This window comes from Nocardia sp. MH4 (assembly GCF_019266065.1).
Taxonomy (GTDB): Bacteria; Actinomycetota; Actinomycetes; order Mycobacteriales; family Mycobacteriaceae; genus Nocardia; species Nocardia canadensis.
Genome location: NZ_LPNR01000107.1, coordinates 57,672 through 115,342, shown reverse-complemented (window position 1 = coordinate 115,342; position 57,671 = coordinate 57,672). Strand labels below are relative to the sequence as shown.

Sequence of the window (57,671 nt, the reverse complement as noted above, 5' to 3'; positions counted from 1 at the left end):
CTGGCACCGGCCCGGGCGGCGCGCGCCTTGAGCCAGTACTCGGCGTTGCTGCGCGCGTCGTCCTTCCAACCGCGCAGGCGCACATACGCTTCCGGCCGTTCGAGCACGTCGAAGACCGTGCGCAGCGCCGGATCGGCGGTGTGCTGTAGCCGCTGCCAGACCTGGTACTTCTCGGCCTCGTAGTCCTCGTGCAGACGCGTCGTGGACTGGAAGGTCAGTGGGCGTGGCAGATCGGTGCCGACGAAGCGCTGCCACAGCACCCGGAATTCGATGTCGGTGAGTTCCCAGCGCTGGCTCACGCGCCGACCTCCGGACGCGCACGGGTGATCGTTCCGGGATCAGTGTCGTCGAGTGGTGCAATCGGCGCGTGGAACTCCTGGTCGGGCATCGAGAACGCCTGGTCGGGCAGCTCGAGCACCGGGACCGAGGCTTCGGTGCCCTCGACCACCTGGGCGGGCGCCTCGGTCGACAGCGACTCCGCGACCAGGCCGGTGATGGGGGCGACGATCTCGTCCAGGCCGGACAGCAGGTTGGAGAAGTCGGGCAGCGACGCCCGCGAAGCCGTGGCGGTTTCCGTCGTCTCCCCGGGCACGCCGGCGCCGTCGGGATCGGAGGTCGCGGTTTCGACGCCGAGCAGTTCGGCCAGCGGCGACAGCGCGGGGTTGCCCGCGATCAGCCCGGTGAGCTCGGGCGACTGCGCGAGGATCTCCTTCAGGTCGGGGAACTGACCGAGGAGGTTGCCGAGCTGGCTGAAGTCGGGTAGGCCCGACGCGGTGGTCGAGCCGGTCGTGTCGGCCGAGATCTGTTGCAGCGCAGTGGCCAGCGAGGGCAGCGCCTGCGTCAGGGAGCTGACGGCGGAGGTGACCGCCGACATCACCGAGGACAGGATGCTCGACATATCGCCCGAGCCCGAACCACTGCTCGAACCGGTCGACCCGCCCGACCCCGCGACCGAGCCGGTCGAGCCGGTCTGACCGGTCGACCCGGTCTGCCCGGTGCCACTCTGGGTGCCCTTGGTCCCGTTCTGCTGCAACGCGGACTGCGCCTGCTGGGCGGCCTGCAACGCCGCCTGCTGGGCGGCCTGGCTGGCAGCCGTCTGCTGGGAACCGCCACCGGAGTTGTTGCTTCCGCCACCGGAGTTGTTGCCGCCGCCATTGTTGCCGCCGCCGTTGTTGTTTCCGGCGTTGTTGTTTCCGGCGTTGTTGTTGTTTCCGGCGTTGTTGTTGCCGTTGTTGTTGTTATTGTTGTTGTTGTTCGGCGTCGTCACCGGGCCCTTGGGCGCCGCGGGTTCGGCCGCCGCCGGGAACAACTTCTCGGTGTTCATCACCCCGTTGACGTAGTGACGCTCGTACCGATCGCGGTTCTCCTGCAGATCGTCGTCGCACTTGTCCTCGGTCTCGATCGGCATGCAGACCTTGGTCGCGTACAGCCAGTTCGCGGTGTACTCGAGGTTCGACTGCATCATCCTGAAGGAATCGCTGGCCACCATCGCGGATTTGCCGAAAGTGGCGATCGCCGCCCGCGCGGTGTCGCCGCCCTGGCTCTGCCACCGATCGGCGGTGATCGAGGCGAGCTTCTGGTCGAGGTCGTAGGCGGCGCCGTGCACCGCGTTGGCCATCGCCTCCCAGATCGGGGCGTCGTTGGCCACTTCCTGCCAGGAGATGCGCTGACCGAGGTCGTACATGTCGCGCCAGGACATGTTGTCCGCCGCCCGCACCGGAATTCGCACCCCCACCGACTCCGCGGTCGCGGTACCCACGTGCTTGGGCACGTTGGCGGTCTCGATGTCGTAGTTGTGCTTCTCCATCTTGATTTCCATGCCGGTGCCCTGTCGCACCTTGACATCGACTTCCCAGTGCGCCGGCTTGTAGCCACCGGCTTCGGTGACCTCGCCCTTCAGGTCCTTGGCTCCGGGCGCGGAATTCACGTCCTTCAGCTGCCCCTTGAGCGCGGCGATATTGTCGCCCGAGCCCTTGTCGGTCTCGGTGTAGGACTCGCCCGCGGCCTTGAACATGGTCACCAGGTCCTCGAGCGAATCGATGTAGCGCCCGATGAGGTCCTTGGCCTGGGTGGCTTCGGTGATGAACTTGGTCCGCAGTGGTGGACCCGCGTCGACCTGGCTGCCGCCGAGCTTCGACTCGTCGTAGTTGTTGAGATCGTGGTCGCGAATCAGGTTCTGACAGCCCTTGAATATCTCGATCGCCGAGCTACACGCCTTGGCGGCTTCGAGCGCGGCGCCCGTCTCCACCTTGATCTTGGCCTTGCCCGCCAACCCCTCGTAGGGAGAATCTCCCACGCCAACCGCTCCTCGCAGCGCCCCACCGACGACCCTCGCGCAGTCGGCTCGATCGCATGCATTCTAGTAAGCAATGCGAAATATGCACAGCCACAGGGAAACACCGGACTCCCTCGTGGATGAACATCCGGGTTCGCCGGACGGTCCGGCAGCCACCGCCGATCTGTGCCAAACTCGGACGACACACTGAACGGCCGCCCAGTGGCCGTGCTCGAACGATGGATGAGGCCAGGATTGACGTCGCGATGGAATTGCTCATGACCGATGTGAGCGGCCTCGAACGGCGCGTAGCGGCCGACCGTACCGCGACCAGAAGCCAGGCCCCCGCCGACTACCTGCGGCTGGCCGGCTCCCTCGCCGAGCTGGCCCAGGGCCTACTCGCCACCCGGGATGATCCGTCGGGTCGCGATCGCACCGCCGAGGCGCTGGAACCGGCCCAGGAGGCGGTCGCCATCCGGCTGCACTGGCTGGTCGGCGGCTACGTCAGCTACGAATACGCCGGTGCGCTGCAGGATTCGCTGCGGCTGTTCGAGCAGGCGACGCGGCTGGTCGGACATCGGCAGCTGGCCACCAACACCATTCGCAGCGCGTGCCAGGCGTATCGCCAGGTCGCGCAGGACTATCCGGATGTGCAGCCGATGTGCGCCGACGGGCTGTCCAAGTGCGGCGTGTGGTTGATGCGGCTCGATCACGACGCCGCGGTGGCGGCCACCGAGGACGCGGTGCGGATCCGCGCCGCCATGTACGCGCGCACCTGCGAACAGCCCGGCAAGTATCTGGCCAGCCTGAGCACACTGCTGCGCACGATGATGGTCGGCCGCTCACGCAAGCAGGCCATCGCGAGCTATCGCACGCTGTATTCCGAGGTCACCTCCGCGGCGAGCACCGCGCGATTGCGCGAGACCCGGGTCGAAGAACTCGATCTCACCGTCAAGACCACCCAGGCGCTGATCAAGCTGGGCGCGCCGACGCTGGAGCGGGCCGGGCGGCTCACCCAGCAGCAGATCCTCTACCAGTCGGGTGGCGACCTGGCCACCATCGACGAGATCAATTGGCGGCTGGCGCTGGTCGGGCTCAAGCCGCTCGCGGCGGGCGCGATGCCGGAACCGCCGTCGCGGCCGGTGGAGATCTCGGCGACCTACGGCGCGCTCGCGGTGCGCTGCTCGGCGCCGGACGCGCTCGAGCAGGTGCGGGCGGCGATCGTGGCGGCTTTCGCGCGCGACGGTGTCGAGCCGGTGGACGCGGGACGATTCGCCGGGGTGCACGAAAAGCACTGGGGGGTCAAGGAACCCGTAACCAACCCGGCCGTAGAGCTGTCCGCCGATGTGGTGCTGGTCGAGAAGTCCTCCGGCAGCTGGATTTCGGTGAAGAGCCTGAACTGGGAGATCGGCGCGCTCGGCAAGCATCCGCTCGCCGTGCGGCTCTCGGAGAAGTGGCCGGTCCTGACCGTCGCCACCATCGAGAACATCTCCTACGAGCTGTGCCTCTACGACAACGGCGTCGCCACCCAGTACGCCGCGCTCGGCAGGCCCGCCGGACAGGCCCCGCTCGACGCGCCACTGGCGCCCCTGGACTTCGCGACCCTGGCCGACTACGGCGCCGACTATGCCTCCGAAACGCAGGTCCGCGCGGCCTTCGGCAACGCGCCGATGTTCGCCAAGGTCACCGAGCTGCCCGGCAGCGGCATCCGGCAGGCCGCGGAGAGTCGCCCGCTCACCGAGTACGGCACCGACATTCTGTTCTTCGGCAAGCCCTGACCCGTCGTCGGCGCCTGGCATGATCGGTGCTTGTGCGAGTACTGCTGCAGCGGGTGACCAGTGCCCAGGTGAGCGTCGACGACGAGGTGGTCGGCCGGATCGACCCGGCCGGCGCGGGGGTGCCGCACGGGCTGCTCGCCCTGGTCGGGGCCACCCATACCGATACCGAGGCGACCGCGAAAGCCCTGGCGGACAAGGCGTGGCGGCTGCGGATTCTCGACGGTGAGCGCTCCGCCGCGGACCTGAACGCGCCCATCCTGGTGGTCAGCCAGTTCACCCTCTACGCCAATACCGCCAAGGGCAGGCGACCGTCCTGGAACGCGGCCGCCCCGGGGGAACATGCCGAACCTCTCGTCGACACCTTCGCCGATACCCTGCGCGAACTCGGCGCGACCGTGGCCACCGGGCACTTCGGCGCGCACATGCGCATCGAGCTGACGAACGACGGCCCGGTCACCATCCTGCTGGAAGGCTGACCGGGCCGTCGTTCGAAACCTGCTGCGCGCCGACTACTCCGGGCGCAGGGTGAGAATGCGCGGACCGTCCTCGGTGACGGCGACGCTGTGCTCCCAGTGCGCGGCACGGGTGCCGTCGGTGGTGACCACGGTCCACTCGTCGTCGAGGGTCTTGGTCTCGGTGGTGCCCAGGGTGAGCATCGGCTCGATCGCCAGGACCGAGCCGACGACCAGGCGCGGGCCCTTGCCGGGGGCGCCCTCGTTCGGCAGGAACGGGTCCATGTGCATCTCGCGGCCGATGGCGTGACCGCCGTAGCCGTCGACGATGCCGTAGGCCCGGCCGTGCTCGCGCTCGGCGGCGCGGGTGCCGAGCTCGATGGCATGCGAGACGTCAGTGAGGCGATTGTCCGGCAGCATCGCGGCGATGCCCGCTTCCATCGACAACTTGGTCGCCTCGCTCAGCAGCGCGTCGGCCTCGATGATGTTGCCGACGCCGAACGTCCACGCCGAGTCACCGTGCCAGCCGTCGAGGATGGCACCGCAGTCGATGGAAACGAGATCGCCCTCGGTGAGAATTTCCTTCGCCGAGGGGATCCCATGGACCACACGATCGTTGACCGAAGAACAGATCGAGCCGGGGAAGCCGTGGTAGCCCTTGAACGACGGCACGGCGCCCGCGTCCCGGATCACCTGCTCGGCGACCTCGTCCAGCTCCAGCGTCGAGACGCCGGGCTTGGCCGCGGCGCGGACGGCGACGAGCGCCCGCCCGACGATCGCGCCGGCTGCCGCCATGGCATCCAGCTCGCCCGCCGAACGGAACGGCACGACCTTCTTCTTACGGTTGAAGACCATCCGGCCTCAGTACTCCGATCGGTGGTTACTGACCGAGCGCCTTCAGCGCCCGTGCGTTGACTTCGTCGACCTCGCCGATACCGTCGACGGTCACGACCAGACCGTCGTAGTACTCGAGCAGCGGCTCGGTCTCCTCACGGTAGACCCGCAGCCGGTTGCGGATGACGTCCTCGGTGTCGTCGGCGCGCCCACGGGCGAGCATGCGCTCGACCACGGTGTCCTCGGCGACCACGAAGCACAGCACGGCGTCGAGCGCGGTGCCGTTGTGCTCGAGGATCTTCTTCAGCGCGTCGGCCTGGTCGGTCGTGCGCGGGTACCCGTCGAGGACGAAGCCGTTCGCCGCGTCCGGCTCACCGACGCGGGCCTCGACCATGCGGTTGGTGACGTCGCTCGGGACGAGGTCACCCGCGTCCATGTACTTCTGCGCTTCGCGACCGAGGGCGGTCTGCTGGCTGATGTTCGCGCGGAAGAGGTCTCCGGTGGAGATGTGCGGAACGCCCAGCTTTTCCGACAGCAGGACGGCCTGAGTACCCTTGCCGGCACCCGGCGGACCGAGCAGAACAACTCTCACTTGAGGAACCCTTCGTAATTTCGATTCATCAGCTGGCTCTCGATCTGTTTGACCGTGTCGAGACCCACGCTGACCATGATGAGGACCGCAGTACCGCCGAACGGCAGGTTCGCCGCTCCACCGGTCGAGCCCATGTCCAGGAACAGGTTCGGGAGGACGGCGACCAGACCGAGGTAGATCGAGCCAGGCAGGGTGATGCGGCTCAGAACGTAGTTGAGATAGTCGGCGGTCGGCTTGCCCGGACGGTAACCGGGAATGAAGCCGCCGAACTTCTTCATCTCATCCGCGCGCTCCTCCGGGTTGAAGGTGATCGCGACGTAGAAGTAGGTGAAGAACACGATCAGACCGAAGTAGATCGCGATGTAGACCGGGTTGCCCGGGTTCACCAGGTACTTCTGGATGATCTCCTGCCACCAGCTCGGCTCCGTCGCCGTGCTGGACCCGGTCAGCTGCGCGATCAGGTTCGGCAGGTAGAGCAGCGAGGACGCGAAGATCACCGGGATGACGCCGGCCTGGTTGACCTTCAAGGGCAGGTAGGTCGAGGAACCGCCGTACATCTTGCGACCGACGACGCGCTTGGCGTACTGCACCGGAATCCGGCGCTGGCCCTGCTCGACGAAGATCACGGCCACCAGGATCACCAGGACGGCGGCACACACGAGGCCGAAGATCAGGCCACCGTCGGAGTCGAGGATCCGCTTGCCGTCGATCGGCAGGCGGGCGGCGATACCGGCGAAGATGAGCAGCGACATGCCGTTACCGACACCGCGCTCGGTGATCTGCTCACCGAACCACATGACCAGCGCGGCACCGGCGGTCATCACCAGGACGATGATGATCATGCCGAAGATGCTGGTGTCGGCGAGGATGGGCTCGGTGCAGCCCTGCAGCAGCTGACCGCGCGCGGCGAGCGCGACGAGACCCGTGGCCTGCAGGATCGCCAGCGCGATCGACAGGTACCGGGTGTACTGCGTCATCTTGGTCTGGCCTGCTTGGCCTTCCTTGCGCAGTTCCTCGAACCGCGGGATGACGACGGTCAGCAGCTGGATGATGATGCTCGCGGTGATGTACGGCATGATGCCGATCGCGAACACCGACAGCTGCAGTAGCGCACCACCGGAGAAGAGATTGATGAGCTGGTAGATACCGGCGGAATCACCGCCGGAGACCAGCTTCACGCAGTCCTGGACCGCGCGGTAGTCGACGCCGGGGGACGGCAGCGCGGCACCCAACCGGTACAGCGCGATCAACCCCAGCGTGAAGAGAATCTTCCGCCGTAAGTCCGGAGTCCGGAAGGCCGATACGAAGGCGGAAAGCACAGATCCTCCTGGCGAACGACATGGTCATGCCATGCGACTTCGGTTCTACGGAAACGTCAGCCGATGACGAGCTTGGCAGACAACACTTGAACTCTAACAGTGACACCGGACGAGCTCGCGACTCGTCCGGTGTCCACTGCTGACTAACAGTACCGTCAGGCCAGTTCGGTGACAGTGCCACCGGCTGCGGCGATCTTCTCCTTGGCGGAGCCGGTCACCTTGTCGGCGGTCACCTGGACCGCCACGCCGATCTCACCGTCGCCGAGAACCTTGACCAGCTCGTTCTTGCGAACGGCGCCGGCCGCGACGAGCTCGGCCTTACCGACCGTGCCGCCCTCGGGGAACAGCTCCGCGATGCGGCCCACGTTCACAACCTGGTACTCCACGCGGAAGCGGTTGGTGAAGCCCTTCAGCTTCGGCAGGCGCATGTGCAGCGGCATCTGGCCACCCTCGAACGCCGGGGAGACGTTCTTGCGGGCCTTGGTGCCCTTGGTACCGCGACCGGCGGTCTTGCCCTTGGAACCCTCACCGCGACCCACACGGGTCTTCTCGGTCTTGGAACCCGGCGCAGGACGCAGGTGGTGCAATTTGATGGTCATGTCAGACCTCCTCAACAGTTACGAGGTGGCGCACGACGTTGATCAGACCGCGGTTCTGAGCGTTGTCCTCGCGGACAACACTCTGACGGATCTTGCGAAGGCCCAGCGTACGCAGGGAGTCCTTCTGATTCGCCTTGGCGCCGATGGTGCTCTTGATCTGGGTCACCTTGAGATCAGCCATGGTCAGGCTCCCTGTCCCGCACGCGCACGCAGCATGCCCGCCGGAGCGACATCCTCGATCGGCAGACCGCGACGCGCGGCAACCTCTTCGGGACGCTGGAGCATCTTGAGCGCGGCAACCGTCGCGTGAACGACGTTAATCGCATTGTCGCTACCGAGCGACTTGGCCAGAATGTCGTGAATGCCGGCGCATTCGAGCACGGCACGCGCCGCGCCACCGGCGATCACACCGGTACCGGGCGAAGCCGGACGCAGCATGACGACGCCGGCCGCCGCCTCACCCTGAACCGGGTGGGTGATGGTCGAGCCGATCATCGGGACGCGGAAGAAGCCCTTACGAGCCTCCTCGACACCCTTCTGGATGGCCGCGGGAACTTCCTTGGCCTTGCCGTAGCCGACGCCGACCAGACCGTTGCCGTCACCGACGATCACGAGGGCGGTGAAGCTGAAGCGACGACCACCCTTCACGACCTTGGAGACACGGTTGATCGCGACTACGCGCTCGAGCTGGTTCTTCTCGGCAGCGTTGTCGCGGCGGTCGCCGCCACCGCGACGATCGCCACCACCGCGGCGGTCGCCACGGTTGCCCTCGGGGGCATTGCTGTTCTGTCCGGCGGGTCCGTTGCCGCCGTCACGCCGCTGACGTCCCGGCATCAGACGTTCCTTCCGTTCGAAATAACAGTCATCAGAACTTCAACCCGCCTTCACGAGCGGCATCGGCCAGCGCCGCGATGCGGCCGTGGTAGTCGTGACCACCACGGTCGAACACGACCGACTCGATACCGGCAGCCTTGGCGCGCTCGGCGATCAGCTGACCGACCTTGGCGCCCTTGGCGGACTTGTCGCCCTCCAGCGCGCGCACATCGGCCTCGATCGAGGACGCGGCGGCAATGGTCTTGCCCACCGAGTCGTCGACGAGCTGAGCGTGCAGGTGCCGCGAGGAGCGGTTGACCACCAGGCGCGGACGCTCGGTGGTGCCGACGACCTTCTTGCGCAGACGGAAGTGACGGCGGGTCTTGGACAGCCGACGCTTGGTCGAGTTGTCCTTGCCCAGCGGAATCCGCTTGGCCTTCTGGTTAGCAGTTTGCGCCATGATCACTTACCCGTCTTTCCGACCTTGCGGCGAACGACCTCGCCGGCGTAGCGGATGCCCTTGCCCTTGTACGGGTCGGGCTTACGCAGTCCGTGGATGACAGCGGAGATCTGGCCGACCTTCTGCTTGTCGATGCCGGACACAGAGAACTTGGTGGGCGATTCCACCGCGAAGGTGATGCCCTCCGGGGCCTCGATCGGCACCGGGTGGCTGTAGCCCAGGGCGAACTCGAGGTTCGAGCCCTTGGCGGCCACACGGTAACCGACACCGAAGATTTCCATCTTCTTCTCGTAGCCCTTGGTGACACCCTCGATCATGTTGGCGATCAGGGTGCGGGACAGGCCGTGCAGCGAACGGTTGGCGCGCTCGTCGTTGGGACGGGCCACCTCCAGCTCGTTACCTTCACCCTTGGTGACGGTGATCGGCTCGGCCACGGTGTGCGACAGGGTGCCCTTGGGCCCCTTCACCGTGACGACCTGGCCGTCGATGGTGACGTCGACGCCGGCCGGAATCTCGATGGGCTTCTTACCAATACGCGACATTAGTCCTGACCTCCCTTACCAGACGTAGGCGAGGACTTCGCCGCCCACGCCCTGCTTGGCCGCCTGACGGTCGGTGAGCAGACCGGTCGACGTGGAAATGATCGCCACGCCGAGGCCGCCGAGGACCTTGGGCAGGTTGGTGGACTTCGCGTACACACGCAGACCCGGCTTCGAGACGCGACGCAGGCCCTGCAGGCTGCGCTCACGGCTGGGGCCGTACTTCAGATCGACGACGAGGGCCTTGCCCACCGGCGCGTCTTCGGTGCGGTAATCGGCGATGTAGCCCTCACGCTTCAAGATCTCGGCGATGTTCGCCTTGAGCTTGGAGTGGGGCGCCTTCACCTGATCGTGGTACGCCGAGTTGGCGTTGCGCAGACGCGTCAAGAAGTCTGCGATCGGATCAGTCATGGTCATGGTTAGACCTCGACACCTTTCTCGCTGCGGTTCCCATGCAGCATCGGCGCGCTCACACACGCCGACCGTGGGCCTACAACAATTCGGCTGGTCCGGACGGCACTTACCGACCGGATGAGTTCTCTTAACGAGCTCTCGGCGCCTGGACCGTCCGCCCGCTTACACACATCAGCGAGGCGCCAGCGGACACAGAGGTGCCCAGGCAACCGCTCTAGTGTAGGCAACGCCGTGGTCAGGACCAAATCGGGGTCGGTTCGCGCGGCCGGGTGCGTCAGGCCGCGACCGCGCGCGCCGCCTTGGCGGTGAGCATCGCCGCGGCGGCCGAGACGGCGGCGGCCACGATGAGCATCAGCTCGCCACCGACGACCAGGCTCATCACTCCGCCGAGGAAGGCGCCGACCGCGAAGGCCGCGTACTGCCCGCCGTAGCCGAGCCAGTCGCGAGCGCTACCGCCGCTGACATGGCTTTCGATCCCCTGGCTCAGCTTCACGACGGTCCCGGTGGCATAGCTCAGCGGGACGCTGGTCTCGCCGTTCTTCACGAACGCGGTGTTGAGCGCGCCGACCGCGAAGGCGACGAACGCGATGGGGATGAACCCCACCTCCTGACCGCCGGTGCGGTCGAGGGCGAAGTCGACGACCGCGGCCACCACCAGCGCCGCGGTGGTCACCACCGCGGCGCCGTGGCGGCTGTCGCGCCACCACCGCCTGCGCAGCAGCGAGGCGACGAACACGCCGAGCCCGAACGAGAAGAGCAGCGTGATGGCACCGACGGCCAGCAGCTGATCATTGTCGAACCAGCCGAGAACGGCCCGCTCGGTATTTCCGGTCATGAATGTCACGAAATATCCGGCGGAATGCGTATAGGCGGCCGCGCCGATGAATCCGGCCAATATCGAAAGAAAGGCGACCATCGGCATCGCGCCCGCGGGAATCCCGCGTAGCGGCGCCCGGTGGGCCAGGTCACGCCCGGTTTTCTCTGTGGTTGTCGTCACCATCCCACTCCTCCGGTTGTCCTGGAATTAGGGATCGTCTTTGACACCCGGTCGCGCCACATTTCCGCGCGACCATCCCGACCCTAGCGATGGATCAGAGGGTCGGCCACCGCGATTTCACGATTATCGGGAAAAACACAGAATTGACCTCGGGATATTTAACCTCACGTTCACCGAACAATTCGAAACAAATTCCCGCGCGGGCGGTCCGGACCAGACCGGACGGGGGTGCGCTCGGCGAATTCCGTTCGCCGCCAACTAGTTTCCTGAGGAAAGCATGTGATAGCTTCGCGAGGTTCGCCCGATCTGTGCAGGAGGCTCGGCAGTTGTATTCGCGCTCTGGGCGCCGTGGAACTCGCCGTAGCTGGACTCGCGTTCTCGCTGTTCTGCTCGGTCTCGGCGCCCTCACCATCCCCGCGCCCGCCCGCGCCGCCGATCCGTACGTCGACCCGCTCGCCGAGGCCGCCGGCACTCCCGACCTGCGGTGGTCGGATTGCGAGGACGGCTTCTCCTGCGCCTGGGCGCAGGTGCCGCTGGACTACCGCAGTCCGCAGGGCGAGCAGATCGACCTGGCGGTGATCAAGCTGCCCGCGACCGATCCCGACCGGCGCATCGGCACCCTGTTCGTGAACTTCGGCGGGCCCGGACCGTCCGGTGTCGATCGGCTGCGGGAGCGGGCGCGGTGGCCGTGGTTGTTCTCCGAGGAGCTGCGGGCCCGGTTCGATCTGGTGTCGTGGGACCCGCGCTCGGTCGCACGCAGCGCCCCGACCAGCTGTTTTCCCTCGTACGACGAGCAGCAGGCCTACTTCGCGACCTTCCCTGGCACACCGTCGAATCCCGCCGAGGAGCCGGAGTTCTTCGACCGCTCCGCCGATATCGCGGGCCGCTGCGCGGAGTCCGCGGGCCCGATCCTGGCGCACGCCTCGACCGCGAACACCGCCCGCGACCTGGAGTTGCTGCGCCGCGCGGTCGGCGATGCCGCGCTGAGCTATCACGGCATCTCCTACGGCACCCAGGTCGGCGCGGTCTACGCCAACATGTTCCCGGGCCGGGTGCGGGCGATGGCACTGGACGGGTCGCTGGACTTCGAGGGCAATGCGAACGGACACGGCACCGACGGCGCGACCCTGCCGCTGGACACCAGGCAGGGCGTGGCCGACGCCGTCGCCGAGACCTTCGACGCGTTCCTGCGCGCCTGCTCGGCCGCGGGCCCGGACTGCGCGTTCTCGGCGGGCGAGCCGAAACTCAAATGGATCGCGCTCGCCGAACGCGCGCGCTTGGCGCCCATCGTCGTCGACGGCACCCCGTGGACGTACGGGCAGCTCGTCGCGGCCGCGGGCAGCCTCGCGCGCCCGGAAACCTATCCCGACCTGGCGCTGCTGTTGCAGCAACTCTTCGACGCGGGCACCGCGCTGGTTCCGGCCGTGACGCACGACGCGGTCTTCGCGAAAGAGCAGCCGGGCAATCGCGTCGAGGCGTTCTATTCGATCCAGTGCGCCGACAGCGCCGTCCCGACCGACCCCGCCGTCTACAGCCGGGCCGGCGCCCTCGAAGACCTGCGCGTCCCGTATTTCGGCCGCACCGCCGTCTTCAACGCCCTGCCCTGCGCCTTCTGGTCTGCCCGCGACGTCGACCGCTACACCGGTCCCTGGAATCGCGACACCGCCGCCCCGATCCTGGTCCTCAACAGCCGGTACGACCCGGCGACGCCCCTGCGCGGCGCCGTCGCCGGCGCCGCGCAGCTGGCCCACGCCCGCGTGGTCGTGATCGAAGGCGCGGGCCACAGCAGCATGTACGTGCCCAGCACCTGCGCCGAGCACGTCAAGCGCGACTACCTGTTCACCGGCCAACTCCCCCCGGCCGACCTCCGCTGCGGAATCGACCGGTCCCCCTTCCGCTGACCTACCGGGACATGCCCGTCAGCGGGTCACACACACCATGCTGAGCAGCGGGCCGTACGGATTCTCCGCACTCCCCGCGAGAACGAGCAGCCCACCGACCGGACTGCAGAGCACATCCAGACTCGACGACCCACTGTCCGCGACCGGCGCCTCGGCCTGGGCGGCGGTCGCGGTGACGACCGGGGCGAGGAGGAACAGGGCAAGAGCGGAGGACACGGCAAACTTCTTCATGCGCCTACCGTGCCGTCCGCCCCCGCTGTGCGCACGCCCCGAGTTGCCGGGGCAACAGCTTCGAGGGCTATCCGACGATCATGCACATCAGGTCGTACAGCGGCGGCTTCTCTACGCTGCCGGTGGCAAACAGCACCTGCGCGATCGGCGAGCAGATCAGCGCGGTCTCCGAGGACCCCGAGCCACCCTGCGAGGAACCGGTGCCGCCCTGCGCCGAACCGGAGTCGGCGACCGGCGCGGGCGTGACGGGGGCGGCGGTGGCGACGGCGGGGGCCGACAGCAGGGCACAGGACAGAGCGGCGACAGTGGCGAACTTCTTCATGCGCCAAGGGAACACGACGCGAGCATTCCACAAGAGTGAAATCCGAATATTTCACCCATCTTCCGGAAGCGCGGGCGGCGACCGGCCGAATTGTCGGTGCGTACTGCGATCCTGAGGCTCCATCGACCACAGGGGGAAACCATGACCTACGACGACTGCGGCTGGCACTCGGACACGACCTCGGAGCTGGGCCTGGACAGCGAGGCGGGAGCGACCCACATCGGCATGTTCTACGCCTGGGCCGTCGCGCACGACCTGCATTCGCCGACCGCGCTCGTCTGGGGCGAACCGGAGCCCCGGCCACGGCCGGAGCTGGCGGCCCTGCGCGAGCGCGCGAAAACCCCCGGCCGCTATCTGCTCGACCACTGCTGCGGTGAGCTGAACGAGGGCCACCTCAACGCCCGCGGCCAGGCCTTCGCGGCGGCCGTCTACCGGCAATACCTGCGCGCCTACGACCGCGTCCCCGAGGTCGCGCGCTACGAGACCACCTATCACGTCCCGGACACGTGGGAGATCTACGACGCCGTCACGCCACTGCTCGACGAGGCGTGGGCGGAATGGCAGCACCTCGGCTGACCCGTGCCGCGAACACACGAAGGCACGGACTCCACTCGGAAGTCCGTGCCTTCGTTCGTTATTCGCCTAGGTGGCTGCGCTCACGAGGAGCGCGGGGTCACCAGGAGCTCTTGTGCACGCCCGGGAGCTCGCCACGGTGGGCCATCTCGCGCAGGCACACGCGGCACAGGCCGAACTTGCGGTACACCGCGTGGGGGCGGCCGCAACGCTGGCAGCGGGTGTAGGCGCGGACCGCGAACTTCGGCTTGGCGTTGGCCTTGTTGACCAGTGCTTTCTTGGCCATGTGCTCAGTTCTCCTTGAACGGGAAGCCGAGGTGCTTGAGCAGCGCACGGCCTTCTTCGTTGTTGGTCGCAGTGGTCACCACGGTGATGTCCATACCGCGCGGGCGGTCGATGGAATCCACGTCGATCTCGTGGAACATCGACTGCTCGCTGAGGCCGAACGTGTAGTTGCCGTTGCCGTCGAACTGCTTCGGCGACAGACCGCGGAAGTCGCGGATACGCGGCAGCGCGATGGAGACCAGACGATCCAGGAACTCCCACATGCGGTCGCCACGGAGGGTGACCTTGGCACCGATCGGCATGCCCTCACGGAGCTTGAACTGCGCGATCGACTTGGTGGCCTTGCGGACCTCCGGCTTCTGACCGGTGATCAGCTCGAGGTCCTTGATGGCACCGTTGATCAGCTTCGCGTCACGGGCGGCGTCGCCGACACCCATGTTCACGACGACCTTGACGACGCCCGGGATCTGCATCACGTTGGCGTACTCGAACTCGCTGTTCAGCGCGTCCTTGATCTCGGCGCGGTAGCGCGCCTTCAGCCGGGGCTGAGTCTGCTCAGAGGTGGTCATGTCAGATGTCCTTCCCGTTCTTACGGGAGATCCGAACCCGCTTGCCGGTCTCTTCGTCGGTGCGGTAGCCGACGCGAGTCGGGTTACCGTCGGAGTCGACGACCATCACGTTGGAAACCTGGATGGGGGCTTCCTGGGTCACGATGCCACCCGAGGAGGCGCCACGCTGGTTCGCGGAATCCGCGACGTGCTTCTTGATCCGGTTCACGCCTTCGACGAGAACCTTGCCGGTCGCCGGGTAGGCCTGGATGACCTTGCCCTTGGCGCCCTTGTCCTTGCCCGAGATGACGAGGACGGTGTCACCCTTGTGCACCTTCATGGTCAGAGCACCTCCGGGGCCAGCGAAACGATCTTCATGAAGCGCTTGTCACGCAGCTCACGGCCGACCGGGCCGAAGATGCGGGTGCCGCGAGGATCGTTGTCCGGCTTGATCAGCACGGCCGCGTTCTCGTCGAACTTGATGTAGGAACCGTCCGGACGGCGGCGCTCCTTGACGGTGCGCACGACGACAGCCTTGACGACGTCGCCCTTCTTGACGTTCGCGCCGGGGATGGCGTCCTTCACGGTGGCGACGATGATGTCACCGATACCGGCATAGCGACGCGACGAGCCACCGAGCACGCGGATGCAAAGGATTTCCTTCGCCCCGGTGTTGTCGGCGACGCGCAGTCGCGACTCCTGCTGAATCACTTCAGCACCTCCTGGACCTGGATGTATACGTACGCCGGATTGCCGACCCGACGCACATGGTCAGTCACCCTCCGGACGCGCGCCTGCCAGCGGAAATACCTACCACTGGGGGTTCACTGCCGGATTGCGGGCGCAGAGCTCCCGCAGGCAACCGGTCTAGTGTAGGTGAATCCCCAGGTCGACCCAAATCGGGGGTCGTTCCCACAAATCTGAAGCAGATATGTTTCAAATCTCTGTGGGCGCGGTCACGCCGTTGCTACGGTCGCCCTGCTCGTCGAGGTACGAGCTGATGAGGAGTCGCACATGCACATCACCCTGCCGACCATCCGCCGGATCGCGACCACCGCGAGCGCCTTCGCCGCCGTGCTCGCCCTGGCCGCCCCGCACGCCACCGCGGGGCCGATCATCGACATGCTCACCGACACCCTCACCGTCGGCTGCACCTCCAAGATCGATGTCGTCGGCCTCGACGACTACGTCGGCGCGCAGGTCGACTTCGTCGCCAACGGCAAGTTCTTCGCCAGCGACACCGTCGACCTGGAGGTGAACGTCGGCGGCGTCACCGTGGCCAAGGCTACCGCCTACTACCACGTCGAGACCGAGGTCGAGGTGCAGCTGTCGCTGCTGCTGCACGCCACCGGAGCACCACTGGTCACCAAGCGCGTGCCCACCGTCGCGAAGATCCTGAACGCGGGCAGCGGACTGGCCTGCGACATGGCGACCGGCAGCGCGGGCATCTCCTCGGACTAGCCGTCCCCGATCCGGCCCACAGAACGGGCCGGGCTCACCGCTACCTCCACCGATCGGCCCGCCCGCCGGTAGCCTGGGCGGGCTGGATCGCAACGAGCAGGGGTGCGGCTGCCGCATCGGGGAAGGAACCTAGTGACATCGTCCGGTCGTCCGTCGGTCGTGGATCGGCGCGCATTCCTGATCGCCATGGGCCTGGTGCCCGTCGCGGCCGCGCTGGCCTCCTGCACGTCCGATTCCCCCGAAGTGAAGCTCACCGGCGTGGACATGGGCGGCGGCGATCCGGCGATCCGCCCGCAGGACGACCTGTACCGCCACGTCAACGGCGCCTGGCTGCGCGACTACCAGCTGCCGCCGGACAAGTCCTCGGTCGGCGCCATCACCGACGCCAACGACCGCACGCTCGAGCAGCTGCGCGCGATCATCGAGGGCATCAAGGACCCGAAGCCGGGGTCGGAGGCCCAGCAGATCAAGGACCTCTACGACGCCCGCCTCGACCTCGACGAGATCGAGCGCCTCGGTATCACGCCGCTCAACGGCTTGTTCGGCGCGCTCGACAAGGCCGCGGGCAAGCCCGAGCTGGCCAAGGTCATGGCCGAGGCGCCGATCTCCGGGCTGATCGGGATGGGCATCGGCATCGACCGCAAGAACTCCAAGGCCTACATCCCCAGCGTCAGCCAGGCCGGGCTCACCCTGGGCGAGCAGTACTACCGCAAGCCCGAGTTCGCGACGCAGCTGGCCGGCTATCAGACCTACCTCGAGCAGCTGGCCAAGGGCCTCGGCATGGCCGACCCGGCCGGGGTGGCGCAGCGGACCGTCGACCTGGAGAAGCGGATCGCCGCGAATCACTGGGACAGCGTGCGCCTGCGCAACACCGACGCCACCTACAACCTGATGAGCTGGCAGGAGCTGACCGCGCTCGGCCCGCAGTTCGACTGGGATCCGTGGCTGGCGGGCATGACCGACCGGCCCAAGTCGCTGTTCGACAAGATGGTCGTCGGCCAGCCGTCGTTCATCACCGCGGCGGCGCAGCTGTGGAGCGAGGTCGACCTCGCCCAGTGGCGCGACTACCTCAAGCTGCACATCGCCAACACCTACGCGCGCTTCCTGCCCAAGGCGATCGCCGACGCGCGCTTCGACTTCGTCGGCCGGGTGCTCAGCGGCCTGGAGGAGAAGCCGGAGATGTGGCGCTCCGCGGTGGGCGTCGTCGACGATAATCTCGGCGAACCGTTGGGAAAGCTGTACGTGGACAAGCACTTCCCGCCCGCGGCCAAGGAACGCGCCATGGAGATGGTCGACGACCTGCGTGCCGCCTACCGCGACAACTTCACCAACTCGACGTGGATGTCGCAGCCCACCCGCGAGGCCTCGATCGCCAAGCTGGACAAGATCGTCGCCCAGATCGGCTACCCCGACAAGTGGGTCGATTACTCCTCGGTGCAGGTGACCCGCGGCAAGTTGATCGAATCTCTCATCGCCATCAACGCTTTCGAGTCCAAGCGCGCGTTCGCCCGGCTCGGCACCGAGGTGGACAAGTCGGAGTGGAGCATGTCGCCGCAGACGGTGAACGCCTACTACAGCCCGACCACCAACCAGATCGTCTTCCCCGCGGCCTACCTGCAGCCGCCGTTCTTCGACAAGGACGCCCAGGACGCGGTCAACTACGGCGCCGTCGGCTCGACGATCGGGCACGAGATCGGACACGGCTTCGACGACCAGGGCTCCAAGTACGACGGTGACGGCAACCGCCGCGACTGGTGGACGCCGGAGGATCGCGCCGCCTTCGACGCCAAGACCCAGCAGCTCATCGAGCAGTACGACGTGCTGGTCCCCGAGGGCGCGCCCGAGGGACAGCACGTCAACGGCGCGCTGACCGTCGGCGAGAACCTGGCCGACCTGCGCGGCCTGCAGATCGCGCTGGCGGCATATCAGAAGCTCGCCCAGCGCACCGGCGCGCAGCCCGACTTCCGCACCATGTTCTTCTCCTGGGCGCGGCAGTGGCGCGACAAGCAGACCGAGGAGGCGACCCTGCAGTCCCTGCAGGACACCCACTCGCCCAACGAGTTCCGCTGCAACCAGGTCGTCCGCAATATCGGCGAGTTCTACACCACCTTCGAGGTGAAGGACGGCGACAAGCTGTTCATGCCGCAGGACCAGCGGGTGACACTGTAGGGACGATTCCCCCTCCGAAACCGACGTAGGTTAGCCTAGGCTGACCTACGCTGGAACCGGCTCGACGAGCCGATCGAGGAACCTTCCTCGATGAAGGAGGATGCAACGATGACGTCTGTTCGGACTTCGCGCGGCTGGCGGCGCGCGGCCGTGGCCGCACTCGCCGGTGCGCTCGCCTTCGGCGTCGCCGCCTGCGGTTCCAGCGACGATGCCGCGGGCTCGGGCGAGCCGGTCTCCATCACGCACGCCAAGGGCGAGACCACCGTCACCGGGACGCCGACGAAGATCGTCGCCCTGGGCAACCAGTGGCTCGACACCTCGCTGGCGCTCGGCGTCGTCCCCGTCGGCTACATCGACAACGTCTCCGCGGTCTCCAAGAGCACCCCGCCGTGGGAGCCGGAGAGCCTGAAGTCGGCCAAGGCCCTCAACACCACCGGCAGCATCGCCGAGCAGGTCGCCGCGCTGGAGCCGGACCTGATCCTGGCCGATCCGTTCATCGCCGACCAGAAGACCTACGACGAGCTGTCCAAGATCGCGCCGACGCTGCCCGCGCTGACCAAGGACGCCGTCAGCCCGTGGCAGGACCAGGTCACCGCGCTGGGCAAGGTGCTGCACAAGGAATCCGACGCGACCGCGGTGATCAAGAAGGTCGACGACAAGCTCGCCGCGATCAGCACCGCCAACCCGGGCCTGAAGGGCAAGACCTTCGCCAGCACCTGGCTGGCCAGCCCCGCGCAGCTGATGGTGCTGACCGACCCCAACGACGGCTCGGCCAAGGTCTTCACCCAGCTGGGCATGGGGATCCCGGCCAACCTCACCGCGCAGCCGTCCAACCAGGGCCGCCTGGCGCTCTCGCCGGAGCGCGTCGACGAACTGTCCGCCGACCTGCTGCTGGCCGGCTACTCCCCCGGCCTGGACGAGAAGTACCGCCAGCTGCCCGGCTACAACGAGCTGCCGTCGGTGCAGAAGGGCTCGGTGGTCTTCCTGACCACGCAGGAGATCAGCGCCATCAACCAGCCGTCCGCGCTGTCGGTGCCCTACATCCTCGACAAGCTGGGCCCCGCCTTCGCCGCCGCGGCGAAGTAGCACCTCCCCCACCACGTTCGACCCAGCAAGGACTGCGCTGTGCTCGCCTCCACATATCCCGCCCAGACCCGATTCTCGCTGCGCGCCGGAGTCACCTGCCTCACCACCCCGGCCGGGGCGGTGCTGCTGAATCCGCCGCGCAACGTGAAGCTCACCGGGCTGGGCGCGGGTGCGCTGCAGGCATTGAAGACGCTGAACCAGGGCCCGGCGACGGCGGCCGAGATGTCGACCGCCGCCGCCGGTGACGACATCACCGGGCTCATGCGCAAGCTCACCGACGGCGGCTGGCTGGCCGTCACGGTGCGCGACGGCGGCCGCGACCTCTACAGCATCCGCCCGTTCGCCGAACCGGCGCCGCGCCCCGAGGTGCCCCTGCCGACCTGGTCGGCGACGCTGTCGAAGTTCGCCGTCCTGCACCGCGACGCCCAGGGTTTCGTGCTCGAGCACCCGCGGGCGTGGTGCGATCTGCGCGTCCACGATCCGCGGCTGCTCGCGCTGCTCGACGGCCCGATGGCGGCCGACTCGCCGGTGCCCGCTGCGGTGAAGTCGCAGTTCATGGCCGATCTCCAGTGGTGCGGTTTCCTCGTCGACGGCGACGAGGAGGAGCACGAGTTCAGCACCCGCTCCTGGAGCGCCCCCGACCTGTGGTTCCACCGCCGCAGCACCCTCGGCGCCCGCACGGTCACCTGGGACGACTTCGGCCCGACCCGCTGGGCCGACGGCCGCTTCCCCGAATTGCCCGCCCGCCGCGCGCCGTTCGCCGGCGAGCCGATCGCCCTGGCCCGCCCCGACCTCGACGGCCTGCGCGCCGCCGACCCCAGCCTGACCGCCACGCTCGAGGATCGCGTGTCCACCCGCGCCTTCGACGACGCGGCCCCCATCACCGCCGACCAGCTGGGCGAGCTGCTGTTCCGCAGCGCCCGCACCCGCGCCGACGGCTCCCGCCCCTACCCCTCCGGCGGCGGCGCCTACGAGCTCGAGATCTACCCGGTGATCCGCAATGTCGCAGGCCTGGACAACGGGATGTACCACTACGACTCGGCCGACCACGTCCTGCGCCCGGTCGCCCCCGCCGACTCCCCCGCCGTCCAGAAGCTGCTGAAGTCCACCTCGGCCACCCTCGCCGGCGGCGCCGAACCCCAGGTCCTGCTGCTGGTCTCGGCCCGCGCGGGCCGCGTCATGTGGAGCTACGAGCAGGTCGCCTACGCCAATATCCTCAAGCACGTCGGCGTCCTCATGCAGACCGTCTACCTGGCCGCCACCGCCATGAACCTCGGCGTCGTCGCCCAGGGCTTCAGCGACACCGCCGCCTTCGCCACCGCCACCGGCCTCGACGAACTCGAGGAATGCAACGTCGGCAGCATCATCGTGGGCTCGCGCACCGCCTGAAACTCCCACGAGATCCATCTCACCTCCGGGGAACCGTCGGCGGGTCCGGCGCGTCCAACCTTTCGACGTGCTTCCTATCGGATCGAGGGGTTCATGAACGAGGACTGGTCGGCGCCGGCCCGTGCGGCGAACGACGCGTTGCGCGCGCAGATCGACGCGATGCTCGACTCGTTCACGGCCGACAAGTCCGCACTGCTCGACGCCCAGGCGCGGGCGACCGAAGCGGTCAGCGCGTGGTCGGCCGATAACCTGGTCCGGGTCACCGGCACCATCGCCGGTGTCAGCGAAGTGCACATCGAGCCCGACGCCTTCAAGCGCTCGACACCGGATTCGCTGGGCCGCTCGATCACCGAGGCCATCACCGCCATGACCATCGAGGTGCGGCAGATCCAGGAACAGGCGATGGCACCCATCACGGATCTGGCCGGACAGTTCCCCGACCTCCCAGACTTGGTCCCCGGCGCCGTCAGCGTGAAAGACCTGATCGCCCAACTGACTTCGCCACCGGCCACCGAAGACCCCGAACCCCCACGCCGCCTCGTCGAGGACTCCGACGACGACGAGGGCGACTACTTCCGCAACCGGAGCTACCTGCGGTGACACTGGAAGTCGACCCGCAGGCCCTGCGCGCCACCCAACCGTCGTTCACCTCGGTCGCCGACACGATCACCACCGCGGCGGCCGCGCTGGCGCGCGTGATCGCCGACGAAGGCGAATGCTGGGGCAACGACGAGATCGGCCAGGCGTTCGCCAAGAACTACACCCCTGGCGTCGATTCCGGGCAGCAGGCCGTGACCGGATTGGCCACGGTGATGACCCAACTCGGCGCGAACCTGGTCACCATCGCCACCACGCTCGAAGCCCAGGACGCCGGCACCGCGGGCGCGCTCGGCCAAACCACCGGAACCGCCTGAATGGGCATCGAAATCCCCGATGAACTGCAATGGGTGGCGAAATGGATTCTCGGCGCCGGTGATTGGCCCGAGGGCGACGAGACCGCGATGCGCCGCGTCGCCGACGCCTGGACGAGCATGGCGCGGACGCTCGACACCGTCGACGACAACGCCGCGGTCGCGCTGAACGCGGCGCTGACGGCGCTGGCCGAAGGCGAAACCCACACCACCGTCGCCGCCTTCCGCGACAAACTGCTCAACGGTGACGCGGCGACATTCGCCGCAGTCCGGAAATGGTGCGAGAAGCAGGCCGAACTGCTCGACGACGGCGCCAACGACATCGAGCACACCAAGCTGGTGATCATCGGCACCATGATCATCACCGCGGCCGAACTGGTGGTGGCCGGATTCACCGCGTGGACCGGGGTCGGCGCGGTGGCGGGCGCCGCGGCCAGGGTCGCCGGTCAGATCGCGGTCCGGGTCGCGATCAGACAGTTGATCGCGCGCATGCTGACCCGCGGCGCCGCCAAAGCCGCCGCCCGGCTCGCCTTGCGTGGCGCCGCCTTCGAAGCCCTGGAGGAGGGCGGCACCGACCTGTCCGCCCGCCTCATCCAGCTCTCCAACGGCGACCGCTCGCTGTCGAAGTTCGGCCTGACCGATCTGGGCCTGGCCACCTTCGGCGGTGCCGTCGGCGGCGCGGTCGGCGGCCTCCTCGGCGGCGGCACCGGCGCTCTAGGCGACCTCACCTCCTCCGCCACCGGCAAGCTGGCGGGCAAGGTGGTCGGCGGTACCGTCACCGAACTCGGCGCCGACGTCTCGGCCCAGGTCGCCGCCGCCGGCGTCGGCGCCGCACTCCTCGGCCAGGAATTCAAACTCGACATCGGCCTAGAAACCTTCACCAGCGCCGGCGCGGGCGGCGTCCAGAGCACCATCGAATCCGGCGGCCACGGCGGCCCCGCCGCGGCCCCGACAGTCCCCGAACTCGACACCGAGGCCCCCGACGCCACCACGCCCGCAGGCGACGACTCCGCACCGAACGACCCCGGCACCACCACACCCGCAGGAGCCGATACCAACCCCGGCACCACGACCCCCGCGGGCACCGACACCGAGCCCGATGCCACCACACCTGCCGGAACCGATGACGGCGGCGCGAATTCACCCACCGGCGATACCGAGGGCGCGACGACTGGCGACCCCGATTCACTCACCGAGGGCGCACCCGCCCCGCCGAACAACGCCCCCGACACTCCGGCGACCGAGCTGTCCCCGTCGGATCCGAGCGACGGCGCCCCCATCCCTGACGACTCCGCACCGTCCGATCCGAACCACTCCGTCCCCGCCACGACAGACGATTCGGCGCCATCCACCCGAGACGAAAACGGCCCCGGCACAGCCCCGAACCCCGCAGAGACCGTTCCGTCGTCGATCCCGGACAACGCGCCTGCGAACACCGACGACGCCCCACCATCGAACCCGAACACCGTCCCCGCCGAAGCCGAGGCACCCACCACCGCCGACACCACGCCGTCCGATCCGAACGCCAACGGCCCCGTCCAGCCACCGACCTCCGTCGACACCACCACCGATGGCCAGGACAACCCGGAAGTACCAACCCTCCCCTCCCCTGGCGACACCGCCCCCTCGATAACACCCACCGACTCCACCCCAGACCTCCCCACCGATCCGGACCCAGCGAACAACCCACCCGCACAACAGGTCCCGATCACACTGACGCCGAACAACCCGACCCAACCGGACACGACAACAACGGCAAACCCACAAACCCAGCCGACCTCCACCGACACATCGACCGCCGCCACCACGACCGCCCCGGCCCCCCAAACCGGAACCCCCACGCCCACAACGACACCCACCACAACGCCGCCGTCGACGTCGACCACACCCACATTCGCCCAGGGCCCCATCTCGACTACGCCGGCATCGTCCCCCAGGTCGACCACGCCACCCCCGGCGACACCGACCACCGGAACCCAGCAGTCCACACCGGCCGCTGCCCGGCCCGTGCCTCCGGCGAGCACCAACCCACCGACCGCTTCCGATACGCCGAGGACAGCAAGCCCGGACACGAATACCTCTACGCCCCCAGCGTCGTCCGTCGTGACTGCACAGCCCACAGCCACGCAGAATGTGCCGCCGACACCCACCCCATCGCCGACCCCATCGGATCAGCAGATCGAACCCGGCCACAGCCCGGATGCTCGTGCACTGCGCGATTCGTTGCGAAACCTGCCATCGCAGGACGGCCGGACCACCACGGTCGACACCAATCGGGACCCGTCCCAATCACGACCGCCCGCCTATCGGATCCGACGATTCCAAGTGGGCGGTCGATGGGTCACGGTGGCTACCATCCGGGCCTACGTCCCCAACGCGCATCTGATGACCCCGGCCGAGCTGCACCAGGAAATGGAGTACGCACACGCTGCGATCGACGCCACTTTCAACCACAATCAGAAGCTCCCCGGCGGCGACAGATTCCTCGTCGACGTCGAATTCTCGACGAATCCCAACGCCACCGACCTTCGCCTGAACACCCAGCAGCACCGGTTCGACCTCGCCAACGACCTGCGCGACCACATGGGTCTGCCGCCTGGCAAACCCGAACAGCCACTCACCGACGACGATCTCCGCGCTATCAGCAACGACATCGCCAGAGCGAATACGCCTGCGCCGTTCTCGAACCCGTCCGACCTCCGCACGTTCGCGCCGAACGAGCTGGCGCCGGTCGAACAAGCGAAATTCCAGACCGACGTCGAGGACTACCTCCGCAACGGTAACGAATTCACGATCGGCGCCGACCCGCGCACCAATCCGTACGGTGGAGCCATCAACGACGGTGGCCCGACACAACCAGGGCGCCGCAACAATTGCCTGGACTGTTCACTGTCCGCCCTGTCATCCTTCTACGGCCTGCCACAAGTAGCAGCCCCCCGTAGCTCCGACAAGAAGCCGGATGGCACTCCCGACACCGAAAGTGGTGAAGCATCGGGTCTCGGGCGGGCTGCGCAATGGCTCGGTGGAGGTCTCCTCCACTTCGGCGGTGTGTCGATCAGCCAGCAATACCAGGCACTGCATGATCACATCGCGGCTCTCGGGCCCGGTTCATCCGCGTTGGTTGTCAACAGCTGGCATGCGCAGGACAAGTACGGCAACTTCAAATACAACGCCGACGGATCCCCGGAAATCGACGGATCCCACGCGACTGTGATCGTCTATCCACCCGGCGCCGCCGGCCCCGTATGGTGGGACCCACAATCGGGGTTGACCTCCGACGTCCCCCCGTCCTGGATGGTCGATGCGTCGGTGACCCTCGAATTCACTCCCATCAATCCCAACGGAGGAAACCCGCATGGCGGAACCAATTCTCACGGAGGATCAGGCCCGACAGTCGCTGGCTCGGTTGTTCGGCCCGAATCGGGAGTTCCTGATAATGGAGACCAGACACGGCTGGGTCGGACGAGCGATATTGACGGACAGGGAAGTCGAGCAGGGGCTGGGATTGGGCCTGGGGAACTACGTGCTGAACAAGCAGACCGGAGTGATCACAGCACATCGGAGCCTGCCACCGAAGATGATCGGCGAGGAGTTCGACCAGGCGATCGAGACGGGTCGCCCGATACAGGGCGGCCAGGTGTACCCCCCGCTTCACCGGATCAGCCTCCGGCGGATCTCGGAGGATCAGAGCACGGTCCAGTACGAGATGCAGGTGACCGCGCTCGAACAGACGGACGCCCCGACGACAACTCAGACCCTGACCATCACCAAGAACCCGTACAACTTTCGCCCGACCGACAGTCTGGCGGCCTCGGCGGCGTCATGGGCGGAAGCCCGCTCCCGAGCGACGGGAGCCTGGCCGACGGAGGGCAGCTTCGAGCAGTAGCTCCACCGTCGGACGAAACTCCCTACACCACAGCTACTTCCACAGGCGCGCCGACAGCGCCACCCCAACCCGTACCGTCCACCGGGTCGCCGATCATCCCCGGAGCCACGCCGCATTCGGCCGAGAGCAACGCGACCCAGCCCCCGCTTGCTTCCGCCGTGCCCACCCCCCAGCAGGTACAGAACGCGAATCGATCACGTGCCGCCCGCGACAACCTCCGTGCCCGTCAGCCGGACGGCGGCGTGCAGCCGGTCACCGATCCAAGCGGTCGCCGACGCTTCACCTGGGGCCGCTACACGACCGCTCTCGGCTCGCCCGTCTCTGTCATGCGGATCGGCATCCACCTCACCGGCGCGGCGAATCTCGACCCCGCCGCGGTCGCCGCCCTGCTGCAACGCGCCCAGTTCGCCGTCGACCTGCACTTCAACGGCGGTTTCCAGCTCCCCAACGGGGATTGGATGATGGTCGATCTCGTCCCGGTGACCAACCCTGCCGACGCCGACATGCACATGCCGATCGACAGCTCTGGAATGCCCGGCACGACTCATCCGAACGTCGACCTGCCGGGACTGACCGCCCGGCTGCGCGACCAACTCGGCTTGGACCCGAACGGCGACCACGTATCCCCTGCTGATCTCGACCAGCTCAGCGCTGCCGTAGATCGCGCCAGATTCACCCCGCCACCACCACCGTGGCTCGACAACCCGCCTACCAGCAACCCCACTTCCGAGCCGCCCCGACCGACCACGCCGACTCCGCCGCCGAACACCCGGCACCAGACTGCGCACGCGGTACCCGACAACCGCCGACAGGTCCCGCCTCCGCCCCGCGATTTCCGCGCACCGGAATCCAACCCGCCAGCGCGGCCTACACTCCCGACGCCGGGACCGGCGAGAAACACCCCGAGGCCCACCGACACCACCGCACCTCGACCTGCCGCGCAATCACCGCACAACCCTCCGTCATGGGGCGCCCAGAATCCGAACCACCTGCCGACGTTTCCTTCCGGATTCGGCTCCCCCGGTTCACAGCCGGACGGCAACCGCCCGTTCGATCCGCGAGGTTTCCGCGCACCGGAATCCCTGCCGCCACCCGCGCCACCGCAGGCGTTGCCAAACGACAGCGGCTCGTCGACAGAGCCGCGGCCACGTCAACGGTCGGGCAGCACTCTTCGACGGGCAATCCGCAGACTATTCGGGATGCGGCCGCGGCGAGATCTCGAGCCTCCGCAAGCAACAACCGCACCACGACAGCCGCCTTCGGTTCCGCCGAGAACAGCTGACCCGGGTGTCCGTCAACAGCCATCGCCTCCACAGGAATTCACAGACCAGGCGTACAGTGCCGGCCCACCCTATGAGACTCAGGAAATGGGTCCAACATATCGGGGTGAGCACGAAGAGCGGAACTCCGTTTGGGAATATCCGCTCCGAGTCGCATACCTGAACGATATCGAGCGTCAACGTCTGAGGCTCTATGTGAAGGATGGAAAACTGTACACTGCCGACGGTATCCCATTCGATACGAGTTCCGGCGTCAGCGCTTGGGGTGGCCCCGGGCGCGCCGTGTTCGTGATGGACGAGCACGGCAATCTGTATGCCTCGAACTACCATGCCCGTGGGCGCTTCCACCACTCCAGTTTCTTGGCTGGTGGAAACGTCGCCGCAGCAGGCGAACTCGCCGTCATCGACGGAGTGCTCCAGCTACTGACCGACTCGAGCGGGCACTACCGACCGGCGCGCGGACATACGATGCAAGCCATCAATCAGCTCAGAAGTATGGGGATCCCGATTTCACCCGGGCAAGTCGAGTTCGAAGCACCACCACAATGAAAGGGAATATTGTGAGCTACTGGCGGCCTGTCGTGAACGCAGTCCTGTACTCGGTGCAGTTCGAAAAAGAACTCGACGAGCATGTCGTCGACAGGATCGCGTACGCGCTCTTGACAGAGCCACTCGCCACATTGACACCAGAGGAGGAGTACCAGTCGCTCTCCAACGGCCTCGCGACGGGGGCGCCCCTTCCAGCACTGGTGCAGATGCGCCAGGGGGAAGGAGAGCTGCGAGAATTCTTGAGTCGAGTAGTTGCACGCATGGACGAGATGCGCCCGTGGCCGACGTTACCTTATGTCCTATTGCCCGAAGACAGCGTGTCGTCCTTCAAAAATGCCGCGCCGATCGCACGCATATCGTCCAGCGTCGACGACATCCAAGCCCGGCTATCTCGCGGATTCTATTGGGGCACAGAATACGGAATCTTCCTGCCACTGAGGATGGCGTCGGGGAGAATTATCGGCATGTTCACCCCGTTCTGGGACGACAGCGACGACATCGTTCTCGTCGATGCGACACACGACCCCGAACCGAATGCTGTCATCGATGAATTGCTCTCCGTCACGCGCATCGATCCCAGTCGGGTTACCCGTTTGACCGCCGACGAACTGGAGCAATTCACCGAAGACTACGCGACCACTCCGATTCAAGACAGCTTTCGCGGCGAGAGCCTCCTCGGAAATCCCGTGTGGGGCAACAAACAAGTCGCGTACTTGACGCCCAGCGAACGGGAATCTTATCGGATTACCATCCGCGACGGTTTGCTCTACGACGCTCACGGACGACTGCTGGACACGAGCGATGCCCGCACGCTGTGGTCCCCCAACGGCGGGCGCGCGATTTTCGTGATGGATGGAAGTGGCGCGCTCTACTCTTCACCGCACCACATCCTCGGCGAATTTCATCACTCGAGTTTCCTCGCGGGCGAACCGGCGGCCGGCGCCGGTGAGATCGATGTCAGGCAGGGCCACGTTCGACTGATCAGCGATCAGAGCAGCCACTACCGACCGGCTCGACGCTTCACCGAGCAAGTTGTCGACAGCCTTGCCCGACAGGGTGTTCGGGTCGATGACCTCCAGGTCGAATACCACTCGCCGCCGGACCGGACGTCGTGAACGGTCCGTGTCAGCCCGACGCCGAAGGAGGCAGTGTGCCCGAGAGCAGGCGCCTCGCTACCGAGGAACAGGTCATCGGTTACCTGCGAAGGGCGCTGAACACTCCCGGAGATTTCCTCGTCTGGGAAACTCCGACGATATGGGTTTGCCAGGAGAAGCCTCATCCGGCGAATGAGCGGCCGGCACAGCAGGGCGACACAACGATGCCACCGGACCCAGGTGGTGGTTACAAGGTGTACGGGATCGAGAAGAAGAACGCGCATATTCATCTCATCGGCCAGAACCCACCGGATCACCCCGTCCACCTGCTCGACCGCGCGAACTGGGACAAGGCCTACTTCCGAGTGGGACTGATCCACCCGGAGCCCTGGCAGGTACGGATCGAACTACTCCGGGATACCGGGCGAGTACTGACGGTCCGAGCTCGATGCATCTCCCGATCCGACCCGCCTCAGCCACCGATCGACCAGCGGGTCAGCATCGACAAAGTGACCAGGAAGATCGACTACGGGATGATCCCGGCGCCCCCTGTCCTGATCCAAGCGGTGACGAAGGCCCGGCACTCGCTCTCCGACGGCGAGCCATGGCCGGTGGCAACAACATTCGACATCTGAGCACATACCGCAGGTAACTGTGGTCGGCGAAGCGCGAGGACGAAGGTCCACCGTGGGGATCTCCCCGGTGATCCGGCGTGCCTCGGAGACCGAGGAGGTTGTGTTCGGGTCGGGTGGGTATCCGTAAGGTCGTCGGGGATGGCGGACGGCCGCAGGCGGGGATGGAACCGGTCGGGGGTTGGGTGCGTCTAAGGATGTAGTGGCGGGGAACTGTCGCATCTGACCAGGTAGGAGAGCTGTGCGAGGCGTTGTGGTGATACGGGCCATGGTCTGTGGGCTGGCCGGTGTGGCGGTGCTTGCTGGGTGTGGGGATACCGAGCAGGGGGCCGGCGCGCCTACGAAGGCGGGGGCGACCGAGGTGTTCAACCCGTGTCGGGGGGCGCTGTCGGATGAGGCGTTGCGGAGTGCTGGGTTGGACCCGGCCACCAAGAATGTTCTCACTGATCCACCGAGTGGCGAATCGTCCTGGCGGGTGTGCAGCTGGAAGCCCCTCGACGACCGATTCGGGTCAGGTCGCAGGATGGTTGGAGTGTTCTCGACGAGCCACACACTCAGCGATGCGCGAAAGAAGGACGGTGCTGTCGTGTTGCGCGATACCACCGTCAATGGCCGACCCGGCCTGGTTTCGCAGGAGACGAGTGACCCGGACTCCTGCTACGTGTCCTTCGAAGCTGAACAGGGAATGTTCGAGATTCGGACGTCGTGGTTGAGCAAAGAGGGTCCGCGCATCGGCGATGCCTGCGAGATGTCGGAGAAGTACGGTGCGCTGCTCGAACCGCACCTGCCGAAGTAAGGGGAACGGCCATGACTCAGGACCATGCGGGCTACTGGCGCGATATGAAGGCGCAAGCGATCAATGGTGAGTTCAAGATCGAGGACGGCCTCGGACAGGCGATCGCCGACGTCATAAATCAGTACATCCTCGATTTGGAGGACCAGAGGAGCAACGCGACCGGTCTCGCTCGACTGAACGGATGGGGCGATCTCCCCTCCGCCACTGCCATCCGAGAAAAGCTCGAAGGCAAAGCCTCGGCCGAAAACTCGGCGGTCAAACGCCTGGACGAGCACATCGCCATCGCCCGCGATCAACGCGACACCTTCCTCGCCGCCATCGGCAAACTGCAGGCCGTCGACCAGCAGACCGCAGGCGCGCTGGGCGCGACGGGGGCTGGTCTCTGATGGGGTTCTGGAGTGGCCTCACCAATGGCGTCGGCGCGTTCGGTGAGTTCCTCGGCCATGTGGGCACGCTCGGCGCTTTCAAGGTGATGGACAACTACGACCGGGCCGATGAGTTCAGCCGGCTCGATCAGCAGGGCCGGGAAGCGTGGGAGGGCGACCGGGCCATCATCAGTGACGAATGGTCGCGGCTGAGTGCCAATTCCGGTCTGACGATGGACAAGGCGGCGATCACCTCGCCCGAACCGTTCAGCACCTGGTCACACCAGCAGATCTGGCAGGCGCTCAACGGCGAGGACGGTAGTTCGGGTGTCGACGCGACGGCGGTCAATGCCGGCGCGGACGGTTGGCGGCGGCTCACGACCGGGACCGAGACCGCGGTGACCAACTACCGCAACAGTTTCGAGCGGGTGCTGTCGGAGAAGTGGTCGGGGCAATCGGGGAACGCGGCGATCGAGGCGGTGAAGAGCTACACCACCGACGCGACGAAGTTGCCGACCGCGTTCCAGATGGTCGCCAACGGGATCGACCACATGCAGGGTCTGCTGGGGCAGTCGAAGATCGCGATTCCGAAGCCGGACGATATTTCCGGCTTCGACGAGTTCATCAGTCACATCCCGGGCAATGGCGTGGTCAAGGCGGCGAAGCATCGCGCCACCGAGGCGGAGGAGGACGCCCGGCTCTTCATGATCGGCACGTATCAGCCGGGTTCGGTCATCGTCGACAGCAAGACGCCGGTTCTTCCGCTGCCGCAGAACAACACCGAGAATCCCGGCGACGGCGATCCCAGGACCCGCAACGGCAACGACGGGACCACCAACGGGACCACCAACAACAACGGCACCACGCCGGGAACCGATCCCGCTGGGACGCAGGAGAATCCCGGGACGACCTCGCCGCAGACGACCGATACCGGTGACGATCAGAACGACGACGGCACCGACGACAGCAGTGACGACGACTCGACCTCGCCCAGCAGCACCGATCCGTCGGCGACCACGCCCGCCACGACGACGCCGGGAACCGGGCAGCCGACGACCCCCGGTGACACCAAGACCGGCGGCTCGCCCGGCGGAGGATCGCCCGGATCCGGTGTGTCCACCGGCGCGGGCGTGCCCGGTGCGGGGCGCAGTGTGTCAGGCACGCCAGGTGGCGCGGCCTCCGGCGCTCGCGCGGCGACGGCGGGTACCGCCGGTGCGCGGGGTATGAGCGGCATGCCCGGCATGATGGGCGGCGGGCGTGGTGGCAACGGCAAGGACGACGAGAACGAGCACACCAGCCCCGATTACCTCATTCAGGATCGGGAGAGCGAGCTCATCGGCCAGTTGCCGCCGACTCTGCCGCCGGGTGGAGTGATCGGCGCGTGAGCTGGGAGCAAGCCTTGGAGGACAGGGAACCGACGCGGGGCGAGCAGGTGCCGCTGGGCCGCTGGCGGCTCGACGCGCACGCGTTCGCCATCGGCGTCGAGGGGCACGGGCGGGACCGGCTGCCGTATCCGCTGACCTTTCGCCCCGAGTTCGCGGAGACGATCGAGATCCATGCCGAGCGGCGTCGGGCGGCCGGGCTGCGGCTGCAGCAGGTCTACGACCAGCGGCTGCACAAGGTGTTCGGCGCGCTGCTCGAGCCGGAGGTGCGGGTCGAGATCGAGGGCCTGTGCGGGCCCGGTCAGACCGAGGTCGTGCGGGCCTACGCGGGGATCATCGAGGATCACGCGGCCTTGGCGGTGCAGGCGCACGGGCCGACCCGGGACGAAGGTGGCGATCTCACGCTGAGCATCGTGCCGCTGGCCGACCTGGCCGCCGAGATCGTCGCGGCGCTGCCGCGCGTGCCGGGCGGGACCACGCCCCGCTTCGAGGGGCGCCGCAGCGATCTCGACGCGGCCACCTACGCCAGGCATCCGACCCGCCTGTCCACCGTCGAGCAGACGCAGCGCTTCTTCCGCCGGGCCCGGATCGGGACCGGCGAGATCACCGTCTACCCGGGCTACCAGGTCGACGCTCGACCCACCGGCGACGGCAAGGCTTTCCTCTGGCTGGACTACCCCGACGACGGCCGATACCTGCTGCAGCACCAGGGCCCCGACGAGTTCACCGTCATCCCCGGCCCACCCGCCGAACTGACCCACCGGCTCGCCCGGCAGATCGCGATCTGCGCCGACCGACGGTCCGGTCGGCGCTGACGATGGCGATCTACCTGGTCTTCCGGCTGCGTTCGGAGGCGGACGACCACGTGGTCTACGAATACGCCGGGGTGGACCACGTGTTCGACCGGACGGTCGTGATCAGAACCGCCGACTACGCCGTCAGCACGCCGGACGGCGAGAGGGGCGGGCCGGCCGCGCGCGTCGCCGGAACGGCGATCCACGGGCACCGGACCTCCGGAACATGGCTGAAGGTCGGCTCGCAGCAGTCGTAGTTCGAGACAAGCGCCACTGCATTGTCATCGCTGATACCTCCGACCTGATCGACGCCATCGCGGCCCGGCCCCGGAGGGGGACGCCCGGCCGGGATGTCTACTTCCCGCGGAGGCCGAAGGGGTTGCCGTCGGGATCGGTGAGCACGCAGACGCGCAGGCCGGGGGCTACTTCCCGGGGTGCGGAGTGTTCGGTGGCGCCCGTGGCGAGCAGGGCGGTGCGGGTGGCGTCGACGTTCTCGACGTCGGTGAAGGCGATGGGGCCCGCGCCTGCGTCGCCCTGGGGGTTGAGGCTGATTTCGAAGCCGTCGACGTTGTAGCCCACGTAGTAGGGCTCGTCGGTGTGGGGAGTGCCGTAGAGGGCGGTGTAGACCTTCTTGGCCGATTCCAGGTCGGTGACGGGGATGACTACGGCGCCGATGGTGGGGCTCATCTTGGCTTCCTTCCGAAGGGTGTCGGTGAAGAACGTGATGCTCCGTCCGCCAGCCTAACCACCGGAAACGGCGAAAGCGGGCAGCCGGGGCTGCCCGCTTTCGCCGGTGTCTCGCGTCAGATGGCGTCGGCCAGAGCGGCGATCGCCTCGGTCCAGAGGTCGGCGAAGCGTGCCGCCTGGGCTTCGGTGAACAGGGCCGTGCTCCAGCGGAAGTTGGTGGTCAGGGCGGGGCCGTCAGGGGTGGTGCCGATGCCGGCGATGACGTCGACCGCGTACCGCAGCGGCAGGTCGGGTTCGGGGTCGAGCGGCAGGGCCGCGTCGTGGGCGCCGACCAGCAGCGACCAGGGGTTGCCCTCGGTGCCGGAGAGGTCGATGCGGCCCAGGTAGTTGAACTCGACCTGGGGTTCGGCCGCGCCGCGGAGGTCGGGAACGCGGTCGACATAGCGGAGCAGGCCGTAATCGAGGCCCTGGTGGGGGATCTCGCGCAGATGTGTCGCGACGCTGTCCAGCAGAGCGCGGGTGGCGGCCGGATCCGCTTGCGCGCGGGCGACATCCACCGCGTGCTCGCCGACACCGAGGCGCACGGGGAACACGCTGGTGAACCAGCCGAGGGTGTTGGCGGTGTCGGTGCCGAGTTCGGCGTCGGCGCGACCGTGACCCTCCAGCGCGATCAAAGCGCCTGCGGCGGGGTCGTTTCCGTTGTCGGCGTGCACCGATGCCATGGTCATGGTGAGGGCGGTGAGCAGCAGCTCACGGACACCCTCGTCCTTGCCCGCGCGGGCCAGCAGACGTTCGGTCAGGGCGACCGGGGTCGCGACCGTGCTGACGCGCAGAGTGGACCAGGTGTCGGTGGCCGGGGCGGGCACTCGCGCGCCCAGCGCGGCGTCGGGCGCGGCGACCTGGGCGGCCCAATAGTCGCGCTGGGCCAGCACTTCCGGTTCGGCGGCGCGCTGCCACAGGGCTTCGGACCACTGCCGGTAGGAGGTGAACTCGGGCAGCATCTTCGGCGTCACCCCGGACTGGACCTGCTGCCACGCGGCGGCCAGGCCGTCGATCATGATGTGCCAGGAGACGACGTCCACGGCGAGGTGATGGATCGCCAGTAGCAGGACGTCACCGTCGGTCCCGGCCACACCCGAGGTAGTGCCGCCGACCGCCGCCGCGGCATCCGCACCGGCGGCATCCGCGGCGCTCCTCGTCCCCGCGAACCACACCGCCCGGACCATGTCGCCCGCGCGCGGGTCGATGGCGTCGTTGGCTGTGCGCGCGAATTCGGTGATGGCCGAGTCGAGTTCGGCACCGGTGAGGCCGCGCGGCGCCTCGATGACGACATCGGCGGCCCGCACCGCACCGGGCGCCCTGGTGACCATGCGTGGTCCGTCGGGAGTGTCGGTGAGCACGGCGCGCAGGGTGTCGTGCGCGTCGAGCAGGGCTTGCAGCGTGGCTTCCAGTCCGGCGCGGTCGATTTCGGCGGGCAGGCGCAGCAAGGCGCTCTGGGTGAAGCGGCGGTAGTTGCCGTACTCGTACATCCACGACACCACCGGCAGCGGCGGAACCACCCCGTAGGCGTCGGCGCCGGACTGGGCGGCCACGGCCGGGCCGTCGTCGGCCGCGGCGGCGAGTTCGCGAATGGTGGGGCAGGCCAGCACCATTCGGGGATTGAGCGCGATGCCGCGGCGCCGGGCCTTGTTGACCAGGGAGATCGCGACGATGCTGTCGACGCCGAGCTCGTAGAAGTCGGCGTCGACGCCGGGGGCGCGGCCGTCGAACAGTTCGGCGAAGACCTCGCTGAGCGCGATCTCGGTGGGGGTCTCGGCGGCGGCGTTGCCGTCGGCGGCCGAGAGGGTCCGCTCGGCGAGTTCGTGCAGGGCGTGCCCGTCGAGCTTGCCGTTGACGTTCACCGGCAGCTGCTCGAGGACGACGATCCGCGCGGGAATCATGTACGCGGGCAGGCGCTGGGCCAGGTCGGCGCGCACCCGGCTGACGACCACCGCGCGTCCCGCCTTGCCGACGACGAAGCCGACCAGCGAGGCGCCACCGGCGCGCCGCACCACGGTCACCGCGGCGGTGTCGATGTCGGCGGAGCGGCGCAGGGCGGTCTCGATCTCGCCGACCTCGATGCGGTAGCCGCGCACCTTGACCTGCGCGTCGGCGCGGCCCAGGTAGCCGAAGCGGCCGCCCGGCAGCCTGCGCACGAGGTCGCCGGTGCGGTACATCCGCTGACCGGGCCGGTGCGGGTCGGCGCAGAAGCGGTCGGCGGTGATGGCGGGCTTGCCGAGGTAGCCACGGGCCAGCTGCACGCCCGAGAGGTAGAGCTCGCCGACGATGCCGGGCGGCACCGGGCGCAGCCGCGAGTCCAGGACGTATCCGGCCATGCCGCCGTTGGCGGTGCCGATGGTCGGGATCTCCGAAGTGGCGACCGGGGCGACGACTGCTTCGACGGTGGTCTCGGTGGGGCCGTAGCAGTTGTAGACGGCCGTGCCGGGCAGCGCGCGCAGGCGAGCCCACAGGGCGGTGTCGATCGCCTCGCCGCCGAGTGCGAGCACCGGCAGCTCCCGGTCGAGCAGGCCCGCCGCCGCCAGCTGCGCCAGCATGGACGGGGTGGTGTCGATCATGTCGATGCCGAATTCGGCCATGCCGGAGACGATCTGGTGCGCGTCGCGCATTTCCTCGGCGTCGAACAGGTGCAGCGCCTGACCGGCGAAGAAACCGACCATCGGCTGCCAGGACGCGTCGAACCCGAGCGACCAGGCGTGCGCGATCCGCAGCGGGCGGCCGAGCTTCGCCATCGCGGGGCGGTAGAAGCGCTCCAGGTGATCGGCGAAGTACCCGGCCAGGGCGGCATTGGTGCCGACGACGCCCTTGGGCTCGCCGGTCGAGCCGGAGGTGAAGATGATGTAGGCGCTGTGCTCGAGCTCGCGGCGCACCGCGGGGGCCTGCGCGGGGCGGGCGGCGACGCGGTCGACGACGGCGGGGTCGTCGAGCAGCAAGATTTCCGTCGATCGCTGATCGACCCGCGCCGAATCGTTCCCGGCGCGGGGCGACCCGGCATCGATCGCTTCCGATCCGCCGAGTCGGTGACGGTCTCCCGCCGAACCGTGGGCGATACCGTCGAGCAGCGCACGATCCTTGCCGAAGGCGATGGCGAGCACCGGGTTCGACTGACGCAGAATGGATTCGATGCGGCCGACCGGCAGCGAGATATCGACCGGCACATAGGCGGCCCCGGCGGCGAAGGTCGCAAGGATGGCGACGATCGACGCGGTGCCGCGCGGGAGCATCAGGGCGACAACGGTTTCCGGTCCCACTCCGTGAGCGGCGAACTCCCCCGCCAGCCGGCAGGCCTGATCGTGCAGCTCGCGATAGGTGAAGACCTCACCCGAGGTGGTGGTGAGCGCGGTCGCGTCGGGTGTCGCTGCGGCCTGGCGCGCGAACAGTTCCCACGGTGTGGCGGTCGGCGCGGGCGCGATATCGGTTGCCGCCGAGCGTAGTTCGGCGTGCTCCTCGACAGTGAGCAGGTCGATCGCGTCGAGCGTGGCCTCGGCGTCGAGCCCGGGCAGCGCGCGCAGCACCGCGACCAGGCGAGCACCGAGATCGGCGGGGTCGAGGTGGCCGAGCAGGGCCGGGATCGCCTCGACGAGGACCAGCAGATCGCCCTCGCTCAGGTGCGAGACGACGGTGAGCGGGTAATGGGCCAGGCTCTCCATCTCGATCGGCCGGAACCGCGCGCCGTCCGGCGCGGTGACGGTCTGGATGGCGTCGTCGATCGGGGCGTTCTCGAAGACGAACAGGGTGTCGAACAGCGATCCGTGCCCGGCCGCGCGCTGCAACGTCGACAGGCTCAGGTAGCCGATGTCGCGCATGGCGGCCGACTCCCGTTGCAGGCGAGCGCATTGCGCGACAACCGGCTCGGCGGGCTCGAGGCGGTGCACGACCGGGACGGTGTTGATGAACAGCCCGACCATGCCCTCCACACCCGCGAGCTTCTCGGGGCGGCCGGAGATGGTGGTGCCGTAGACGACATCGCGACGATCGGTGATCCGGCCGAGCAGCAGCGTCCAGGCGAACTGGACGGCGGTATTGAGCGTCATGCCGTTGGCGCGGGCCCAGCGCTGCAACCGCTCGGTCTCGGTGGCGGACAAGCGGAGTCGCGTGGTCTGCGGCACGGCGGAACCGCGCTCGCCGGTGCCGTCGGCGAGCACCAGCGGTGCGCTGACCCGCGACAAGTACTCGGCCCACCGGCGGGCGGCGGCGTCGTGATCCTGGGCGCCGAGCCAGCCGATGTAGTCGCGGTAGGGACGCGGGGCGGGCAGCCCGTCGAGGCTGCCGCCTGCCTGGTAGACGGCGAGCAGTTCGGTGAAGAACACCGCGACCGCCCAGCCGTCCATCAGAATGTGGTGCGCGGTGAGGATCATTCGCTTGCGCGGCTCTGGCGCGTCGGTGACGTCGAGCAGCAGCACCCGCAGCGCCGGGCCCCGGTTGAGCGCGAACGGCACGCGCCGCTCGGATTCGGCGATCGCGTCGAACTCCGTGGTGCGCGCGTCGCGCTCGGTCCAGGGCAGCTCGGCGCGGGACGGGATGATCTGCACCGGCTTGGGCACATCGGTGTCCCAGAACGCGGCACGCAGGTTCGGATGCCGGTCGAGCATGGCCTGCGCGCTGCGGCGCAGCAGCTCGGCGTCGAGCGGGCCATCGATGTCGACCACGAATTGCATCGTGTACAGGTCGATCTCGGTGCCCGCCAACCGCGACAGCGAGAAGAGCCCCTCCTGCAGCGGGCTCAGCGCCAGCACGTCCTCGATCTGCGGGGCACTCATGCGATGTCCTTCCGTCCCTGCGTGTTCACTAGCCCTGCGCCTGCCAGGCCGCCGTCAGCGCCGACAGCGCGTCGGCCTCCAGGCCGGAGGCGCTCATCGGGGCGTGCGAGACCTGTTCGGGCTCCTCGGCGTTCGGCTGCTCCGCGGCGGCGGCCGCGTCGACGGCGGCGGCCAGTTCGGTGATCGTGAAGTACTCGAACACCATCTGCGGAGTCAGCGGCAGGCCCAGCGCCGCGGCACGAGCCGACCACTGGATCGAGATGACGCTGTCGCCGCCCAGGGCGAAGAAGCCGTCCTCGCCGGTGACGTCGTCGATCTCGAGCAGTTCCTCGATCAGCGCGATGAGCTGACGCTCGGTGTCGGAGTCCGCCGCGCCCGCACCCGCGGTGGTGGCGGCGGCGATCGGCGCCGGTGCGGCGAGCAGCCGGTCCAGGTCGGCCTGCGGCAGCACCCGCAGCTCGGCGACCGGCAGGTCCGGCGTCTCGGCGAAGGCGCGCAGGGTGGCGGCCAGCGCGTCGGCGATCAGCGCGGCCGTGGCGGGGTCGTAGAGGTCGGCGTTGACGACGACGCGCACGTCCATGCCGCCGTCGGCGGTCACGTTCAGGCTCAGGTTCAGATCCAGGAACGAGACGTCGAAGTCGGCGGGCAGCACGGTGACCGTCGAGGCGCCCGAGGACGCGAACGGCAGCGTGGTCGGCGCCCAGTCCGCACCCCGGAAGTGGATCATGCTCTGGAACAACGGGTTCCGCGAGCGCGAGCGGCGCGGGTTGAGCGCCTCCACGAGCCGCTCGATCGGCAGCTCCTGATGCGCGTTGGCGTCGAGGACGACATCGCGGGCCGCGCTCACGGTGTCGCGCAGGGTGGGCGCGCCCGAGAGGTCGTTGCGCAGCACCACCATGTTGGCGAACAGGCCGATCAGGCCGGTCGTCGCCGGATCGGTGCGCGCGGCGACCGGGGTGCCGAGGGTGATGTCGGTGCCGCCGCCGAGGGTGTGCAGCAACGTGGCGACCGCGGCCTGACACACCATGAACTCGGTGGCGCCGCTGCGCATCGCCAGCGCCTCGAGCCCGGAGCGCACGCTCGCGGGCAGCGCGAAGGTGACCACCTCGCCGCGCTTGCCGAGCACCGGTGGACGCTGCCGGTCGTGGGCGACGGAGATCTCCTCGGGCACGCCGGCCAGCGCGGTCTTCCAGTAGTCGATCTGGGCCATCGCGAACTCGCTGGGCGCGGCCTGGTCGAACAGCTCGCGCTGCCACAGGGCGTAGTCGGCGAACTGGATCGGCAGCGGCGCCCAGCCGGGGGCGCCGCCCTGCTCGCCGCGGGCCCGGTAGGCGGTGGTCAGGTCGTCGAGCAGCACGCCGAAGGAGGCGTGGTCGGCGACGATGTGGTGCACCAGCAGCGAGAGCACGTGGGTGTTCGCGTCGAGCACCAGCAGTTCGGCGCGGAGCAGCGGTTCACCGTCGAGGGTGAACGCGTAGCCGGCGATGGCCGCGAGTTCCGCGGTGAGGTCGGCGGGCGCGATCTCGCGGATCGGCAGCGGCACGGCGGTGGCGGGATGCACCACCTGGTACGGGACGCCGTCGTGTTCGGGGAAGGTGGTGCGCAGCGACTCGTGCCGGGCGACGACGTCGTCGAGCGCCGAACGCAGCGCCGCGATGTCGAGCGCGCCGTCGAAGCGCAGGGCCAGCGGCAGGTTGCCGACCGAGCCCGCGCCCTCCATGCGGTACTGGAACCACATGGCCAGCTGCGAGTACGACAGCGGGACGCGCTCGCCGCGCGGCCGGCCACCGATCGCCGGACGGCCCGGATTCGCCTGCGGTGCAGCGCTTTCGACCGGCTCCTCGACGGTCTCCTCGGCGGAGTCGACGGCGTCGAGGTCGATGTCGAACTCGGCCAGGAAGCGGGCCACCAGATTCGCGGCCAGCGCGGCCGGGGTCGGGCTGTCGAAGACGACGCGGACATCGAGCTCGACGCCGAACTCCGCACGCACCTGGGCGACGAGCCGGGCGGCGAGCAGCGAATGCCCGCCCAGCTCGAAGAACGAATCCTCCGCGCCGACCTCGTCGAGCCCGAACAGCGTGCCGAACAGGGCACACATCTTGCGCTCGGTGGCGGTGGCGGGCGCGCGATGGGTGCGTGCCACGGCGGGGGTCGCGGCGGGCAGCGCGCGCTTGTCGAGCTTGCCGTTGACGGTCAGCGGGATTTCCGGGATCACCGCGAAGGCGCTGGGCACCATGTACTCCGGCAGCCCCGTCGAGGCGAAGGCGTGCACCTGTTCGAGGTCGATCGAGTCCTCGGCGGGCACCACGTAGGCGGCCAGCATGGCGCCGACGGCGGGGTCTTCGGTGACGATGACGACGCAGTGCGCGACGGCGGGATGCGCGGCGATCGCGGCCTCGACCTCGCCGAGTTCGATGCGGAAACCACGCACCTTCACCTGCTCGTCGGCGCGGCCGACGAACTCGAGCTCACCGAAGCTGTTGCGGCGCACCAAGTCACCGGAGCGGTAGAGCCGTGCGCCGGGGGTGAACGGGTCGGCGACGAAGCGCTGCGCGCTCAGCGCGGGACGGTCCAGGTAGCCGCGGGCGAGCTGGTCGCCGCCGAGGTAGAGCTCGCCGACGACGCCGTCGGGCACCAGGTGCAGCGCCTCGTCGAGGACGTAGGTGTAGACGTTGCGGTTGGGGATGCCGATCGGCACGACGCCGGTGCCCTGCGGGCCCGCGACCGGCATGTGGGTCGAGCAGACCACGGCCTCGGTCGGGCCGTAGTGATTGCGCAGTTCGGCGTCGAGGGTGTTGGCGAAGCGGTCGGCGACCTCACCGGGCAGCGCCTCACCGCCGACCGGGACCTGACGCAGCGACTGCCATTCGCTCACCTCCGGCAGCAGCAGGAAGGTGCTCAGCATCGAGGGCACCATGTGCAGCACGGTGACCTGGCGGCGGGTGATCAGATCGGCGACGTAGCGGATGTCGCGGAAGGCGTTGGGCTTGGGCACGATCAGCTGCGCGCCGACCGTGAGCGTGATGGCGATATCGACCAGCGAGGCGTCGAAGCTCACCGACGACGACTGCATCAGCCGGTCCCGCGCGGTCATGCTCCAGTCGGCGGTGAAACACACGATGTGCTCGGCGATCGCGGCGTGCGGCACCGGAACGCCCTTGGGCTTGCCGGTCGAGCCGGAGGTGTAGATGACGTAGGCGAGGTTGGCGGGCAGCAGCGGGCGCAGCCGGTCCGCGTCGGTCGGCGCGGTCGCGGGCAGCTCGGCCGCCACGGCCTCCGCGGCCGCCAATTCCACCGCACCGAGCAGCAGCCGGGGGCGGGCATCCTCGACCAGGTACTCGATCCGGTCCTGCGGGTAGGCCGGGTCGATCGGCAGGTACGCGCCACCGGCCTTCAGCACGGCGAGCACGGCGACGATGAATTCCACCGAGGTGCCCAGGCGCAGGCCGACGATGTCCTCGGTGCCGATGCCCTGCCCGATCAGCCAGTGCGCCAGGCGGTTCGCGCGCGCGTGCAGCGCGCCGTAGCTGAGCTCGAGGTCGTCGGAGGCGAGCGCGGGGGCGTCGGGGGTGGCGGCAGCGGCGGCCTCGAACAGCGCGACGAGGGTGGTCGCGGGCTGGTCGACGAGCACGCCGTGCGAGCGCTCCAGCAGCGCGGCGCGGTCGGCGGCGCCGAGCATGTCGAGATCGGCGAGCCTGCGCCGCGGGTCGCGCAGCGCGGCGTCGAGCAGTCGGCCGAAGTGCGCGAGCAGCTGGTCGACGAGCGATTCGGCGAGCACGTCGGTCTGGTACTCGGCCTCGACCACGGCGGTGCCGTCGTCCTCGAGCACGATCGCCAGGGCCAGCGGAACCTGCGCGCTCACCGCGCCCAGTTCCAGCTGGGTGGAGCGCACGCCGTCGATGGCGAAGCCGTCGGCGCTCTTGCGCACGCTGAAGCCGAGGCGGACCAGCTGGTCCATGCCGTCGCGGCCGGCGACGCGATCCGGGTTCGCTTCGCGGACCACCCGATCGATGCCGACGCCGCGCCGGGCGAACGCGCCGGCGCAGGTGTCGCGCACGGCGGCGACGAGCTGGGCGAAGTCGTCGTCGGCGCCGAAGGTGGCGCGCAGCAGCAGGGTGTTGCCGAAGTAGCCGATGAGCTGTTCGGTGCCTGCCGGGCGATCGGTCACCGGGATGGAGACGAGGAAGTCGTCGGCGGCGGTGTAGCGGTGCACGAGCGCGTCGAAACCGGCCAGCAGCACCATGAACGGGGTCGCGGCGTGCTCGCGCGCGAACTGCTCGGTGCGGGTGACGAGGTCGGCCGGGAGGCGGTGGGTGCGGCGCTGGGCCTGTCTGCCGGGCGTCGCGGCAGGCGAACCGGGCAGTTCCAGCGGCTCGGGCAGCGGACGCAGGGCCTGGCGCCAGTAGTCGATGTCGGCGTCGGCGGGCTCGTCGGTGGACGCGATCGCGGCGAACTGGACGGTGGCGCCCGCGCCGGACCCGGCGCGGTAGGCGGCGTTGAGCTCGGCGAAGAACACCGACCAGGAGTCGTCGTCCCAGCAGATGTGGTGGATGGCGAACAGCACGACGTGCTCGTCGGCGCCGGTGCGGATCAGGGTGGCGCGCACCGGGAGTTCGGTGCCCAGGGCGAAGGGACGGCCGAACTCGCGCCGGGCCAGCACCTCCACCCGCAGGTCACGCCCGGATTCGGCGAGGTCGGTCAGGTCGTGGGTCTGCCACTGCGCGCGGGCGTCGTCGGTGAACACCTGGTACGGCTCGCCCTCGGCGTCCGCGCCGTAGGTGGTGCGCAGGATGTCGTGGCGGGCCACCACGGTGTCGAACGCGGCGTGCAGGCGCTCGCCGTCGAGCGGGCCGGTGAGCCGGTAGGCGACGCAGATGGACAGGGCGGTGTCGTCGGCGTCGCGGGTCTGCAGGAACCACATGCGGCGCTGGCCGGGAGTGAGCGGACGGCGCTCCCCCGCCGCGATGCGCGGCACGGTCACGGGTTCGGGAGTGGCGGCGGCCATGCCGCTCGCGCGCAGCTTCTGCTGGAGCAGTAGCTTGCGGCGCTCGGCGACGGACAGTGTGGCTTCGGTGTCAGACATGTTCGTTCGGCCCCTCAGCCCTGGTTGATGTTCTGTGCCATCAGCAGCACGACGTCGTCGAGCGACGCGCCGCCGAGAATCGCCGCGACCGGCAGATCGCGATCCAACTCCGCCTTGACCCGCTTGCGGAAGTCCAAGGCCTGCAACGAGTCGAGGCCGAGCGCGACCAGCGGCATGGTGGCGTCGATCGAGTCGGCGCTGTCGCCGCCGATGACCTTGAGCAGTTCGGTGCGCATGCGCAGATCCAGCGGGGTGCTGTCGGCCGCGGGCGCATCGTTCACGGCGGGTGCGGGCGCCTGGGCCGGGTCGGCGGACCCGGTCGCCGACGACTCCGCCCGCGCCACCGGCGCACTGGACTCGAGCCCGGTGAGCACACTGGCCTGCCCGAACGCGCCGAGCACCTCCCGCAGGAAGTCCCAGTCCGCGGCGATGATCATGCCGTCGCGGGCGGGCAGTGCGAGCCCAGCCTCGATCGCGTCGGCGGGCGCCATCGGGAACACCCCCGCCTCTTCGACGCGGGCGAAACCGGCGTCGTCGAGCGGACCGGCGACGCTCCACAGACCCCACTGCAGGCTGGCCGCGTCGATGCCGCGGGCCCGCAGCCGGCGAGCGGCCACATCGAGCATCCGGTTGGTCACCGCGTAGAGGATCTGTCCACGTCCGCCCAGGGTCGCCGCCATGGACGAGCACAGCAGCACCCGCGCGTCGGCCGCCAGCGGGGCGGCCTCGATCAGGTTGTCCAGGCCACGCAGCTTGGCGCCCGCGGCGGTGCGCACATCCTCGGCGGTGATCTCGCCGAGTTCGGCGTCGACGTAGTTCACCGCGGCGTGGATCACCAGATCGACCGGCCGATCGGCGATCTCGGCGCCGAAGGCGGCCACCGCCGCGACATCGCCGACATCGCAGGCGCGCACCACGATCTCCGTACTGCCCAGCGCGCGCAGCCGTGCCAGTTCGCCTGCCAGCGTGTCGGTCTCGCCGCTGCGGCTGAGCAGCGTGATTCGACCGGCGCCGGTGCGCGCCAGATGGTCGGTGAACCGCAGCCCGAGCTGACCGGTGCCGCCGACGATCACCACGTGATCGAGATCGGTGCCGAGCGCACCGGTCTCGGTGGCGGTGTCGAGCACCAGCCGCTTCACGAACATCTTGCCCGCGCGCAACGCCAGCTCGGCCTCCCCCGTGGAGTGCACGGCGGCGACGATCTTGGCGGCTTGCGCGGCCGCGGGTTCGGACGCGGCGAGATCGAGATGGCGGAACAGGATGCCGGGGTGTTCGATGCCGACACTGCGGAATCCGGCGGTGACGCCCGACTGGAACAGCGCGGGAATCGGATCGCCGCCGAGGACGGTCTCACCGCCGACGGTCAGCAGCCAGCACTCGCCGCCGGGGCGCAGCGCGGTCAGCGCGCCCGCCCAGGCGCGGTCGGCGTAGAAGGCGCTCAGCGCGTCGACAGCGGCGGCGGTGTCGTCGTCGGCACTCTCGGGGAGCAGGACGACCACGGTGTCGGCGGCCGCGCCGTCGGTCAGGGTGAAGTCGGCACCGGCGGCGAGGTCGGCCGGGCCGAGCACGCGCGCGCCTGCGCCGTGGCGGTCGGCGGCCGCGAGCAGCGCGGTGGCGAGGTCGGCGCACTCGCCGGTGTGGTCGACGAGCAGCAGCGCGCGCGGCGCGGTGAGCGAGCGGCGCTGCAGCGGGCTCCACTGTTCCACCAGCCGTTGCGGTTTCGGCGTGGTGACGACCAGCTCGGCCGGTGTCTCGTGCGCCTCCAGCGGCGCCCACAGCCGCTTGGGCGCGGCAATGGTGTGCGGGAAATCGCGCAGCGGCAGGGTGACGGTGTCGTCGACCCGCAGGGCGTCCCAGCGGTAGTCGGCGTCGAGGACGGCGACCTGGGCCACGTTGCGGGCGAACTCCGACAGGCCGTCCGCGGTGCGCAGCGAGGTACCGAGGACGCGGAAATCGTGCGGGGGCAGGCCGGGACGGTTCGGGACCAGGCTCAGGTTCTCCTGCAGGGCCAGTTGCAGCACCGGGTGCTCGGCGACCTCGATCATCAGGTCGACGCCGTCACTGCCCGCGCTGACCACGGCGCGGTCGAACCGGACGCGGTTGCGCAGGTTCCAGTACCAGTACTCCTCCTGTTTGAGGTCGGGCGTGATCACCTCGCCCAGGGTCGCTCCGTAGCAGGGGATCTCGGACGGGGCGAAGTTCGGCGCGCTCATCTCGTCACCGAGGAAGCCTTCGAATTCGGTCCGCACCTCGGCGACCATCGAGGTATGCGCGGGGAAGGCGACCCGGATCTCCCTGGCGAACTGGCCGCGCTCGGTGGCCACGGCCACCAGTTCGACGACGGCGCCGCGTTCACCGGAGATGGCGATGATGTGCGGCGAGTTGACCACCGCCAGCTCGGCCCACCCCGAGTTGCGCGCCATCAGCGCTTCCACGCTCTCGCGGTCCATGCCGAAGACCGCCATCGAATAGCCGCGCGGGGACAGCCGGTCCGCCAGCAGGGCCCGATGGGTCACCGCGAGCACCGAATCACGCAGCGTCATCACGCCGGAGACCGCGCCCGCGGCGAGCTCGCCCTGGCTGTGACCGATGGTCGCGTGCGGGCGCACGCCCGCCGCCTGCCACGCCGCGGCCAGGCCGGTCATGTGGAACATCAACGCGGGCTGCACTTCCCACACCGTGTCGTCGTAGCGACCCTCGTGGCCCAGCAGATAGTGCAGCGGCTTGGAGTGCCCGAAGCGCTCGGCGTGGATGGCGGCGCACTCGTCGACGACGGCGCGGTAGGCGTCGGACAGTTCGTAGAACACCGCGCCCATGCCGGGGCGCTGACTGCCCTGACCGGGGAAGACGAAGCCGACGCGGCGCGCGCTCGCGGCGGTGTCGGCCCGGACCACCGACGGGTGGTCGATGTCGGTGGCGATCGCGTCGAGTGCGGCCGTCAGGTCGGTCCGGGCGGTGTCGGTCGTCGACGGCGGCGCCAGCACCAGGGCGCGCCGGCGACGGGCGACGCGGGTGCGGAACAGCATGTCCGCCAGGCGTTCCGGTGTCGCCTCGGGATGGGTCTGGATGTAGTCGCGCACGGCGGCGGCCTCGGCGCGCAGTCCGTCGATACTGTCGGAGGACAGCAGGACGGGAACGGTGCCGTCGGGCAGACGGTACTCAGCCATGGTTGGTCTCCTCCAGCACCGGCAGGCCGACGATGGCGTGCGCGTTGGTTCCCGCGACACCGAACGAGGACACCGCGCCGTAGCGGATGCCGTCCGCGCGCGGCGCCCAGTCGGTGAGTTCGGCGGCGAGCCGCAGACTGGTCGCGTCCCAGTCGAGGTCGGTGGTCGGGGCGTCGGCCCACAGGCTCGGCGCGATCGTGCCGTGCGCGCCGCACAGCAGCACCTTGATCAGGCCGAGCATGCCCGAGGCGGCCTGGGCGTGGCCCGCGTTGGACTTCACCGAGCCGAGCAGCGGTCCGTCCGCGCCGCGCTCCGGATCGCCGTAGGTGGCGGCAAGCGCGGTCAATTCGAGCGGATCGCCGACGGCGGTGCCGGTGCCGTGGCCCTCGATCAACCCGATGTCGTGCGCGCTGATCCCGGCGGCGGCGACGGTGGCCTCGATGAGCCGCTGCTGCGCCTGCGCGCTGGGCACCGCGATCGGCGCGCCCGCGCCGTTGTGGTTGACCCGCGAGCCGAGCAGCTGCCCGTAGACCCGGTGTCCGAGCGCCTCGGCCCGCGATTGCCGTTCCAGCACGACCACGCCCGCCCCCTCGCCCCACAGCGTCCCGGTCGGGTCGGCGGCGTAGGAACGGCAGTGACCGTCGGTGGCCAAGGCGTTGTTCTTGGAGAACTCGTAGAACGCGCCGGGCGAGCCCATCACGCAGACGCCGCCGGCCAGCGCCCAGTCGCATTCGCCCGCGCGAATGGCCGAGGCGGCCTGATGGACAGCGGTCAGCGACGAGGCGCAGGCGGTGTCCACGCTGATGGACGGGCCGACCAGGCCGAGCCCGTGCGAGATGCGTCCGGCCACGGCGCCGAGCGCCGTGCCGGTCGCCCGGTAGCCGCTGTACTCGGTGACACCGGCCACGCGCGGCCCGTACTCGGTCGCCGAGACACCCATCCAGACACCGGCCGGATCACCGTCGAGCGCACCGGGATTGAGGCCGGCGTGCTCGAGCGCCCGCCAGGCCACCCGCATGGCGACCCGCTGCTGCGGATCCATGGCGACGGCCTCGCGCGGGGTGATGCCGAAGTACTGGGCGTCGAACTCGGTGGCGCCGACGAGGAAGCCACCCGCGTCGCGCACGGGCGCCCAGCCGTCGAGCCTGCCGAGGGCGAACAGCTCGTCGAGCGGCCACTCGCGGTCGCGCGGGAACGGGCCGATCAGTTCGCGGCCCTCGGCCAGCGCCGACCAGAACGCAGGCAGGGTGTCGACGCCGCCGGGCGCCTCGACGCCCATGCCGACGATGACGATGGGGTCGGGGGTGGGCTCGCTCATCGGGTGAGCGCCTGACCGGCCAGTACCTCGGCGATGCCGTCGATGTTCTCGTCGATGTAGAAGTGGCCACCGGCGAACAGATTCACCTCGGCCTCGGCGCTGGTGCTGGTCTCCCAGGCGTAGAGATCGCGGGGGCCGACGAACGGATCGTCGTCGCCGCCGAGCACCAGCAGAGGCGCGGCGACCTGGACGTCCGGGCCGCAGGAGTAGGCGTCGAAGGCGCGGTAGTCGGCCTTGAGCACCGGCAGCGCCATCCGCATGACCTCACGGCTGGCCATCACGTCGGCACCGGTGCCGTTGAGCGCGGCCATGTGGTCGAGCAATTCCTCGTCCTCGGTGGGATGTCCGGGAAGCTCGGCGATCCGGTGCGGTGCGGCCGCCGCGGAGGTCACCAGCAAACGCACGGGCAACCCGGCGGCTTCGGCCAGCCGGACGAACTCGAACGCGACGATGGAACCCATGCTGTGACCGAAGACGGTCAGCGGGGCGCCGGTGTCGTGGGCGGAGCCACGGAAGGCCTCGAAGGCGCCTGCGGCGAGTTCGGGCAGGGTCTCGGCGGCGGCTTCGCGCACGCGGTCCTGCCGACCGGGGTACTGCATCACCACGGTGTCGAAGTCATGGGCCGTACGCTTGGCGAACACCCGGTAGGCCGAGGCGCCGGCGCCCGCGTGCGGGAAGACGATCAGCGGCGGTAGGGAGTCGGTCCGGGGGGCCTGGAATTGCCGGATCCAGCCGAGTTCTCTTGCCATGTCGTTCTCCCTCACCGGTCGCGCACACGCTGCGCGGCCGTTTCGCACTGTCCAACGCCGTGCCGACGCACGGGCCCGCCCGGCGCAGTCGTCCGGGACCGGGGCGAATCCTGTTGCGCCCGAAGCCGACCCGGTTCGGTCGTGCCCGGCAACCACCGGGCGATCGGTCGGGCAACAGTAACACCCGGGCATTAGTATAGGCTAGCCTTACCAACCGAGGTGACCAAGGTAACGATCGAACGGAGCACCCAGCAGATGAACCCCGCCGGGACCCCCTACGTGCTGCCCCGCGAGCAGGCCGACCTGCCCGCCGAGGTGGCCGCCGCACCGGCGCCGACACTGCCGGTCTTCGCCGCGCCCTTCGCCCTGCGCGTAGCCGACCCGGACGGCACCGATCCCGAGCTGCTGGCCGAGTGGATGGCCCGACCGCACCTGCTCGAATCGTGGGAGCAGGACTGGGACGCCGACCGCCGCCGCGAGGATTTCCGGGCCCAGCTGGCCGGAACCTACTCGCGCCCCTGCGTTCTCAGCCTCGACTTCGCCGTGCTCGGCGAGCCGGAGCTCGGCGTGCGCGACATCGCCTACCTCGAGTTCTACCGCGCGGCCAAGGACGAGATCGGCCGGCTCTACGACGCGCAGCCCGGCGATATCGGCTTCCATATCGCCACCGCCGACACCCGGGTGATCGGCAAGGGCATCATGTCCGCCTGGATCTCGACCATGGCCGCCGCCGTCTTCGCCGCCAACCCCGACTGCCGACGCATGCTCGGCGACCCGGATCACCGCAACCAGGCCATCTGCCGCAGCTTCGACAAGATCGGCTGGCACCGCGTCGGCGAATTCGACGTCCGCCCCACCCGCCGCATCGCGCTCTACGCGACCCCGCGCACCCCGACCGACCTCCCGGTCCCCGCCTCCTGACCGGACCCCCACGCCCGCCCTCGACAGGGACAGGGACAGGGACAGCGGCACACCAGCGCTCCAACAAACCCAGCCACCCACGCCCGACCCCTAGGGAGGGCAGGCCGACGCAGTCGGCCGTCGGCGGCCGTCCCGCCGGTCAGGCGCCGTGGCGCACGCGACGAAGGAGCAAGCCACGGCGCCTGACCGGCGGGACCCAAGGGGCCGCCGACCTCGAGCGCGCCAGCGCTCCAACAACTCAGCACGCCGCGAGGTGGACCGCGCCGGCACGGGCCCGGGCGGGTTCGGTGCGCAGCACGCGGTCCGAGAGTTCGCCCAGGCAGCTGAGATTGGGGAAGCCGGGGCCCTGTGCCATGGCGGCCATGTTCGGCAGGTACAGCTTGCCCGCCAGGCCGGTGACGGCCAGGTCGTAGCCGATCGAGGACTCGATCCGCTGCTGGGTCAGCGGGCCGCCGACGGCGAGCTCGAGCAGGTCGGCGGTCTGCTGGTCGAACATGTCCAGGAACCACAGCGGCTGACCGCCGGTGGCGTCGACGACCAGGTCGAAGTTGTGCACCTGATCGGCCCGCAGCTCGTTGGTGAGGGTGAGGGCCAGCACCTCGCCCTGCGGCACGATCTTGGTGACCCGGCCCTGCAGGTGGTGCACGCGGCTGTCGCCGAGCAGGCTCTCCTGCACCCGCACCGAGAACACGCCGCGGTCGGTGCGCCGGATGACGTCGCGGCGTTCCTGGATGCTCAGCGCGTTCCACTTCACCGGATCGCTGAACAGCGAGTTCTCGAAGAAGCTCTCACCACGGGTGTAGAGGGTGGCCATCGGCGAGATCACCGAGATGGTGAGCATCTCGTGCCGGACCAGCTCGTCCAGGGCCGAGCCCGCGGTCTCGCCACCGCCGATCACCGCGGCGCGGGAGGCGGCGGGCAGGCCGCGCTTACCCGCGAGGTCCCAGAACTCGGCGATGCTGAGCACGCGCGGGTGGTCGGCCAGCGCGCGACTGCTGCGGCCGGGGCCGGTGATCATCAGGCCGTCGGCGGCGAGTTCGGTGCGATGGCCGTCGGCGTCGACGACGCCGACCTGCCACTGGTCGCCGATGCCGTTGCCGCCGTGGCGGATCTGCTCGACCCGGCCGAGCACGAGCTCGAGGTCGATGGACTTGGCGACCCACTGCAGGTACTTGGCCCAGACGTGGTGCTGCGGGCTCGGCCTGCCGCGGTCGATCCATTCGGCGTAGGTGCCGTGCTCGATCAGGAACGAGGTCCAGCTGAACGCGGCCATCGCCTGGTCGATGTCGCGATTGCGGCCGCGCGCCCAGGTGGAGTGGTAGGGGAAACCGATGTCCTTCTCGGGGCTGGTGCCGAGCCGGTGCTGACCGTCGGTCCAGCCGCCGCTGGGCAGCCAGTTGCCGCCGACCGCGTGCGATTCGACGACGACCACGCGCGGGGCGGGCAGGCCGAGGGTGCGCAGGACGTGCGATTTCGCCGCCACCGCAAGGGCTTTCGGCCCCGCGCCGACTACCAGGAGGGTCTCCACCGGTTCGTTCTCCACTCTCTCACGCATATCCGCGCCGGGATCGTCCACAGGGCGATTGCCCGGACACGATCCCCATATTTGCATAGGCTTACCTTATCTGGCTAGTACAGCCCTACCCGTGCAGACAAATTAGTGACCTTAGGCTAACCTAACGGCATGGGTAAGGGATTGAACGGCCTGATCACCAAGGCCTGGGGCGGCGCCGACTACAAGCTGACGGTGACATCCACCGAGCAGATCACCGACAAGTTCGTGCGGATCGGCGTCGACCTCGGCGGGTTGCTCGCCGACCACCCGGTACACCCGACCCAGTGGATCCGCCTGTGGATTCCGGATGCCGAGAGCGACAAGCTGCACCACCGCGGCTACACCCTCGTCGACCCGAACCCGGAAACCGACACCGCCTACATCGACTTCGCGCTGCACAACGGCCCCGCCGCCGACTGGGCCCGGCGCGCCGAGCCGGGCGACCCGCTCGACGCGACCGTCCTCGGCTCGGACTTCCAGCTGCCGGAGCAGACCCCGAGCGAGTACGTCATCTTCGGCGACACCGCCTCGCTGCCCGCCATCAACTCACTGCTCGACGCGATCGGCGACACCCCGGCGCGGGTCTGGCTGGAGTGGCAGTACGAGTCCGACCAGACCATCCCGGTGCGCAACAAGCCGCATCACCAGCTCACCTGGCTGCAGCGGGTCGACGACGGCCGCCTCATGCGCGAAGCCGCGCTGGAGATCAGCTGCGCCGCGGACGCGTTCGCGTGGGTGGCCTGCTGTGGACAGACCACCCGCTCGATCGTGAAGACCCTCAAGGGCCAGCACGCGCTGCCCAAGACCGCGATCAAGTCGCAGGCGTACTGGAAGTAGCCCCCGAGGACGACCAGCGGTCGGTCTCGGTGCTGATGCGGCCGGAGTAGGCGCTGCGGCAAGCTGATCGGACAAGTCGGGAACGCCCGAGCCGTCCGGATCGAAACGAGCGCCGTGTCCGTCATCGATGCTGTCTTGCTGGTCGCCACCGTGGCGCTCGCGATCACGCTGGTCGCGTCGCCACGGCTCGGCAGGCGCGCGGCGCCGTTCGCGCTGCCGGTGCTGATCCTGGGCGCGCTGCTGCTGTGGGTGCTCGCGGGCTACTGGCACTGGTGGCCGCTCTACCTGCTGATCGCGCTGATGCTCGCGTTCGTGCTGACCGATGTCGCCGGAGCGCGGCGGCGGGCGTGGTTCCGCGCGGGAATCGGCGCGCTGGCCGTGCTCGCGATCCTGCCGTGGGCGGTGCCGCCCGCGCCGGAACTGCCCGAACCCACCGGACCGTACGCCGTCGGGTCGGAGATCTTCCGCTGGGTCGACGAGCGGCGGCCCGAGCCGGCGACCGCCGCCGAGGAAGACCGGCGCAATGTGGTCGTCCAGGCGTGGTATCCGACCGAGGTCTCGTCCGGTCGCCAGTGGGTGTATCTCGACGGGCAGGACCGGTTGCCGTCGAAGGTGTCGGGTATTCCGGGATTCCTGCTGGCGGACACCCGGATCGACACCCACGCGACCGCCGACGTCGCCGTGTCGCCGGACCGGGACCGCTGGCCGGTGGTGCTGTTCTCCCCCGGCTACGGCGCGCCGCGCGCCTTCTACTCCGGACTGGTCGCCGACCTGTCCAGTCGCGGCTTCCTCGTGCTGGCGATCGATCATCCCTACGAGTCGGCGGTGACCGAACTCGCCGACGGCACGGTGGCCACTACGGTCGAGAACATCGCCGCCGACGACCCCGATGCCCTCCGCTACATGACCGAGCGTCTCGAAACCCGCACGGCCGACCTGCGATTCGTGCTCGACCAGCTCGCCCGGCCCGAGGTCCTCGGCCCGCTGCAAGGCCATGTCGACCTCGGAAACCTCACCGCCATCGGACATTCCCTCGGCGGTGCCGCCGCGCTGTCGGCCATGGCCGCCGACTCACGGCTCACCGCCGCGGCCAATCTCGACGGCACCCTCTACGGCGATCTGCCCGAGCGCGCCCTCGATCGCCCGGTGCTGCTGCTGGAGAGCGACCACGCCGTGACCGGGCATTCCCAGCGCTATCTCGACGGCAATCGCGCGGTGCTGGAACGGCTTCGCGCCCCCGGCTTCCGCTACGAATTCGGCGACGCCGACCACTACAGCTTCACCGACGTGCCCCAATTCCTGGCCGCCCCGGTGCGTTTCATGGCGACCAGGATCGTCGGCGGATCACGTACCCCGGCCGACACCCAGCGCACCGCCAACGACATCCTCACCCCGTTCCTGCTGGGCCGACACGCCGAGGTCGGCGCCGCCGCCGGTCATGCCGGGGTCACGGGCGGTCCGGTGCCGCGCTGACCAGACGTGGTGGCGGGGGCGGGCGATTTCGGCGAAGGTGGACAGCGGAACGCAGTACGGAACCCACACCCGCGAGGAGTACGCCGTGTCCGTTCTCGACGACAGCACACCCTTCGGCGCCACGGTCGCCCAGCGCCTGGCCGACGAGCACGTCCTCTGGCTGACCACCATCGGCGCCGACGGCACCCCGCAGCCGAACCCGGTGTGGTTCCTGTGGCAGGACGAGACGTTCCTGATCTACACCATGCCCGAGGCCAAGCGGCTGCATCATCTCGCCCGCAATCCGCGGGTGGCGCTGAATTTCAACAGCTCCGCCTCCGGCGGCGAGGTGGTCGTGTTCACCGGGACGGCACGCGTCGGCGAGGCGGTGTCGGACGCCACGATCGCCGACTACAGCCGCAAGTACACCCAGGGCTTCGTCGACATCAAGATGACCGAAGCCGAGTTCTTCGACACCTACTCGGTCCCGATCCACATCACCCCGGACCATCTGCGAGGCTTCTGACACACACGAGGGCCGTCTCGTCGAGCGAGACGGCCCTCGTCGTGGCGGGTCAGACCGAGACTGGCTCGAGCCGCCAGCCGGTGGCGCGTTCCCGCTCGTTCCAGAACGCGGCGTAGCGGCCGTCGAGCGCGAGCAGTTCCTGGTGGGTGCCGCGTTCGGCGATGCGGCCGCCGTCGAGGAACAGGATCTGGTCGGCGTGCGCGATCGTCGAGAGCCGGTGGGCCACGACGAGAACGGTCTTGTCCCTGGTCAGTTCGTGGATGCCACGGACCACCACCGCCTCGCTGTGCGGGTCGAGCGCACTGGTCGCCTCGTCGAGCAGGACGATCGGGGCATCCTTGAGCAGGGCCCTGGCGATCGACACGCGCTGGCGTTCACCACCGGACAGCGACGCGCCGCCCTCGCCGACCAGGGTGTCGAAACCGTCGGGCAGCCGCTCGACGATCTCGTCGACCCTGGCCGCGACGGCAGCGCGCTCGAGTTCGGCGTCGGTGGCCGCAGGCTTGCCGATGCGGATGTTGTCGGCCACCGAGCGGTTGAACAGGTAGACGTTCTGGAAGACCAGCGACAGCTGATCGAGCAGCGTCTCCGACGGCTGTTCGCGCACATCGTGTTCGCCGACCGAGACCGCGCCGGAGCTCACGTCGTAGAAGCGGGCGGCCAGCCGCAGCAGCGTGGTCTTGCCCGCGCCGCTGGGGCCGACGATGGCCGTGGTGGTCCCGGCGGGCACGGTGAAGCTCAGCTCCGACAGGACGGGCTCACCGGGCCGGTAGCCGAAGCTCACCTCGTCGAACACCACGGCGGGCGCACCCGGCGTCACCGGCTCGCTGGGCGCGGGCAACGTCGGCTCGGCCAGCAGCTCGGTGATCCGGTCGGCGGCCGCGGCGGCCGACCGCAGGGCCGCGCCCAGCTGGGCGGCCTGGTTCACCGGCTCGATGAAGCGCGAGCTCACCGCGATCAGCGCGATCGCCGCGGCCGCCGAGATCGCGCCGTCGGTCACCCGCACCACCGCGAGGTAGGCCAGCACCAGGAACACCGCCTGCACGAACAGCGCGAAGACGATCAGCCCGGGCACGGTCGCGACCATCATCTTGCGCACCGCCGAGCGCTGACCGACCAGCGCGGCGTCGAGCGCCTTGTTGCCCGCGCCGACCGCGCCGAACGCGCGCAGCACCGGCTGGGCCTGGGCGAATTCCACCACCCGGGAATCGGCTTCGGCCGCGGCGGTGTGCAGGCGGGCATCGGCGCCGGTGTAGGCGCGGTTGGCCAGGTTGTTGACCAGGTACAGCACGGGCGCGGCGAGCAGCATGGCCAGCCCGATCCGCCAATCGATGAACAGCATGCCGAGCGCGACCACCAGCGGCACGATGATGCCGGTGAGCACCTTGGCGAGCAGGTAGGCGATCAGGCCCTGCATCTCGCGGACCTGCTCGACCATCACCCGCGAGAGCGGGCCGGCGTCGCGGTCGGCGAACCAGCCCAGCGGCAGCGCGTTGAGCTGATCGCCGAGCCGGGTCTGCAGGCCACGCTGCATGCCGAGGCCGATCCGCAGGCCGAGTACAGCCTGTAGGTAACCGAAGACGACCACGCCGGCCACGGCCACGGCCATGCCGAGCGCCCACAGCCAGGCGCCGCCCAGATCGTCACCGAAGAGCGTTTCCAGCACCGGGACCAGCAGCAGATACGCGATGGCCTGGCACAGCGCCTGGAGCACGATGGCGGCGAGCAGGCGCGGGATCAGCGGGGCGAACTCGTCGGGGACGAGGCGGAAAACCTTGCGAATCATCGTGTTTCCTCCACCAGGGCGAGCGTGCCGAGCGCGGCCTCGTTGATCTCCCACAGCCGCTGATACAGCCCGCCCGCGGCGCGCAGCTCGGCATGGGTGCCCTGCTCGACGAGGGTTCCGTTCTCCAGCACCAGGATTCGGTCGACGCCGGTGATGGTGTGCAGGCGGTGCGCGATCACCAGCACAGTGCGGCCGGCCACGAGCGCGGCCAGCGCGTCCTGCACCGCGGCCTCGGATTCGGGATCGGCGAAGGCGGTGGCCTCGTCGAGGACCAGTACCGGGGTGTCGGCCAGCAGCGCGCGGGCGATCGAGAGGCGCTGGGCCTCACCGCCGGACAGGGTCGCGTCGACGCCGATCTCGGAGTCGTAGCCGCGCGGCAGCGCCGTGATCCGGTCGTGGATCTGCGCGGCCCGGCTCGCCCGCTCGATCGCCGCGTCGTCGGCGTCGGGACGCGCGATCAGCAGGTTCTCGCGGATCGAGCCGCGGATCAGGCGCACGTCCTGGAACACGAATCCGACGGTGCGGTACAGCTCTTCGCTGGTGAACTCGCGAATATCACGGCCGTCGATGGTGATCCGGCCCGCGCCGACGTCGTAGAAGCGGGGCAGGAGTTTGGCCAGCGTCGATTTGCCGGAGCCGCTCGGGCCGACCAGCGCGGTGATGGTGCCCGGGGTCAGTTCGAGGTCGAGGCCGCGCAGCACGTCATGGCCGGTGCGGTAGGCGAATTCGACCCCTTCGAAGCGGACGACGCCGTCCTGGCCCGTGCCGGGCGCGGTGGTCGCCGCGACGATGTCGAGCTCGGGGGTCTGCTGCAGTTCGTGCAGGCGCAGCGCCGCGGCGCCACCGGCCCGCAGCGCCTGCGAGCCGTAGCCGAGACCGAGCAGCGAACTGCCGATACCCAAGCCGACCAGCAGGAACGGCAGCAGGTCGAGCGGATTCACCCAGTCGAGGCCGACGAAGGCCAGCCCGCCGACGACCACGATCAGCATGACGAAGACCGGCATGACCACGATGTCGGAGGCCGACTGCACGCGCAGGATCGGCATCTTCATCCGGTGCGCCGCCTGCACCTGACCGTCGACCGCGTGCTGGAACTCGGTGTGCGCCTTGCCCGCCTGGCCGAACGCCCGCACCACCTGGATGCCGTCGACGAATTCGATGGTGGCCTCGGTGGTGCGGCGCTCCCAGCGGGTGTAGACCGCGAGACGGTCGCGGCCGTCGCGGTCCATGATCTTGCCGAACAGGAAGAAGTAGGCGATCAGCGGAATCAGCAGGACCAGGGTGAGCCGCCAGTCGACGGTGAACAGGTAGCCGAGGGTGACCAGCGGAACCACCAGCGCGCCGACGAACTCCAGCCGGGCGTGCGCCACGAGGTAGTGCAGGGCCTCCACGTCGTCGCGCAGATAGGTCTTGACCTCGCCGGAGCTGCGTTCGCCGAACCAACCGAGCGGCACCCGGGTGAGCTTGTCGGCCAGAGCCCGGCGCAGGGTGAGCTGGTACCCGGCGTCGACCGCGTGCGACCAGGTCAGCGCGACGGCTTGCAGCAGCGCGCGCACGATCAGGACGACCACGGCCGCGCCGAACAGCCACCACACCCGATCGGTGTCGACCGGGGTCTCGAGCAGTTCCCGGCAGGCCTGCACGATCAGCAGGAACGGCACGACGGTGCAGACCGAGGCGACCGCGACGAGCAGGCTCGCCGACGTCAGCATTCCCGATACCGGCGCCAGGATCTCCTTGCGCGCCCGCGCTTGCTGTTGCTTCTGCGCTTTCGCGGCCGCCTTGGGCAGCCGGTTCCCCGACTCCACCCCCGGCGGCGGCGCTACCTGCACCGTCATAACTTCTCGCCCTCTCGACCTGTCCACAGCAGTGTGCCAAGGGTAGGTTAGCCTAAGTTGAGTGGTTGTGGCCGACCGGGGAAGGTTGTGTGAACTGGCGGTCAACCCCCTCGGCAATTCGACATTCCGGGCGTAATTTCCTCTCTACCTCCGAATCCTTTCGCACGGCGGGAGAGCGAAAATGTTTGTCACGTCAATAATTTCGGCGA

General features: G+C 68.9%; 50 protein-coding genes (2 of these 50 cut by a window edge). 22 read left to right on the top strand and 28 right to left on the bottom strand.

What is annotated here, in order from left to right:
- Positions 1–299 carry the 5' portion of an ESX secretion-associated protein EspG gene (locus tag ATM97_RS19410; RefSeq protein WP_218719438.1) on the bottom strand. It extends 496 nt beyond the left edge of the window, so the window shows 299 of its 795 coding nt (coding positions 1–299); its start codon is at positions 297–299; the stop codon falls past the left edge of the window.
- Positions 296–2,296, bottom strand: coding sequence for a hypothetical protein (locus tag ATM97_RS19405; RefSeq protein ID WP_218719437.1), 2,001 nt, complete (start codon positions 2,294–2,296; stop codon positions 296–298). The genes ATM97_RS19410 and ATM97_RS19405 overlap by 4 nt, the downstream gene beginning before the upstream one ends.
- A gap of 257 nt (positions 2,297–2,553) precedes the next feature.
- Between ATM97_RS19405 and ATM97_RS19400 the strand changes: the two genes are divergently transcribed.
- Both ATM97_RS19400 and dtd read left to right on the top strand, forming a co-directional pair.
- Positions 2,554–4,053 carry a hypothetical protein gene (locus ATM97_RS19400; RefSeq protein WP_255588051.1) on the top strand — a complete coding sequence of 500 codons (1,500 nt, stop codon included), beginning with the start codon at positions 2,554–2,556 and terminating at the stop codon, positions 4,051–4,053.
- Positions 4,054–4,085: 32 nt separating this feature from the next.
- Positions 4,086–4,529 (top strand): D-aminoacyl-tRNA deacylase, encoded by a 444-nt coding sequence (gene dtd / locus ATM97_RS19395; protein ID WP_218719452.1) that lies wholly within the window; start codon positions 4,086–4,088, stop codon positions 4,527–4,529.
- 33 nt (positions 4,530–4,562) lie between these two features.
- Here the strand turns inward: dtd and map are convergent, their stop codons facing one another.
- The 10 genes from map to ATM97_RS19345 form a co-directional block, all read right to left on the bottom strand.
- Positions 4,563–5,360 (bottom strand): type I methionyl aminopeptidase, encoded by a 798-nt coding sequence (map, locus tag ATM97_RS19390; protein ID WP_218719435.1) that lies wholly within the window; start codon positions 5,358–5,360, stop codon positions 4,563–4,565.
- A 25-nt stretch (positions 5,361–5,385) separates the two neighbouring features.
- Positions 5,386–5,931 (bottom strand): adenylate kinase, encoded by a 546-nt coding sequence (locus ATM97_RS19385; RefSeq protein WP_218719434.1) that lies wholly within the window; start codon positions 5,929–5,931, stop codon positions 5,386–5,388.
- Positions 5,928–7,250, bottom strand: coding sequence for a preprotein translocase subunit SecY (gene secY / locus ATM97_RS19380; RefSeq protein ID WP_218719433.1), 1,323 nt, complete (start codon positions 7,248–7,250; stop codon positions 5,928–5,930). Before secY ends, ATM97_RS19385 begins: the two co-directional genes overlap by 4 nt.
- 155 nt (positions 7,251–7,405) lie before the next feature.
- A complete protein-coding gene (gene rplO / locus ATM97_RS19375; protein WP_019045071.1) occupies positions 7,406–7,849 on the bottom strand; it encodes a 50S ribosomal protein L15 in 444 nt (147 codons plus the stop codon).
- A gap of 1 nt (position 7,850) precedes the next feature.
- Positions 7,851–8,030 (bottom strand): 50S ribosomal protein L30, encoded by a 180-nt coding sequence (gene rpmD, locus ATM97_RS19370; RefSeq protein ID WP_019045070.1) that lies wholly within the window; start codon positions 8,028–8,030, stop codon positions 7,851–7,853.
- Between the two features lie 2 nt (positions 8,031–8,032).
- Positions 8,033–8,683, bottom strand: a complete 651-nt coding sequence (gene rpsE / locus ATM97_RS19365) for a 30S ribosomal protein S5 (RefSeq protein ID WP_218719432.1) — start codon at positions 8,681–8,683, stop codon at positions 8,033–8,035.
- Positions 8,684–8,714: 31 nt separating this feature from the next.
- Complete coding sequence (gene rplR / locus ATM97_RS19360; RefSeq protein WP_218719431.1) at positions 8,715–9,122, bottom strand: 50S ribosomal protein L18; 408 nt, start codon at positions 9,120–9,122, stop codon at positions 8,715–8,717.
- Between the two features lie 2 nt (positions 9,123–9,124).
- Positions 9,125–9,664 carry a 50S ribosomal protein L6 gene (rplF, locus tag ATM97_RS19355; RefSeq protein WP_019045067.1) on the bottom strand — a complete coding sequence of 180 codons (540 nt, stop codon included), beginning with the start codon at positions 9,662–9,664 and terminating at the stop codon, positions 9,125–9,127.
- Positions 9,665–9,679: 15 nt separating this feature from the next.
- On the bottom strand, positions 9,680–10,078 hold the full coding sequence (gene rpsH / locus ATM97_RS19350; protein WP_067491077.1) for a 30S ribosomal protein S8: 399 nt from the start codon (positions 10,076–10,078) through the stop codon (positions 9,680–9,682).
- Between the two features lie 271 nt (positions 10,079–10,349).
- Positions 10,350–10,997, bottom strand: a complete 648-nt coding sequence (locus tag ATM97_RS19345; protein ID WP_374104883.1) for a YoaK family protein — start codon at positions 10,995–10,997, stop codon at positions 10,350–10,352.
- Between the two features lie 401 nt (positions 10,998–11,398).
- On the opposite strand from ATM97_RS19345, the gene ATM97_RS19340 reads away from it, so the two are divergent.
- The gene (locus ATM97_RS19340) at positions 11,399–12,973 is read left to right on the top strand and encodes an alpha/beta hydrolase (RefSeq protein ID WP_255588049.1); all 1,575 of its coding nucleotides are present in this window, start codon (positions 11,399–11,401) and stop codon (positions 12,971–12,973) included.
- 18 nt (positions 12,974–12,991) lie between these two features.
- On the opposite strand, the gene ATM97_RS19335 is transcribed toward ATM97_RS19340, so the two are convergent.
- Positions 12,992–13,204, bottom strand: coding sequence for a hypothetical protein (locus tag ATM97_RS19335; RefSeq protein ID WP_218719429.1), 213 nt, complete (start codon positions 13,202–13,204; stop codon positions 12,992–12,994).
- A gap of 67 nt (positions 13,205–13,271) precedes the next feature.
- A complete protein-coding gene (locus ATM97_RS19330) occupies positions 13,272–13,526 on the bottom strand; it encodes a hypothetical protein (RefSeq protein ID WP_218719428.1) in 255 nt (84 codons plus the stop codon).
- A 141-nt stretch (positions 13,527–13,667) separates the two neighbouring features.
- Between ATM97_RS19330 and ATM97_RS19325 the strand changes: the two genes are divergently transcribed.
- Entirely contained in the window at positions 13,668–14,102 is a 435-nt protein-coding gene (locus ATM97_RS19325) for a hypothetical protein (protein ID WP_218719427.1), read from the top strand.
- 97 nt (positions 14,103–14,199) lie between these two features.
- Here the strand turns inward: ATM97_RS19325 and ATM97_RS19320 are convergent, their stop codons facing one another.
- Genes ATM97_RS19320 through rplN form a run of 4 tightly spaced genes read right to left on the bottom strand, consistent with a single transcriptional unit; the run spans position 14,200 to position 15,643 of the window.
- On the bottom strand, positions 14,200–14,385 hold the full coding sequence (locus tag ATM97_RS19320) for a type Z 30S ribosomal protein S14 (protein ID WP_014981705.1): 186 nt from the start codon (positions 14,383–14,385) through the stop codon (positions 14,200–14,202).
- A 4-nt stretch (positions 14,386–14,389) separates the two neighbouring features.
- Positions 14,390–14,953, bottom strand: a complete 564-nt coding sequence (gene rplE, locus ATM97_RS19315) for a 50S ribosomal protein L5 (protein WP_019045062.1) — start codon at positions 14,951–14,953, stop codon at positions 14,390–14,392.
- 1 nt (position 14,954) lies between these two features.
- Complete coding sequence (gene rplX / locus ATM97_RS19310; RefSeq protein ID WP_019045061.1) at positions 14,955–15,272, bottom strand: 50S ribosomal protein L24; 318 nt, start codon at positions 15,270–15,272, stop codon at positions 14,955–14,957.
- A 2-nt stretch (positions 15,273–15,274) separates the two neighbouring features.
- Positions 15,275–15,643, bottom strand: coding sequence for a 50S ribosomal protein L14 (gene rplN / locus ATM97_RS19305; protein ID WP_043647623.1), 369 nt, complete (start codon positions 15,641–15,643; stop codon positions 15,275–15,277).
- A gap of 303 nt (positions 15,644–15,946) precedes the next feature.
- Here rplN and ATM97_RS19300 point away from each other — a divergent pair, with 303 nt between their 5' ends.
- The 14 genes from ATM97_RS19300 to ATM97_RS19235 all read left to right on the top strand — a co-directional run bounded on the left by ATM97_RS19300 (position 15,947) and on the right by ATM97_RS19235 (position 32,983).
- A complete protein-coding gene (locus tag ATM97_RS19300; protein WP_218719426.1) occupies positions 15,947–16,393 on the top strand; it encodes a hypothetical protein in 447 nt (148 codons plus the stop codon).
- A gap of 186 nt (positions 16,394–16,579) precedes the next feature.
- Positions 16,580–18,562 carry a M13 family metallopeptidase gene (locus ATM97_RS19295; RefSeq protein ID WP_218719450.1) on the top strand — a complete coding sequence of 661 codons (1,983 nt, stop codon included), beginning with the start codon at positions 16,580–16,582 and terminating at the stop codon, positions 18,560–18,562.
- A 108-nt stretch (positions 18,563–18,670) separates the two neighbouring features.
- Positions 18,671–19,648 carry an ABC transporter substrate-binding protein gene (locus ATM97_RS19290; protein ID WP_218719425.1) on the top strand — a complete coding sequence of 326 codons (978 nt, stop codon included), beginning with the start codon at positions 18,671–18,673 and terminating at the stop codon, positions 19,646–19,648.
- 39 nt (positions 19,649–19,687) lie between these two features.
- Positions 19,688–21,037 carry a SagB family peptide dehydrogenase gene (locus ATM97_RS19285; protein WP_218719424.1) on the top strand — a complete coding sequence of 450 codons (1,350 nt, stop codon included), beginning with the start codon at positions 19,688–19,690 and terminating at the stop codon, positions 21,035–21,037.
- Between the two features lie 93 nt (positions 21,038–21,130).
- Positions 21,131–21,637 carry a YbaB/EbfC family nucleoid-associated protein gene (locus ATM97_RS19280; RefSeq protein WP_218719423.1) on the top strand — a complete coding sequence of 169 codons (507 nt, stop codon included), beginning with the start codon at positions 21,131–21,133 and terminating at the stop codon, positions 21,635–21,637.
- On the top strand, positions 21,634–21,951 hold the full coding sequence (locus tag ATM97_RS19275) for a type VII secretion target (RefSeq protein ID WP_218719422.1): 318 nt from the start codon (positions 21,634–21,636) through the stop codon (positions 21,949–21,951). The genes ATM97_RS19280 and ATM97_RS19275 overlap by 4 nt, the downstream gene beginning before the upstream one ends.
- Positions 21,952–27,663: a toxin glutamine deamidase domain-containing protein gene (locus ATM97_RS19270; RefSeq protein WP_218719421.1), complete on the top strand. Its 5,712-nt coding sequence runs from the start codon at positions 21,952–21,954 to the stop codon at positions 27,661–27,663. It begins immediately after the preceding gene.
- Between the two features lie 32 nt (positions 27,664–27,695).
- Entirely contained in the window at positions 27,696–28,778 is a 1,083-nt protein-coding gene (locus ATM97_RS19265; protein WP_218719420.1) for a hypothetical protein, read from the top strand.
- Positions 28,779–28,813: 35 nt separating this feature from the next.
- Complete coding sequence (locus ATM97_RS19260) at positions 28,814–29,392, top strand: hypothetical protein (protein WP_218719419.1); 579 nt, start codon at positions 28,814–28,816, stop codon at positions 29,390–29,392.
- Positions 29,393–29,657: 265 nt separating this feature from the next.
- Positions 29,658–30,185 (top strand): DUF3558 domain-containing protein, encoded by a 528-nt coding sequence (locus ATM97_RS19255; protein WP_255588062.1) that lies wholly within the window; start codon positions 29,658–29,660, stop codon positions 30,183–30,185.
- An 11-nt stretch (positions 30,186–30,196) separates the two neighbouring features.
- Positions 30,197–30,571: a hypothetical protein gene (locus ATM97_RS19250; RefSeq protein WP_218719417.1), complete on the top strand. Its 375-nt coding sequence runs from the start codon at positions 30,197–30,199 to the stop codon at positions 30,569–30,571.
- A complete protein-coding gene (locus ATM97_RS19245) occupies positions 30,571–31,935 on the top strand; it encodes a hypothetical protein (protein ID WP_218719416.1) in 1,365 nt (454 codons plus the stop codon). The genes ATM97_RS19250 and ATM97_RS19245 overlap by 1 nt, the downstream gene beginning before the upstream one ends.
- Complete coding sequence (locus tag ATM97_RS19240) at positions 31,932–32,747, top strand: ESX secretion-associated protein EspG (protein WP_308248551.1); 816 nt, start codon at positions 31,932–31,934, stop codon at positions 32,745–32,747. Before ATM97_RS19245 ends, ATM97_RS19240 begins: the two co-directional genes overlap by 4 nt.
- A 2-nt stretch (positions 32,748–32,749) precedes the next feature.
- Positions 32,750–32,983 (top strand): hypothetical protein, encoded by a 234-nt coding sequence (locus tag ATM97_RS19235; RefSeq protein WP_218719415.1) that lies wholly within the window; start codon positions 32,750–32,752, stop codon positions 32,981–32,983.
- A 97-nt stretch (positions 32,984–33,080) separates the two neighbouring features.
- Here the strand turns inward: ATM97_RS19235 and ATM97_RS19230 are convergent, their stop codons facing one another.
- The 6 genes from ATM97_RS19230 to ATM97_RS19205 form a co-directional block, all read right to left on the bottom strand.
- Positions 33,081–33,413, bottom strand: coding sequence for a VOC family protein (locus ATM97_RS19230; protein WP_218719414.1), 333 nt, complete (start codon positions 33,411–33,413; stop codon positions 33,081–33,083).
- Positions 33,414–33,529: 116 nt separating this feature from the next.
- Positions 33,530–38,230, bottom strand: coding sequence for a non-ribosomal peptide synthetase (locus tag ATM97_RS19225; RefSeq protein ID WP_218719413.1), 4,701 nt, complete (start codon positions 38,228–38,230; stop codon positions 33,530–33,532).
- Positions 38,231–38,258: 28 nt separating this feature from the next.
- On the bottom strand, positions 38,259–43,313 hold the full coding sequence (locus tag ATM97_RS19220) for a non-ribosomal peptide synthetase (RefSeq protein ID WP_218719412.1): 5,055 nt from the start codon (positions 43,311–43,313) through the stop codon (positions 38,259–38,261).
- A 14-nt stretch (positions 43,314–43,327) separates the two neighbouring features.
- On the bottom strand, positions 43,328–46,480 hold the full coding sequence (gene nbtC / locus ATM97_RS19215; protein ID WP_218719411.1) for a nocobactin polyketide synthase NbtC: 3,153 nt from the start codon (positions 46,478–46,480) through the stop codon (positions 43,328–43,330).
- Positions 46,473–47,798 (bottom strand): polyketide synthase, encoded by a 1,326-nt coding sequence (locus ATM97_RS19210; RefSeq protein ID WP_218719410.1) that lies wholly within the window; start codon positions 47,796–47,798, stop codon positions 46,473–46,475. Before ATM97_RS19210 ends, nbtC begins: the two co-directional genes overlap by 8 nt.
- Positions 47,795–48,547, bottom strand: a complete 753-nt coding sequence (locus ATM97_RS19205) for a thioesterase II family protein (protein ID WP_218719409.1) — start codon at positions 48,545–48,547, stop codon at positions 47,795–47,797. Before ATM97_RS19205 ends, ATM97_RS19210 begins: the two co-directional genes overlap by 4 nt.
- 255 nt (positions 48,548–48,802) lie before the next feature.
- Here ATM97_RS19205 and ATM97_RS19200 point away from each other — a divergent pair, with 255 nt between their 5' ends.
- Positions 48,803–49,468, top strand: a complete 666-nt coding sequence (locus ATM97_RS19200) for a GNAT family N-acetyltransferase (protein ID WP_218719448.1) — start codon at positions 48,803–48,805, stop codon at positions 49,466–49,468.
- A 238-nt stretch (positions 49,469–49,706) separates the two neighbouring features.
- Here ATM97_RS19200 and ATM97_RS19195 read toward each other — a convergent pair whose 3' ends face one another.
- On the bottom strand, positions 49,707–50,996 hold the full coding sequence (locus ATM97_RS19195) for a SidA/IucD/PvdA family monooxygenase (RefSeq protein ID WP_308248552.1): 1,290 nt from the start codon (positions 50,994–50,996) through the stop codon (positions 49,707–49,709).
- Between the two features lie 156 nt (positions 50,997–51,152).
- On the opposite strand from ATM97_RS19195, the gene ATM97_RS19190 reads away from it, so the two are divergent.
- From ATM97_RS19190 to ATM97_RS19180, 3 genes are all read left to right on the top strand, one after another.
- Complete coding sequence (locus ATM97_RS19190; protein ID WP_218719407.1) at positions 51,153–51,860, top strand: siderophore-interacting protein; 708 nt, start codon at positions 51,153–51,155, stop codon at positions 51,858–51,860.
- 114 nt (positions 51,861–51,974) lie between these two features.
- Positions 51,975–53,333, top strand: a complete 1,359-nt coding sequence (locus ATM97_RS19185) for a hypothetical protein (RefSeq protein ID WP_218719406.1) — start codon at positions 51,975–51,977, stop codon at positions 53,331–53,333.
- 85 nt (positions 53,334–53,418) lie between these two features.
- The gene (locus ATM97_RS19180) at positions 53,419–53,838 is read left to right on the top strand and encodes a TIGR03667 family PPOX class F420-dependent oxidoreductase (RefSeq protein WP_308248550.1); all 420 of its coding nucleotides are present in this window, start codon (positions 53,419–53,421) and stop codon (positions 53,836–53,838) included.
- Between the two features lie 49 nt (positions 53,839–53,887).
- Here ATM97_RS19180 and ATM97_RS19175 read toward each other — a convergent pair whose 3' ends face one another.
- The 3 genes from ATM97_RS19175 to ATM97_RS19165 form a co-directional block, all read right to left on the bottom strand.
- Positions 53,888–55,624, bottom strand: coding sequence for an ABC transporter ATP-binding protein (locus tag ATM97_RS19175; RefSeq protein WP_218719404.1), 1,737 nt, complete (start codon positions 55,622–55,624; stop codon positions 53,888–53,890).
- Entirely contained in the window at positions 55,621–57,462 is a 1,842-nt protein-coding gene (locus ATM97_RS19170) for an ABC transporter ATP-binding protein (RefSeq protein WP_218719403.1), read from the bottom strand. The genes ATM97_RS19175 and ATM97_RS19170 overlap by 4 nt, the downstream gene beginning before the upstream one ends.
- 193 nt (positions 57,463–57,655) lie before the next feature.
- Positions 57,656–57,671 carry the end of a hypothetical protein gene (locus ATM97_RS19165; protein WP_218719453.1) on the bottom strand. Its footprint extends 194 nt past the window's final position, so the window shows 16 of its 210 coding nt (coding positions 195–210); its start codon lies beyond the right edge, outside the window; the stop codon is at positions 57,656–57,658.

What these genes read in the sequence shown, in the direction of transcription:
- ATM97_RS19400 (WP_255588051.1), top strand. Translation starts at nt 2,554, where the DNA reads ATGACCGATGTGAGCGGCCTCGAACGGCGCGTAGCGGCCGACCGTACC.
- map (WP_218719435.1), bottom strand. Translation starts at nt 5,360, where the DNA reads ATGGTCTTCAACCGTAAGAAGAAGGTCGTGCCGTTCCGTTCGGCGGGC.
- rplO (WP_019045071.1), bottom strand. Translation starts at nt 7,849, where the DNA reads ATGACCATCAAATTGCACCACCTGCGTCCTGCGCCGGGTTCCAAGACC.
- rpmD (WP_019045070.1), bottom strand. Translation starts at nt 8,030, where the DNA reads ATGGCTGATCTCAAGGTGACCCAGATCAAGAGCACCATCGGCGCCAAG.
- rpsE (WP_218719432.1), bottom strand. Translation starts at nt 8,683, where the DNA reads ATGCCGGGACGTCAGCGGCGTGACGGCGGCAACGGACCCGCCGGACAG.
- rplR (WP_218719431.1), bottom strand. Translation starts at nt 9,122, where the DNA reads ATGGCGCAAACTGCTAACCAGAAGGCCAAGCGGATTCCGCTGGGCAAG.
- rplF (WP_019045067.1), bottom strand. Translation starts at nt 9,664, where the DNA reads ATGTCGCGTATTGGTAAGAAGCCCATCGAGATTCCGGCCGGCGTCGAC.
- rpsH (WP_067491077.1), bottom strand. Translation starts at nt 10,078, where the DNA reads ATGACCATGACTGATCCGATCGCAGACTTCTTGACGCGTCTGCGCAAC.
- ATM97_RS19345 (WP_374104883.1), bottom strand. Translation starts at nt 10,997, where the DNA reads ATGCCGATGGTCGCCTTTCTTTCGATATTGGCCGGATTCATCGGCGCG.
- ATM97_RS19335 (WP_218719429.1), bottom strand. Translation starts at nt 13,204, where the DNA reads ATGAAGAAGTTTGCCGTGTCCTCCGCTCTTGCCCTGTTCCTCCTCGCC.
- ATM97_RS19330 (WP_218719428.1), bottom strand. Translation starts at nt 13,526, where the DNA reads ATGAAGAAGTTCGCCACTGTCGCCGCTCTGTCCTGTGCCCTGCTGTCG.
- ATM97_RS19325 (WP_218719427.1), top strand. Translation starts at nt 13,668, where the DNA reads ATGACCTACGACGACTGCGGCTGGCACTCGGACACGACCTCGGAGCTG.
- ATM97_RS19320 (WP_014981705.1), bottom strand. Translation starts at nt 14,385, where the DNA reads ATGGCCAAGAAAGCACTGGTCAACAAGGCCAACGCCAAGCCGAAGTTC.
- rplE (WP_019045062.1), bottom strand. Translation starts at nt 14,953, where the DNA reads ATGACCACCTCTGAGCAGACTCAGCCCCGGCTGAAGGCGCGCTACCGC.
- rplX (WP_019045061.1), bottom strand. Translation starts at nt 15,272, where the DNA reads ATGAAGGTGCACAAGGGTGACACCGTCCTCGTCATCTCGGGCAAGGAC.
- ATM97_RS19300 (WP_218719426.1), top strand. Translation starts at nt 15,947, where the DNA reads ATGCACATCACCCTGCCGACCATCCGCCGGATCGCGACCACCGCGAGC.
- ATM97_RS19295 (WP_218719450.1), top strand. Translation starts at nt 16,580, where the DNA reads ATGGGCCTGGTGCCCGTCGCGGCCGCGCTGGCCTCCTGCACGTCCGAT.
- ATM97_RS19290 (WP_218719425.1), top strand. Translation starts at nt 18,671, where the DNA reads ATGACGTCTGTTCGGACTTCGCGCGGCTGGCGGCGCGCGGCCGTGGCC.
- ATM97_RS19280 (WP_218719423.1), top strand. Translation starts at nt 21,131, where the DNA reads ATGAACGAGGACTGGTCGGCGCCGGCCCGTGCGGCGAACGACGCGTTG.
- ATM97_RS19270 (WP_218719421.1), top strand. Translation starts at nt 21,952, where the DNA reads ATGGGCATCGAAATCCCCGATGAACTGCAATGGGTGGCGAAATGGATT.
- ATM97_RS19255 (WP_255588062.1), top strand. Translation starts at nt 29,658, where the DNA reads ATGGTCTGTGGGCTGGCCGGTGTGGCGGTGCTTGCTGGGTGTGGGGAT.
- ATM97_RS19250 (WP_218719417.1), top strand. Translation starts at nt 30,197, where the DNA reads ATGACTCAGGACCATGCGGGCTACTGGCGCGATATGAAGGCGCAAGCG.
- ATM97_RS19245 (WP_218719416.1), top strand. Translation starts at nt 30,571, where the DNA reads ATGGGGTTCTGGAGTGGCCTCACCAATGGCGTCGGCGCGTTCGGTGAG.
- ATM97_RS19235 (WP_218719415.1), top strand. Translation starts at nt 32,750, where the DNA reads ATGGCGATCTACCTGGTCTTCCGGCTGCGTTCGGAGGCGGACGACCAC.
- ATM97_RS19230 (WP_218719414.1), bottom strand. Translation starts at nt 33,413, where the DNA reads ATGAGCCCCACCATCGGCGCCGTAGTCATCCCCGTCACCGACCTGGAA.
- ATM97_RS19225 (WP_218719413.1), bottom strand. Translation starts at nt 38,230, where the DNA reads ATGAGTGCCCCGCAGATCGAGGACGTGCTGGCGCTGAGCCCGCTGCAG.
- ATM97_RS19220 (WP_218719412.1), bottom strand. Translation starts at nt 43,313, where the DNA reads ATGTCTGACACCGAAGCCACACTGTCCGTCGCCGAGCGCCGCAAGCTA.
- nbtC (WP_218719411.1), bottom strand. Translation starts at nt 46,480, where the DNA reads ATGGCTGAGTACCGTCTGCCCGACGGCACCGTTCCCGTCCTGCTGTCC.
- ATM97_RS19210 (WP_218719410.1), bottom strand. Translation starts at nt 47,798, where the DNA reads ATGAGCGAGCCCACCCCCGACCCCATCGTCATCGTCGGCATGGGCGTC.
- ATM97_RS19205 (WP_218719409.1), bottom strand. Translation starts at nt 48,547, where the DNA reads ATGGCAAGAGAACTCGGCTGGATCCGGCAATTCCAGGCCCCCCGGACC.
- ATM97_RS19200 (WP_218719448.1), top strand. Translation starts at nt 48,803, where the DNA reads ATGAACCCCGCCGGGACCCCCTACGTGCTGCCCCGCGAGCAGGCCGAC.
- ATM97_RS19190 (WP_218719407.1), top strand. Translation starts at nt 51,153, where the DNA reads ATGGGTAAGGGATTGAACGGCCTGATCACCAAGGCCTGGGGCGGCGCC.
- ATM97_RS19175 (WP_218719404.1), bottom strand. Translation starts at nt 55,624, where the DNA reads ATGATTCGCAAGGTTTTCCGCCTCGTCCCCGACGAGTTCGCCCCGCTG.
- ATM97_RS19170 (WP_218719403.1), bottom strand. Translation starts at nt 57,462, where the DNA reads ATGACGGTGCAGGTAGCGCCGCCGCCGGGGGTGGAGTCGGGGAACCGG.